General features: G+C 67.9%; 81 protein-coding genes and 1 pseudogene (1 of these 82 running past the window's edge). 19 read left to right on the top strand and 63 right to left on the bottom strand.

The annotated features are described in order from the left end of the window. Nucleotides 1-181 precede the first annotated feature (181 nt). The 18 genes from ACFVYE_RS31915 to ACFVYE_RS32000 all read right to left on the bottom strand — a co-directional run bounded on the left by ACFVYE_RS31915 (nucleotide 182) and on the right by ACFVYE_RS32000 (nucleotide 11,015). On the bottom strand, nucleotides 182-697 hold the full coding sequence (locus ACFVYE_RS31915) for a hypothetical protein (protein ID WP_389607839.1): 516 nt from the start codon (nucleotides 695-697) through the stop codon (nucleotides 182-184). A gap of 196 nt (nucleotides 698-893) precedes the next feature. Further along, the gene (locus ACFVYE_RS31920; RefSeq protein ID WP_389607840.1) at nucleotides 894-3,047 is read right to left on the bottom strand and encodes a hypothetical protein; all 2,154 of its coding nucleotides are present in this window, start codon (nucleotides 3,045-3,047) and stop codon (nucleotides 894-896) included. Between the two features lie 19 nt (nucleotides 3,048-3,066). Continuing rightward, on the bottom strand, nucleotides 3,067-5,049 hold the full coding sequence (locus ACFVYE_RS31925; RefSeq protein WP_389607841.1) for a hypothetical protein: 1,983 nt from the start codon (nucleotides 5,047-5,049) through the stop codon (nucleotides 3,067-3,069). 277 nt (nucleotides 5,050-5,326) lie between these two features. Next, entirely contained in the window at nucleotides 5,327-5,533 is a 207-nt protein-coding gene (locus ACFVYE_RS31930) for a hypothetical protein (RefSeq protein WP_389607842.1), read from the bottom strand. Between the two features lie 19 nt (nucleotides 5,534-5,552). Beyond that, a complete protein-coding gene (locus ACFVYE_RS31935) occupies nucleotides 5,553-6,821 on the bottom strand; it encodes a DUF2637 domain-containing protein (RefSeq protein ID WP_389607843.1) in 1,269 nt (422 codons plus the stop codon). A 35-nt stretch (nucleotides 6,822-6,856) separates the two neighbouring features. Continuing rightward, a complete protein-coding gene (locus ACFVYE_RS31940; protein WP_389607844.1) occupies nucleotides 6,857-7,084 on the bottom strand; it encodes a hypothetical protein in 228 nt (75 codons plus the stop codon). A 21-nt stretch (nucleotides 7,085-7,105) separates the two neighbouring features. Next, entirely contained in the window at nucleotides 7,106-7,714 is a 609-nt protein-coding gene (locus ACFVYE_RS31945; RefSeq protein ID WP_389607845.1) for a hypothetical protein, read from the bottom strand. After that, nucleotides 7,711-7,842 carry a hypothetical protein gene (locus tag ACFVYE_RS31950; protein WP_389607846.1) on the bottom strand — a complete coding sequence of 44 codons (132 nt, stop codon included), beginning with the start codon at nucleotides 7,840-7,842 and terminating at the stop codon, nucleotides 7,711-7,713. The genes ACFVYE_RS31945 and ACFVYE_RS31950 overlap by 4 nt, the downstream gene beginning before the upstream one ends. Then, the gene (locus ACFVYE_RS31955) at nucleotides 7,842-8,201 is read right to left on the bottom strand and encodes a hypothetical protein (protein ID WP_389607847.1); all 360 of its coding nucleotides are present in this window, start codon (nucleotides 8,199-8,201) and stop codon (nucleotides 7,842-7,844) included. The genes ACFVYE_RS31950 and ACFVYE_RS31955 overlap by 1 nt, the downstream gene beginning before the upstream one ends. Nucleotides 8,202-8,301: 100 nt before the next feature. Continuing rightward, nucleotides 8,302-8,469, bottom strand: coding sequence for a hypothetical protein (locus tag ACFVYE_RS31960; protein WP_389607848.1), 168 nt, complete (start codon nucleotides 8,467-8,469; stop codon nucleotides 8,302-8,304). Nucleotides 8,470-8,564: 95 nt separating this feature from the next. After that, nucleotides 8,565-8,870, bottom strand: coding sequence for a hypothetical protein (locus ACFVYE_RS31965; RefSeq protein ID WP_389607849.1), 306 nt, complete (start codon nucleotides 8,868-8,870; stop codon nucleotides 8,565-8,567). Between the two features lie 102 nt (nucleotides 8,871-8,972). After that, nucleotides 8,973-9,305: a hypothetical protein gene (locus ACFVYE_RS31970; RefSeq protein WP_389607850.1), complete on the bottom strand. Its 333-nt coding sequence runs from the start codon at nucleotides 9,303-9,305 to the stop codon at nucleotides 8,973-8,975. Between the two features lie 69 nt (nucleotides 9,306-9,374). Next, complete coding sequence (locus tag ACFVYE_RS31975) at nucleotides 9,375-9,554, bottom strand: hypothetical protein (protein WP_356089356.1); 180 nt, start codon at nucleotides 9,552-9,554, stop codon at nucleotides 9,375-9,377. A 15-nt stretch (nucleotides 9,555-9,569) separates the two neighbouring features. Continuing rightward, the gene (locus ACFVYE_RS31980; RefSeq protein ID WP_389607851.1) at nucleotides 9,570-9,965 is read right to left on the bottom strand and encodes a hypothetical protein; all 396 of its coding nucleotides are present in this window, start codon (nucleotides 9,963-9,965) and stop codon (nucleotides 9,570-9,572) included. Beyond that, nucleotides 9,962-10,099, bottom strand: coding sequence for a hypothetical protein (locus ACFVYE_RS31985; protein WP_389607852.1), 138 nt, complete (start codon nucleotides 10,097-10,099; stop codon nucleotides 9,962-9,964). Before ACFVYE_RS31985 ends, ACFVYE_RS31980 begins: the two co-directional genes overlap by 4 nt. Beyond that, the gene (locus ACFVYE_RS31990; protein WP_389607853.1) at nucleotides 10,096-10,518 is read right to left on the bottom strand and encodes a hypothetical protein; all 423 of its coding nucleotides are present in this window, start codon (nucleotides 10,516-10,518) and stop codon (nucleotides 10,096-10,098) included. The genes ACFVYE_RS31985 and ACFVYE_RS31990 overlap by 4 nt, the downstream gene beginning before the upstream one ends. A gap of 1 nt (nucleotide 10,519) precedes the next feature. Further along, the gene (locus ACFVYE_RS31995) at nucleotides 10,520-10,687 is read right to left on the bottom strand and encodes a hypothetical protein (RefSeq protein WP_389607854.1); all 168 of its coding nucleotides are present in this window, start codon (nucleotides 10,685-10,687) and stop codon (nucleotides 10,520-10,522) included. A 1-nt stretch (nucleotide 10,688) separates the two neighbouring features. Beyond that, nucleotides 10,689-11,015, bottom strand: a complete 327-nt coding sequence (locus ACFVYE_RS32000) for a hypothetical protein (RefSeq protein ID WP_389607855.1) — start codon at nucleotides 11,013-11,015, stop codon at nucleotides 10,689-10,691. A 187-nt stretch (nucleotides 11,016-11,202) separates the two neighbouring features. On the opposite strand from ACFVYE_RS32000, the gene ACFVYE_RS32005 reads away from it, so the two are divergent. The 9 genes and pseudogenes from ACFVYE_RS32005 to ACFVYE_RS32045 all read left to right on the top strand — a co-directional run bounded on the left by ACFVYE_RS32005 (nucleotide 11,203) and on the right by ACFVYE_RS32045 (nucleotide 18,886). Beyond that, on the top strand, nucleotides 11,203-11,484 hold the full coding sequence (locus ACFVYE_RS32005) for a helix-turn-helix transcriptional regulator (RefSeq protein WP_389607856.1): 282 nt from the start codon (nucleotides 11,203-11,205) through the stop codon (nucleotides 11,482-11,484). A gap of 214 nt (nucleotides 11,485-11,698) precedes the next feature. Beyond that, complete coding sequence (locus tag ACFVYE_RS32010; RefSeq protein WP_389607857.1) at nucleotides 11,699-13,117, top strand: helix-turn-helix domain-containing protein; 1,419 nt, start codon at nucleotides 11,699-11,701, stop codon at nucleotides 13,115-13,117. Between the two features lie 11 nt (nucleotides 13,118-13,128). Continuing rightward, nucleotides 13,129-14,270, top strand: a pseudogene (locus tag ACFVYE_RS32015) (dihydrofolate reductase family protein). Between the two features lie 208 nt (nucleotides 14,271-14,478). Continuing rightward, the gene (locus ACFVYE_RS32020) at nucleotides 14,479-14,775 is read left to right on the top strand and encodes a hypothetical protein (protein WP_389607858.1); all 297 of its coding nucleotides are present in this window, start codon (nucleotides 14,479-14,481) and stop codon (nucleotides 14,773-14,775) included. Nucleotides 14,776-15,126: 351 nt separating this feature from the next. Further along, on the top strand, nucleotides 15,127-16,455 hold the full coding sequence (locus ACFVYE_RS32025) for a hypothetical protein (RefSeq protein ID WP_389607859.1): 1,329 nt from the start codon (nucleotides 15,127-15,129) through the stop codon (nucleotides 16,453-16,455). 78 nt (nucleotides 16,456-16,533) lie between these two features. Next, nucleotides 16,534-16,899: a hypothetical protein gene (locus tag ACFVYE_RS32030; protein WP_389607860.1), complete on the top strand. Its 366-nt coding sequence runs from the start codon at nucleotides 16,534-16,536 to the stop codon at nucleotides 16,897-16,899. Nucleotides 16,900-17,339: 440 nt separating this feature from the next. Beyond that, a complete protein-coding gene (locus tag ACFVYE_RS32035; RefSeq protein WP_389607861.1) occupies nucleotides 17,340-17,924 on the top strand; it encodes a hypothetical protein in 585 nt (194 codons plus the stop codon). A 192-nt stretch (nucleotides 17,925-18,116) separates the two neighbouring features. Then, entirely contained in the window at nucleotides 18,117-18,389 is a 273-nt protein-coding gene (locus tag ACFVYE_RS32040; RefSeq protein WP_389607862.1) for a DUF6225 family protein, read from the top strand. A 77-nt stretch (nucleotides 18,390-18,466) separates the two neighbouring features. Then, nucleotides 18,467-18,886, top strand: coding sequence for a hypothetical protein (locus tag ACFVYE_RS32045; protein WP_389607863.1), 420 nt, complete (start codon nucleotides 18,467-18,469; stop codon nucleotides 18,884-18,886). A 60-nt stretch (nucleotides 18,887-18,946) separates the two neighbouring features. Here ACFVYE_RS32045 and ACFVYE_RS32050 read toward each other — a convergent pair whose 3' ends face one another. Together ACFVYE_RS32050 and ACFVYE_RS32055 are read right to left on the bottom strand one after the other, a co-directional pair. Then, nucleotides 18,947-19,252 (bottom strand): hypothetical protein, encoded by a 306-nt coding sequence (locus ACFVYE_RS32050; protein WP_389607864.1) that lies wholly within the window; start codon nucleotides 19,250-19,252, stop codon nucleotides 18,947-18,949. A gap of 33 nt (nucleotides 19,253-19,285) precedes the next feature. Beyond that, nucleotides 19,286-19,810, bottom strand: a complete 525-nt coding sequence (locus ACFVYE_RS32055) for a hypothetical protein (RefSeq protein ID WP_389607865.1) — start codon at nucleotides 19,808-19,810, stop codon at nucleotides 19,286-19,288. Nucleotides 19,811-20,012: 202 nt separating this feature from the next. Here ACFVYE_RS32055 and ACFVYE_RS32060 point away from each other — a divergent pair, with 202 nt between their 5' ends. From ACFVYE_RS32060 to ACFVYE_RS32095, 8 genes are all read left to right on the top strand, one after another. Then, the gene (locus tag ACFVYE_RS32060) at nucleotides 20,013-20,303 is read left to right on the top strand and encodes a hypothetical protein (RefSeq protein ID WP_389607866.1); all 291 of its coding nucleotides are present in this window, start codon (nucleotides 20,013-20,015) and stop codon (nucleotides 20,301-20,303) included. A gap of 72 nt (nucleotides 20,304-20,375) precedes the next feature. After that, the gene (locus tag ACFVYE_RS32065; RefSeq protein ID WP_389607867.1) at nucleotides 20,376-20,828 is read left to right on the top strand and encodes a hypothetical protein; all 453 of its coding nucleotides are present in this window, start codon (nucleotides 20,376-20,378) and stop codon (nucleotides 20,826-20,828) included. Next, nucleotides 20,825-20,986, top strand: a complete 162-nt coding sequence (locus ACFVYE_RS32070) for a hypothetical protein (RefSeq protein ID WP_389607868.1) — start codon at nucleotides 20,825-20,827, stop codon at nucleotides 20,984-20,986. Before ACFVYE_RS32065 ends, ACFVYE_RS32070 begins: the two co-directional genes overlap by 4 nt. Next, nucleotides 20,983-21,591, top strand: coding sequence for an HNH endonuclease signature motif containing protein (locus ACFVYE_RS32075; protein ID WP_389607869.1), 609 nt, complete (start codon nucleotides 20,983-20,985; stop codon nucleotides 21,589-21,591). The genes ACFVYE_RS32070 and ACFVYE_RS32075 overlap by 4 nt, the downstream gene beginning before the upstream one ends. Continuing rightward, the gene (locus tag ACFVYE_RS32080; RefSeq protein ID WP_389607870.1) at nucleotides 21,588-22,067 is read left to right on the top strand and encodes a hypothetical protein; all 480 of its coding nucleotides are present in this window, start codon (nucleotides 21,588-21,590) and stop codon (nucleotides 22,065-22,067) included. The genes ACFVYE_RS32075 and ACFVYE_RS32080 overlap by 4 nt, the downstream gene beginning before the upstream one ends. Continuing rightward, entirely contained in the window at nucleotides 22,064-22,792 is a 729-nt protein-coding gene (locus tag ACFVYE_RS32085) for a hypothetical protein (RefSeq protein ID WP_389607871.1), read from the top strand. The genes ACFVYE_RS32080 and ACFVYE_RS32085 overlap by 4 nt, the downstream gene beginning before the upstream one ends. A gap of 468 nt (nucleotides 22,793-23,260) precedes the next feature. Beyond that, nucleotides 23,261-24,082: a helix-turn-helix transcriptional regulator gene (locus ACFVYE_RS32090; RefSeq protein WP_389607872.1), complete on the top strand. Its 822-nt coding sequence runs from the start codon at nucleotides 23,261-23,263 to the stop codon at nucleotides 24,080-24,082. Between the two features lie 159 nt (nucleotides 24,083-24,241). Further along, entirely contained in the window at nucleotides 24,242-25,291 is a 1,050-nt protein-coding gene (locus ACFVYE_RS32095) for a PhlD (protein ID WP_389607873.1), read from the top strand. A gap of 110 nt (nucleotides 25,292-25,401) precedes the next feature. On the opposite strand, the gene ACFVYE_RS32100 is transcribed toward ACFVYE_RS32095, so the two are convergent. Then, nucleotides 25,402-25,851, bottom strand: coding sequence for a hypothetical protein (locus ACFVYE_RS32100; protein ID WP_389607874.1), 450 nt, complete (start codon nucleotides 25,849-25,851; stop codon nucleotides 25,402-25,404). A 93-nt stretch (nucleotides 25,852-25,944) separates the two neighbouring features. Here ACFVYE_RS32100 and ACFVYE_RS32105 point away from each other — a divergent pair, with 93 nt between their 5' ends. After that, nucleotides 25,945-26,394: a hypothetical protein gene (locus ACFVYE_RS32105; protein WP_389607875.1), complete on the top strand. Its 450-nt coding sequence runs from the start codon at nucleotides 25,945-25,947 to the stop codon at nucleotides 26,392-26,394. Nucleotides 26,395-26,427: 33 nt separating this feature from the next. On the opposite strand, the gene ACFVYE_RS32110 is transcribed toward ACFVYE_RS32105, so the two are convergent. Beyond that, nucleotides 26,428-26,637 carry a hypothetical protein gene (locus ACFVYE_RS32110; protein ID WP_389607876.1) on the bottom strand — a complete coding sequence of 70 codons (210 nt, stop codon included), beginning with the start codon at nucleotides 26,635-26,637 and terminating at the stop codon, nucleotides 26,428-26,430. Nucleotides 26,638-26,760: 123 nt separating this feature from the next. Here ACFVYE_RS32110 and ACFVYE_RS32115 point away from each other — a divergent pair, with 123 nt between their 5' ends. Further along, the gene (locus tag ACFVYE_RS32115) at nucleotides 26,761-27,696 is read left to right on the top strand and encodes a Ku protein (RefSeq protein ID WP_389607877.1); all 936 of its coding nucleotides are present in this window, start codon (nucleotides 26,761-26,763) and stop codon (nucleotides 27,694-27,696) included. Here the strand turns inward: ACFVYE_RS32115 and ACFVYE_RS32120 are convergent. The 41 genes from ACFVYE_RS32120 to ACFVYE_RS32320 all read right to left on the bottom strand — a co-directional run. Further along, nucleotides 27,693-28,022 carry a DUF6233 domain-containing protein gene (locus ACFVYE_RS32120; RefSeq protein WP_389607878.1) on the bottom strand — a complete coding sequence of 110 codons (330 nt, stop codon included), beginning with the start codon at nucleotides 28,020-28,022 and terminating at the stop codon, nucleotides 27,693-27,695. The genes ACFVYE_RS32115 and ACFVYE_RS32120 overlap by 4 nt on opposite strands. A 5-nt stretch (nucleotides 28,023-28,027) precedes the next feature. Next, the gene (locus tag ACFVYE_RS32125; RefSeq protein ID WP_389607879.1) at nucleotides 28,028-28,390 is read right to left on the bottom strand and encodes a hypothetical protein; all 363 of its coding nucleotides are present in this window, start codon (nucleotides 28,388-28,390) and stop codon (nucleotides 28,028-28,030) included. A gap of 258 nt (nucleotides 28,391-28,648) precedes the next feature. Next, nucleotides 28,649-29,305: a nuclease-related domain-containing protein gene (locus ACFVYE_RS32130; RefSeq protein ID WP_389607880.1), complete on the bottom strand. Its 657-nt coding sequence runs from the start codon at nucleotides 29,303-29,305 to the stop codon at nucleotides 28,649-28,651. After that, the gene (locus ACFVYE_RS32135) at nucleotides 29,302-29,532 is read right to left on the bottom strand and encodes a hypothetical protein (protein ID WP_389607881.1); all 231 of its coding nucleotides are present in this window, start codon (nucleotides 29,530-29,532) and stop codon (nucleotides 29,302-29,304) included. The genes ACFVYE_RS32130 and ACFVYE_RS32135 overlap by 4 nt, the downstream gene beginning before the upstream one ends. 106 nt (nucleotides 29,533-29,638) lie before the next feature. Next, the gene (locus ACFVYE_RS32140) at nucleotides 29,639-30,181 is read right to left on the bottom strand and encodes a helix-turn-helix domain-containing protein (protein ID WP_389607882.1); all 543 of its coding nucleotides are present in this window, start codon (nucleotides 30,179-30,181) and stop codon (nucleotides 29,639-29,641) included. Beyond that, nucleotides 30,178-30,633, bottom strand: a complete 456-nt coding sequence (locus ACFVYE_RS32145) for a hypothetical protein (RefSeq protein WP_389607883.1) — start codon at nucleotides 30,631-30,633, stop codon at nucleotides 30,178-30,180. The genes ACFVYE_RS32140 and ACFVYE_RS32145 overlap by 4 nt, the downstream gene beginning before the upstream one ends. A 56-nt stretch (nucleotides 30,634-30,689) precedes the next feature. Beyond that, on the bottom strand, nucleotides 30,690-31,082 hold the full coding sequence (locus ACFVYE_RS32150) for a hypothetical protein (RefSeq protein WP_389607884.1): 393 nt from the start codon (nucleotides 31,080-31,082) through the stop codon (nucleotides 30,690-30,692). 2 nt (nucleotides 31,083-31,084) lie between these two features. After that, nucleotides 31,085-31,525: a hypothetical protein gene (locus tag ACFVYE_RS32155; protein WP_389607885.1), complete on the bottom strand. Its 441-nt coding sequence runs from the start codon at nucleotides 31,523-31,525 to the stop codon at nucleotides 31,085-31,087. Between the two features lie 2 nt (nucleotides 31,526-31,527). Further along, complete coding sequence (locus ACFVYE_RS32160) at nucleotides 31,528-31,698, bottom strand: hypothetical protein (protein ID WP_389607886.1); 171 nt, start codon at nucleotides 31,696-31,698, stop codon at nucleotides 31,528-31,530. Nucleotides 31,699-31,709: 11 nt separating this feature from the next. Beyond that, complete coding sequence (locus ACFVYE_RS32165; protein WP_389607887.1) at nucleotides 31,710-33,128, bottom strand: DNA-methyltransferase; 1,419 nt, start codon at nucleotides 33,126-33,128, stop codon at nucleotides 31,710-31,712. After that, nucleotides 33,125-33,436 carry a hypothetical protein gene (locus ACFVYE_RS32170; protein ID WP_389607888.1) on the bottom strand — a complete coding sequence of 104 codons (312 nt, stop codon included), beginning with the start codon at nucleotides 33,434-33,436 and terminating at the stop codon, nucleotides 33,125-33,127. Before ACFVYE_RS32170 ends, ACFVYE_RS32165 begins: the two co-directional genes overlap by 4 nt. Continuing rightward, the gene (locus ACFVYE_RS32175; RefSeq protein ID WP_389607889.1) at nucleotides 33,433-33,711 is read right to left on the bottom strand and encodes a helix-turn-helix domain-containing protein; all 279 of its coding nucleotides are present in this window, start codon (nucleotides 33,709-33,711) and stop codon (nucleotides 33,433-33,435) included. Before ACFVYE_RS32175 ends, ACFVYE_RS32170 begins: the two co-directional genes overlap by 4 nt. Beyond that, the gene (locus ACFVYE_RS32180) at nucleotides 33,711-33,851 is read right to left on the bottom strand and encodes a hypothetical protein (RefSeq protein WP_389607890.1); all 141 of its coding nucleotides are present in this window, start codon (nucleotides 33,849-33,851) and stop codon (nucleotides 33,711-33,713) included. Before ACFVYE_RS32180 ends, ACFVYE_RS32175 begins: the two co-directional genes overlap by 1 nt. A 142-nt stretch (nucleotides 33,852-33,993) precedes the next feature. Beyond that, a complete protein-coding gene (locus ACFVYE_RS32185) occupies nucleotides 33,994-34,482 on the bottom strand; it encodes a hypothetical protein (RefSeq protein ID WP_389607891.1) in 489 nt (162 codons plus the stop codon). After that, nucleotides 34,479-35,009 (bottom strand): DUF3560 domain-containing protein, encoded by a 531-nt coding sequence (locus tag ACFVYE_RS32190; RefSeq protein ID WP_389607892.1) that lies wholly within the window; start codon nucleotides 35,007-35,009, stop codon nucleotides 34,479-34,481. The genes ACFVYE_RS32185 and ACFVYE_RS32190 overlap by 4 nt, the downstream gene beginning before the upstream one ends. A 34-nt stretch (nucleotides 35,010-35,043) precedes the next feature. Further along, complete coding sequence (locus ACFVYE_RS32195; RefSeq protein WP_389607893.1) at nucleotides 35,044-35,409, bottom strand: hypothetical protein; 366 nt, start codon at nucleotides 35,407-35,409, stop codon at nucleotides 35,044-35,046. Nucleotides 35,410-35,453: 44 nt separating this feature from the next. Further along, nucleotides 35,454-35,630 (bottom strand): hypothetical protein, encoded by a 177-nt coding sequence (locus ACFVYE_RS32200; protein ID WP_389607894.1) that lies wholly within the window; start codon nucleotides 35,628-35,630, stop codon nucleotides 35,454-35,456. 441 nt (nucleotides 35,631-36,071) lie between these two features. Next, complete coding sequence (gene ssb, locus ACFVYE_RS32205) at nucleotides 36,072-36,590, bottom strand: single-stranded DNA-binding protein (RefSeq protein WP_389607895.1); 519 nt, start codon at nucleotides 36,588-36,590, stop codon at nucleotides 36,072-36,074. After that, complete coding sequence (locus ACFVYE_RS32210) at nucleotides 36,587-37,396, bottom strand: hypothetical protein (RefSeq protein WP_389607896.1); 810 nt, start codon at nucleotides 37,394-37,396, stop codon at nucleotides 36,587-36,589. The genes ssb and ACFVYE_RS32210 overlap by 4 nt, the downstream gene beginning before the upstream one ends. Continuing rightward, nucleotides 37,393-37,869, bottom strand: coding sequence for a WhiB family transcriptional regulator (locus tag ACFVYE_RS32215; RefSeq protein ID WP_389607897.1), 477 nt, complete (start codon nucleotides 37,867-37,869; stop codon nucleotides 37,393-37,395). Before ACFVYE_RS32215 ends, ACFVYE_RS32210 begins: the two co-directional genes overlap by 4 nt. Next, nucleotides 37,866-38,102, bottom strand: coding sequence for a hypothetical protein (locus ACFVYE_RS32220; protein ID WP_389607898.1), 237 nt, complete (start codon nucleotides 38,100-38,102; stop codon nucleotides 37,866-37,868). The genes ACFVYE_RS32215 and ACFVYE_RS32220 overlap by 4 nt, the downstream gene beginning before the upstream one ends. After that, a complete protein-coding gene (locus ACFVYE_RS32225; protein ID WP_389607899.1) occupies nucleotides 38,099-38,599 on the bottom strand; it encodes a RusA family crossover junction endodeoxyribonuclease in 501 nt (166 codons plus the stop codon). Before ACFVYE_RS32225 ends, ACFVYE_RS32220 begins: the two co-directional genes overlap by 4 nt. After that, entirely contained in the window at nucleotides 38,596-38,961 is a 366-nt protein-coding gene (locus ACFVYE_RS32230; RefSeq protein WP_389607900.1) for a hypothetical protein, read from the bottom strand. The genes ACFVYE_RS32225 and ACFVYE_RS32230 overlap by 4 nt, the downstream gene beginning before the upstream one ends. Further along, the gene (locus tag ACFVYE_RS32235) at nucleotides 38,958-39,179 is read right to left on the bottom strand and encodes a hypothetical protein (protein ID WP_389607901.1); all 222 of its coding nucleotides are present in this window, start codon (nucleotides 39,177-39,179) and stop codon (nucleotides 38,958-38,960) included. Before ACFVYE_RS32235 ends, ACFVYE_RS32230 begins: the two co-directional genes overlap by 4 nt. Next, nucleotides 39,176-39,541 carry a hypothetical protein gene (locus ACFVYE_RS32240; RefSeq protein WP_389607902.1) on the bottom strand — a complete coding sequence of 122 codons (366 nt, stop codon included), beginning with the start codon at nucleotides 39,539-39,541 and terminating at the stop codon, nucleotides 39,176-39,178. The genes ACFVYE_RS32235 and ACFVYE_RS32240 overlap by 4 nt, the downstream gene beginning before the upstream one ends. Then, nucleotides 39,538-40,017: a hypothetical protein gene (locus ACFVYE_RS32245; protein WP_389607903.1), complete on the bottom strand. Its 480-nt coding sequence runs from the start codon at nucleotides 40,015-40,017 to the stop codon at nucleotides 39,538-39,540. Before ACFVYE_RS32245 ends, ACFVYE_RS32240 begins: the two co-directional genes overlap by 4 nt. Then, nucleotides 40,014-40,532, bottom strand: a complete 519-nt coding sequence (locus ACFVYE_RS32250; protein ID WP_389607904.1) for a hypothetical protein — start codon at nucleotides 40,530-40,532, stop codon at nucleotides 40,014-40,016. Before ACFVYE_RS32250 ends, ACFVYE_RS32245 begins: the two co-directional genes overlap by 4 nt. Further along, on the bottom strand, nucleotides 40,529-40,666 hold the full coding sequence (locus ACFVYE_RS32255; protein ID WP_389607905.1) for a hypothetical protein: 138 nt from the start codon (nucleotides 40,664-40,666) through the stop codon (nucleotides 40,529-40,531). Before ACFVYE_RS32255 ends, ACFVYE_RS32250 begins: the two co-directional genes overlap by 4 nt. After that, the gene (locus ACFVYE_RS32260; protein ID WP_389607906.1) at nucleotides 40,663-41,112 is read right to left on the bottom strand and encodes a hypothetical protein; all 450 of its coding nucleotides are present in this window, start codon (nucleotides 41,110-41,112) and stop codon (nucleotides 40,663-40,665) included. Before ACFVYE_RS32260 ends, ACFVYE_RS32255 begins: the two co-directional genes overlap by 4 nt. Continuing rightward, complete coding sequence (locus ACFVYE_RS32265) at nucleotides 41,109-41,375, bottom strand: hypothetical protein (protein ID WP_389607907.1); 267 nt, start codon at nucleotides 41,373-41,375, stop codon at nucleotides 41,109-41,111. Before ACFVYE_RS32265 ends, ACFVYE_RS32260 begins: the two co-directional genes overlap by 4 nt. A gap of 40 nt (nucleotides 41,376-41,415) precedes the next feature. Beyond that, nucleotides 41,416-41,868: a hypothetical protein gene (locus ACFVYE_RS32270; RefSeq protein WP_389607908.1), complete on the bottom strand. Its 453-nt coding sequence runs from the start codon at nucleotides 41,866-41,868 to the stop codon at nucleotides 41,416-41,418. Nucleotides 41,869-41,975: 107 nt separating this feature from the next. Further along, nucleotides 41,976-42,329: a hypothetical protein gene (locus ACFVYE_RS32275; RefSeq protein ID WP_389607909.1), complete on the bottom strand. Its 354-nt coding sequence runs from the start codon at nucleotides 42,327-42,329 to the stop codon at nucleotides 41,976-41,978. 176 nt (nucleotides 42,330-42,505) lie between these two features. Continuing rightward, nucleotides 42,506-42,730 carry a hypothetical protein gene (locus tag ACFVYE_RS32280; protein WP_389607910.1) on the bottom strand — a complete coding sequence of 75 codons (225 nt, stop codon included), beginning with the start codon at nucleotides 42,728-42,730 and terminating at the stop codon, nucleotides 42,506-42,508. Between the two features lie 134 nt (nucleotides 42,731-42,864). Next, complete coding sequence (locus ACFVYE_RS32285; RefSeq protein WP_389607911.1) at nucleotides 42,865-43,404, bottom strand: hypothetical protein; 540 nt, start codon at nucleotides 43,402-43,404, stop codon at nucleotides 42,865-42,867. A 221-nt stretch (nucleotides 43,405-43,625) separates the two neighbouring features. After that, a complete protein-coding gene (locus ACFVYE_RS32290) occupies nucleotides 43,626-43,997 on the bottom strand; it encodes a hypothetical protein (RefSeq protein ID WP_389607912.1) in 372 nt (123 codons plus the stop codon). A gap of 625 nt (nucleotides 43,998-44,622) precedes the next feature. Next, entirely contained in the window at nucleotides 44,623-45,789 is a 1,167-nt protein-coding gene (locus ACFVYE_RS32295) for a hypothetical protein (RefSeq protein ID WP_389607913.1), read from the bottom strand. Continuing rightward, the gene (locus ACFVYE_RS32300) at nucleotides 45,789-46,535 is read right to left on the bottom strand and encodes a ParA family protein (protein WP_389607914.1); all 747 of its coding nucleotides are present in this window, start codon (nucleotides 46,533-46,535) and stop codon (nucleotides 45,789-45,791) included. The genes ACFVYE_RS32295 and ACFVYE_RS32300 overlap by 1 nt, the downstream gene beginning before the upstream one ends. 192 nt (nucleotides 46,536-46,727) lie before the next feature. Next, a complete protein-coding gene (locus ACFVYE_RS32305) occupies nucleotides 46,728-46,868 on the bottom strand; it encodes a hypothetical protein (RefSeq protein WP_389607915.1) in 141 nt (46 codons plus the stop codon). Nucleotides 46,869-46,895: 27 nt separating this feature from the next. Next, nucleotides 46,896-47,702, bottom strand: coding sequence for a DciA family protein (locus tag ACFVYE_RS32310; protein WP_389607916.1), 807 nt, complete (start codon nucleotides 47,700-47,702; stop codon nucleotides 46,896-46,898). Beyond that, nucleotides 47,699-48,886, bottom strand: coding sequence for a winged helix-turn-helix domain-containing protein (locus ACFVYE_RS32315; RefSeq protein ID WP_389607917.1), 1,188 nt, complete (start codon nucleotides 48,884-48,886; stop codon nucleotides 47,699-47,701). The genes ACFVYE_RS32310 and ACFVYE_RS32315 overlap by 4 nt, the downstream gene beginning before the upstream one ends. A 388-nt stretch (nucleotides 48,887-49,274) precedes the next feature. Next, on the bottom strand, nucleotides 49,275-49,466 hold the 3' end of the coding sequence (locus ACFVYE_RS32320; RefSeq protein WP_389607918.1) for a hypothetical protein. It continues 246 nt past the right edge of the window; the window shows 192 of its 438 coding nt (coding positions 247-438); the start codon falls outside the window, past its right edge — the gene reads right to left on this strand; the stop codon is at nucleotides 49,275-49,277.

Genomic DNA, 49,466 nt, shown 5'->3' on the forward strand with positions numbered 1-49,466 from the left:
GGCGATGCGGAGCTGGGAGCGCTGGCTGAGGTGAGCAATGGCGGATCCGGCGAGGGTGCCGAGGACTGCGACGATGGTGGTGATCATGAGGGCGTCTCTCCTGTCCGGTGGTCGAGCCATGGTGTGAACTGGTCGTGTTCTCGGCGGGCGGTAACCATGCTGGGTCGGGGCACCGCGGGGGTCATCGGGGCAGCTGGTTGCGGGTGTTGGCGATGACGCCGCGGGTCTGGGTGTGGATGCTGCGCTTGTCGACGGTTACGTTGCCGTTGTAGTGGTGGTGGACGGGGGCGGGCGCGGCCTCGACCGTCGCCTTGATGCGGGCGACGAGGCGGCCGACGGCGAGGGCCAGGGCGACCGGGGTGCCGCAGATGATGCCGAGCGCCATCGGATCGACCTGGCCAACGATCCAGAGAGCTCCGCCGACCGGGAGTGACACGACACCGACGGCTTTCAGGACTCCGCTAGCGTCGATGGCCCATTGCGACATGGGGGGCTGGCCGGGCTGGGCTACGGGCGGGGTGGGGCCGATTCGCGAACCATCCCTCCAGGAGGGGATCTCCGGGTCGTCAACGCGGACAGAGGTGGCCTGCTGGCTGTAGGCCTCGTTGACGGCATCGGCAATCTGAAGGGCGGCGGCACGGGCGGCGGTCCGGTCTGGGGTGGGCTGCTTCGCGTCAGACAAGCTGATGTTCTTCATTGGGGGTTCCTTTGCATAGCGGCGGGCGGTGAGGGAGGACACAGAAAGCCCCCGGGTACGACCCGGGGGCTTTCCTGGTCGCGTGCTGGATCAGTCGATGTCCGGCTCGTTGCGTGACTGCTCGTTGAAGTAGATGGCGGCGAACCGCACCGCCGAGTCTTCGCTGAGCCCGGCCTTCTTCAGGCCGCCAATCAGCTCAGCCATGTGGAGCATCGCCTCGTCCATCGGCGTCATCTTCAGGTCCGGGAACTCGTCCGGCTGCATGGGGAACCTCACCGCTCTCAGGGGCCGCGTAGGTTCCATCATCGCCCCTGACGAGCTTGTCCTGCAGGCCGAGTTTGGTGCACAGGTCACGGAAGGTTCGGTCCGACTTGTCGTAGCCAGCCCTGACCATCAGCGGGTAGATCTCGGACGGCTTGGCCGGTCGACCCTGTGCCGCGAACAGTTCGAGCGCGAGTTCGTCGTTTGACTTCGGGCGCGGCGACGACTTCGCAAGCTCGATCGCAGCCTCTTGCTGTGCGGCCCGCTCGAGCTCGTCTTCATCGATCAGAGCCTCGGTCAGGCGGGGGATGTCGGCGCTCTTCCCGGACGCGGGCGCCTCGCCCGGGTCGAGTAGCAGCGCAGGCGACACCGGGGTTTCCCATGAGCTGTACAGCTCCCACACTGACTCGTGCATCCGGTCGGGGGTGACGTTGCCGTGTGCGTCGCCACGCAGGTTCGGGATGATGCGGGCCCAGCGCTGCGACCAGGCGAGGCCCATCGCCCGGGCGGTGACCTCGTCTATGTCCGGGCGGATCGGGGAGAGCTCGCGTGCCGCGTCCATGAACAGCGACTGCATCCGCGCGTAGTCGTCGCTGCCCTCGTTGAACGCTTCGGCCATCGTGGCGTACGCCTTTGCTGGCGTCGGCTGAAACGGGCCCTTCGTCGTCGACATGTACGCCACGGTGCCCGGGTCGGTGAAGATCGCCATGTCGGGGGCGCCGGCGTCGGGGAACAGCATCTGCAGCTCAGACGAGTTGTTCGTTCGCAGGCCGATACGGCCGGGGGTGAGCTCGTCCATCGTGCCGGTGATGTACTCGCGGGTCGCGCGCAGCCCGGTGTTGCTCACACGAACGTTGACCGAGCGGCCCTCTTCGATGATGAAGTCGATGCCCTGAAGGACGTCGTCCGGCATCGACTTTGTTTCGTCGACGCGGATGTGGATAGCGGGGATGTCCGGGCGCGCAGGCAGGTTGTCGACGTCCTCGTCCTCAAGAAGGTCGGCGTACTCCGTTTTGCGCGCAGCGATGGCTGCCTGCGCTGCCTGGATCACAAGGCGGCACTCGTCTGCGGTCGTGGCCGGCCAGTCGATGAGGGGGCGTCCGATGCCGTACCGCAGGTACGGATTCACGAAGACCGCGGACATCTTCGCCGAGGTGTCGAGGTCGATGACGATCGCGTCGACGCAGCGGACGAGGCCGAGGCCGAGCGTCTTCATCAGGGCGGTCTTGCCGGATCCCTGGGCGCCGATCGCGATGAACCCTTCGTCCTTCAGGTTCAGGCCAGCTTCGTCGCCGTTTCCGATGACACCGAACCCGACCGGCTTGTTGATCGTGGTCGGTGTCAGCTTCGGGTACGGGATCGCGCCGGACATCATGTTCTTCCGGGTGATCGCGATGAAGACCACGTTCCGGGGGACGTTCGGGCCGCCGGCGTTGAAGCTCACGCCGCCTCCCTTCGGCAGGTGCAGGGCCCCGGCGAGGGCGGCTTCGTACCCGCGGAGGGCGTCGATGTTCATGTGCGCCGGAAGGGTGATCTTCACGGTCTCCCCGGCGCCGCTCGGCCACTTGTCGACGATCGGGTCGGCAACGGCGCCCTCGATGCCGCACACGTCATCGAGGAGGCATGCCCATGAGTCCTGCGCGCCCTTAATCTGCTGTCCCTGCTCCAGGCGGCGGTCGAGTTCCTTCTCGGCGGCGCGGGTTTCCTCGCCCCACCGGTCCATGCCGATGTTCACGGCCGCCCCAGTTGCCCAGATGGCTCCACCGAACGCCATCTTCAGCAGGGTCGGGCCTTCGGCGAGCGTGTACGACAGCCAGCCGGTCATGGACAGCCATGAGGCGGCCCGGGCGACGGTGACGCGCCGCCATGACCCGCGGGCCTTCTCGTACATGACCGCGGCGCCCGTGCAGATGACGCCGGCACCGGCGCCGGCTTCCCACGGAATGTTGGCGAGCGGGGCGACGAGCGCGGAGGCGACAGCAAGTTCGCTGCCCCACGCAACGAGCCGTCCGGGGGTGACGGCGTCTCGCGAGAAGTCCCATCGCTTCGGTTTGTCGGTGAGCGTCACCGGCAGTTCTGCACTGGACATGGTGTGTCTCCTTTCTTGGTTACTCGGACGACCCGGGTCGGCCGACGACGTCCCACTTCCGTTCGGCGTGCGCCCCCTTGCCGGCGCGGCCCTTGGCGTTCAGGCGCAGCTCACGCTGGTGTGCCTTCTGTGCCGCCTTGATCGCCTTCCTGAGTTCGGAGGAGATGCGGGCGACCTGCCCGGCGGTCCGCAGGACGGTGTCGTCGACGACGCCCTCGGTCGGCCATGTCTTCGTCATGCGCCGGTAGAGCTTGGTGATCGAGTCGGCGACGGCCTCCACGCCGGCGGCCGAGCCGGCTACTTCGGACAGGACGGTGACCATGTGGCCGCGGTTGAAGCCCTTCATCAGGTTGATCAGCTTCTTTGTGCTGCCGTCCGAGGCCGGTACGAGCTTGCTGCCGCCCTTCTGGCCGCCACCGCCCGACGAGCTACCAGCAGGCAGGGCAAGACGTGCTGAGTGTGCCGAGGCGATCGCGGCGCGCAGTTTCGCGGCGTCGAGCGTTCCGGGGGCGTTGCGGATGTTCCACCGTTCCTCGCCGATGCGCGGGTCGAGGACGCGGATGATGTCCTCGCGGTGTGATTGGACGAAGACGACCATGATGTTCTCGGCCATCACGCCAGCTGTCCGGGCTGCCACGGCGGCGTTGTTCAGGTGCTTGATCACGGACGGGTGCAGAGGTGCTGTGCGTGCGAGGGCGCGGCCGGCTTCCTGTACGGCGGTCGACAGGTTCTTGCACATGTTCGGAATGCCGGTCAGTTCGACGATGTGATCCGCCATGTCGGCGTCGTCGTCGCTGTGCAGGCCATGGGCGAGCTGTTCCGCCATGGCGCGCAGGATCGCGAAGGACGTCGAACCTCGGAAGTCGATCTGTCGCGCGATGGCGACGCCGGCCGTGCGGGTGCCAGTCGGTGCGGCCTGAATCGCGGGGTAGTTCACGGGGGTAGTCCTCGATTTCTTGGCTGCTGCGGTCAGGGCGAGCAGGTGGTCTTCATGGTGTAGTTCGACGTCGACGTGGTGGTTGGCCTGGCGGATCACTTCGAGCTTCACCTTGCGGGGGTCGCCGGCGTGGCCGTCCCGTGCCGCTTGCTCGGCGGCCTTTCGGCCGAGGGCGGTTGCCTCGCGGCGGCGCTGCCTTTCGCGCTTCGCGCGGACGAGCGCGATCCGGTCCTCGTCAATGACCTCGGCGTCGATGACCTCGCCGGGTGCGTCGTCGGGCTTCGGGGGCAGGTCGTCGTCGACGAGCTCGGCATCGATGTATTCGTCCGGGTCGTAATCGGGCTTCGGCGGGAGATCGCCGCCGCCTTTCGGGCCCTTCGGGGCTTTCGGGTCGAGGCCGTCGCGGGCCGTGGTCGACGAGGCGTCGTCGTTCCCGCGCTTCTTCTTGTCCTTGTCGCCTCGGTCACGCCACGGCCGCTCGCTGCTCGGCTGCTTGCCCCGGTCATTCAGCTTCAGCCCGTCCTTCAGGCCGTCCTTCAGACCCTTCGCCCCGCCGTCAGCACCGGCCTTCCCGCCGCCGCCCTTCGGGTCGTTGCCGCCTTTCCCCTTGCCCGAGCCGTCGCCCTTCCCGTTCTTCGGCGTCTTGTCGGTCTTGTCGCGGTTCTTCAGCTTGTCGCCGAGGTCCTTCCCGAGCTTGGCGAGCTTGTCGGCGACCGGGTCCTTCGTCTTCGGTTTCCGGTGATTCCCGGTCCCGTCGGTCCCGTTCCCGCGACCGTTTCCGTTTCCGTTGCCGTTCGGCGTGCAGTGCTGGCCGCCGCCCGGGCTGTTGTTCCTGCCCCCGCCGCCGTTGTTCCGGCCGCCATTTCCGCGCCCGTTCCCGGAGGAGTCGCGGCCCGAACTTCCGGCACCGGCACCGTTCTGGTTGGTGTTCTCGTCGTGCTCGCGGCGCCTGCTGCGCCACATCGCGGCGGCAGCAAGAGCGGGGCCGGCGACGCCGCCGATGATGGCGCCGACCGGGCCAGCGACAAGGAACCCGACCCCGATCGCCGCCGCTTCTCCGCTCACGCTGTGTGAGATAGCCGCGTATCCGTTACGTAGAGAATTGTCTGTGTTGCCCTGAGATTGGCGGGGGGCGGGGCGGGGCGGGGAAACGCTGCGGGGCTGCTGAACGACCACCAGGGGCCCTTGTGAGCCGTTTTCGCTTCCGCCCCGCCCCGCCCCGCCACCCACACCGTCACCCACCGTAGTGGTCGCGGGTGTTGTCGAGCTGGGATCGATCGAGAAGATCGTGTCTGCGCTCACCTCCTGCACTTCCTTTCAATGAGAGTTCTGAGTGGGTGGTCTAGAGGGGATTGCCGGCGTATCCGGAGGCCTCGTAGGGGTGCTGGTGGCGCAGGTTCTCGATGTTCTGGAGGGCCGCGTACAGCTCGGCGCGGATCTCCTCCATGTCCAGGTCCGGAGTGCGGGTCTCGGTCGTCTCAAGGGCGTCGGTTCCGGTGGGACGAAGGTCGGGGCTGGCGAACGGGAAGAGTGCGAGCGCGGTAGTCATCGGGGTGGGCTCCTTCGTCCTAGGCAGCGGTACGCAGAGTGCGGAAGTGGCGGGCGATCTGGACCGCGCGGTCCGAGGCGATGGACCCGCCGAGTTCGTTGCGGATCACGTCGCTGATGGACCGCTTGCTGATGGACCGGTCCGCGGTCCGCAGCGTCTCGATGGCGGTCCGTTCGAGGTCCGTCAGCGTCAGGTCCGCTGCATCGTGGTCCGCGGACCGGGCGGTGTGGTCCGGGTTCGTGTTCTGCTCGTGGACCGGTCCGCGGTCCGTCTGCGGCGTGGTTGCGGCGTCGGTCTGGACCGGACCGGAAGTGGTCCGGGATGCGGGGAGGGCAGGGCGGTCCGGTCCAGTGGTCCGGACCGGGGCCGGGTCACGGTCCATGTCCGCGGTCCGGTCCAGACGGTCCGCGGTCCGGACGGCCGGGGCGGTCCACGGTCCACGGTCCGGTCCACCAGTGATGGCCGGGCGGTCCTCGGTCCGGTCCACCTGTGACGGTCCGTTCGTCTCTGCTCGGTCCAGGGCTTGCGGTCCGCGGTCCGTGGTCCGGTCCGTCCGGTCCAGGGTCACGTCGGTGGTGGACCGGTGGACCGTGATGATGGCCTCGGCGCGGTCCGCGGCAAGGTCCTCACGCCGCTGGGCGACCGCTTCGTGCTCGGTGAGCGCGGCCTTGATGTGAGCGTCCACGGTCTTGCGGGCGCGGAACGGGTGCGCCATCCACGCCCACTTGCCGAGCGTGGGGAGCGCCTGGGGAACGCGGCCGAGGTTCCGGAGCGTCTCGCGGTGGGCGAACTTGTGGAACATCAGGAACGCGAGCTCGGCGATGCCGGGGGCCGCGGCAAGGATGACGCCGCCAACGGTTCCCCAGTGCTCGAGCTGGGCGTGCTTCCAGTTGACCCAGCTGGACGCGGTAACCATGGCGAGCATGGCGGTGCGGGGGGCGAGGCCGCTGTCGGTGGTGGTGGCGTAGCGCTGGGAGAGGAGGGCGAAGAAGAGGGCGGCGCCGTCGAACATGCCGCAGCCGAGAAGGGCGATGAAGTCGGGGACGTGGAAGGTGGTGGTGAGGAGGGTGTAGATGGACCAGGTGCCAACGGCAAGGGCGGCGGTCATGACGGCGACGAGGACAATGCGGATGGCCCAGTCGGCGACGGTCTTGCCGTAGAGGAGGCGGTCGAACATGGGGTTGGGCTGGTCCGGGGTGTGGGTGGTGGCCCCGGCGTTGGGCAGGGGCTGCCAGTCCCCGAGGATGGGGGCGGTGGGCGGCTGCGCGCCGGCCGGGGTGGTGGTCACGGGATCGGTGTCCTTTCGGTGGTTGGTGCGGGTGGTCAGACGGTGGCCTGGGGCGTAGGGCGGGGCTTCCGTCCGTGGTGGACGAGGCCGGCGTTGAGGTAGTCGAACGCTTCGTCCTCGGTGATGCGGAGCTCGTAGCGGCCGAAGGCGAGAGCGATGAATTCGTCTGTCGTGGGGGCGTCGGCGTCCCGGCCGAGGATGAGGTCGGTGGCGATGTTCATGAGGCGGGCGTGGCGCTGGTTGGCGCGGAACTTCTTCAGCATCGGGTTCGGTGTCCTTTCGGGTCAGGCGGTGCAGGAGGGGCGGCGCCGGTTGGGCAGCCCGGCAATGTGGGCGATTTCATCGCCTGCGAGGTGGGTGTGGTGGTTGAGGGCATGGGCGACGCGGGTGACAGCGGCCCAGTGCTGGTCCAGGGCGTGGTCGGCGAGGTCGTGGACGACCGTGTAGTCGATCTCCTTGTCGCCGAATCCGACGTGCGGGTTGATGGCCAGGAAGGAGTTCCGGTCTCCGCGGGCGCCGACTTCGTTGGCGACGGCACGCTCGGGGGTCCACAGGCCGTCTTCGCGGAGCCACCGGTCGACGGCGCGTTCGCCTGCCGCGGAGTAGGTGGCGTAGGCGTGGCCGTCGGCGAGGTTGCAGGCGTGGGTCACTCCGCCTTCGGGGGTGGTTGCCGGTCCCTTGACGATTTGTGCGTGGTGGAGGTGGGCTCCGCCGATGAGTGCGGCGACGGCGTGTCCGGCTTCGTGGATGGCGCGGGCGTAGTCGACCAGGTCGGACGGGAGGCTGTAGGCGTCGTCGCTGTCGCCCTGGACGCTGGGGGCGTCGTTGCGGGTGGGGTAGGGGACGCCGTTGAGCTCGATGCCGTCGTGCCACTGGGTTGTCACGGTGGTCATCGGGTTCGGTGTCCTTTCCAGGTGAGTGCGGTGGCGGCGAGGCAGAAGAGTGCGGGCCATGCCTGGTCGGCGTAGATGGCGAGGAGGGTGAGGGCGGCGAATGCGTATCCGCCGAGTCGGCTGCGCATCAGGCGGTGGTCGGGGTGCGGTGGTTGTGGCGGCAGATCGGGCAGGCCTTCTCGTTGCCGTCGATGGCCCAGGCGAAGGTGAGGTAGAGGCCGACGGGCATGAATGCGGTGGCGATGACGGTGGGGGCTGCCAGCCACGCGAACACGACCAGGGCGATGCCGGCGATGGTGGCGGTGCGGCTGGTGCTGAGGTGGTGGATGGCCTGGAGTGCCTGGTAGGCGGGGTAGGTGAGGCGGCGCATCCGGAAGGCGAGGCGGGTTTCGTGGCTGGTCTCGGCGATGACCTGGTAGCTGTCGATGTCGCTGTCGGTCCAGGTGGTGGGGTTGCCGTGCTGGTTGCGGAACTGGGCGGGGGTCACGGTGGTGCTCCTTCCGGGTGTTGAGCTGGTGGGTGGTTCGGGGAGTGCCCTGGGCCGGAGTCGATCCGGCAGCCTCGCGCCGTGTTCCAGGGCGGTGGGGTCAGCGAGCCGGGTGGGCGTCGGTCTGCCCTGTCGTCCAGCCCTTGTCCTGCAGGTGCTGCTCGACCTTGGCCACCGCCTCCTGGCTGGTCTCGGCCTGGACGGTGGCGAACTGGGTGCCGGTGGCCTGAGCGTCGCTGATCTCGGTGGTGGTGTGGAACTTGGGCATGGGGTTCTCCTTCGGTTGGTGGTGCGGGCTCCGGTTGGTTCGGGCCTCTCTGCCGCCACCAGCCGGCGGGGCTGGGGACGACAGGGCGGGCCGGGTCAGGCGGTCGGCTTCGGCATGGCGCGGCACTTCTCGGCGTGCGTCTGGGCCCACTCCCAAGCGAGGCGAGACGGCTCGGCGAGCGACAGGCAGTCGGGGTCGCCGCCGCGCTTCTTGGCCAAGAAGCGCGCGATCTCCATGTCGTAGGTGGCGGTGGACCCGCAGGGCGTGCAGCGCGCGGTGTCGTAGTCATCCGCGTGGCTGATGACTTCGGTGCAGATCGAGGGGTCGGAAAGGGCCTCCCCTGCGACGGTGATGTAGCGGGCGATGACGCCCTCGGGCCAGGTGGTGGTCTGCGTGGTCATGGCCGGTCCTTCCGGGTGTGCGGCGGGCTGATGGTTGGGGGTGCGGGGTCCGGTCGTCTGTCGGCTCGGCGACCGGACCCCGCATCGGGGCGGACGTGCCGCTCAGGCGGCGAGAATGCGGCGCGCAGCCTCGCGGACGGGGCGCTGGTTGTCCTCGAACGACGCCTCGAGGTTCTTCGCGAAGCCGAGCGCGATCTCGGCTTCTGCCTCGGTGAGCGGAATGTTCTTGAGGTAGCCGCCGTACATGGCGTCGGTCTGGCCGATGACGTCCTGCACGGTCGCGGCGGGCTCGTCGCCGTCCCACTTGCCGTACCTGATGAGTTCGCTGGCGGCGTGGCGGCCCATGCGCAGTCGTCCCTCAACGCGGCGCTGCTCGCGGCGGCGAAGGTTGCGGGCCTCGCGCCGCTGCTCGTCGGTGGCGGGGGTGGCGGTCATGGCGGGTCCTTTCGGTTGGGGTGGGGGTCCGGTCTGTCGGCTCGGCCGGACCCCCGTGGGGTTGGGTGGTCAGTCGCCGTAGTTCTCGGGGAGTCCGTGGCGTCGCAGCCACTCGCCCTCGTAGTCACTACGGCCGACCGACTCGAAGGTGGCGCGGGCGTCGTTGACCTCGGCGTCGGTCATCTCGGGGGTGGTCTTGTTCGCCCAGCTCTTGCCGGTGAGGTCGGGCCAGCGGTCGGCGGATCCCATGAGCGGTCCTTTCGGTTAGTGGCTGGCGATGGCGCCGGAGGCTTCGGATGCGGGCTGGTGAAGCTGGGGGTCGGTAAGGTCGAACAGGGCGGTTTCGCCGTGCTGCTGGGCGGCCTTCTGCTGGTCGAGGGGGAGCTGACGGAGGCACGGGTTGGTGTCGGCGGTGGAGAGTCGGGCCACAAGGTGGGCGAGGGCGGTGAGGATGTCGGTGCCGTCGGATGATCCGGCGAGCGCGGCAAGGAGGGTTTGGGTCTTGTCGGCGCTGTGCCGGTCGAGGGCGAGGAGGCGGATGCCGTCGCGGATGAGGTTGATCCCGGCGTGGATTCCGGTCAGGCGGTCGAGGACGTAGGCGAGGTCGTCGTCGAGGGGCGGGACCTGGTTGCCGTCGGTGTGGACGGGGTTGGTGGTCACTGCTGGCCCCCGAGGAGCTTCGCGAGGGCTTCGGATGCCTCCGCAGCAGCCCTGAGGGCCTCGGCGTTCCGTTCCAGAGCTGCCTGCAGTTCGGCGGCGGCGTCAGTGTTGGCCTGCTGCTCTTCGGCGGTCACAGCACGTCCCCGTCCCACTCGCCGGTGACGAGCTGCTCGTACGCGACCAGGGAGGCGTCGGCGTCCTGTGAGTTGAAGACGTCGTCGAGGAGGTCCTGGGGGTCGATGCCGTCGAACAGGTCCTGCACGTCGGCGTAGATCTGGGGGTGGGTGTGTGCGACTGCGGCTGCGGACCACTGGCTGGGCTCAAGGGCTGCGAGGTGGGCGTCCTGGGCGGCACGGTCTGCAGCGTCCTCAAGGACTGTGACCGCGTTCTCGACACCGGCCTCGGTGAGCTCGATCCGCATGATCTCGTCTCCCCGGTCGGTCAGGATCGCGAGCCGGGCGACGGTCGGCGCACCCGGGGTCCGGGGGTCGAGACCGGCTAAGGCGCGGATGATCGCAATACCGGCACGCATCGGGTCGTGGAAGATGCCCATCTCAGTCCACCTCCCCGCGCATGACAGCCATCAGGAAGTCGTCGAGAACGATCGGGGCGACGTCCGGGCGGGTGGAGTCGTGGAGTTCGAGGTTCTGCCCGTTGTCGGCAGCGGTGCGGATGGCGTCACCGTCGGGGTTCGCCATGTCGATGCGGGTCGTGTTCGCCATCTCAGGCCACCGCCTTGAGGACGCGGTCGGAGCCGGTCCATGCGGTGCCGATCGCACCAACGGTGTCGGCGGAACGGTCGTGGACGACGATGGCGAACTGGGCGGCGCGACGCTTCAGGATGCGGCGGGCCTGGTCGCGGTCGGTGGTGACCTCGAGGACCTCGTAGATGCCGTCGGCGTTGTCGTAGACGACACCGGGCTTCCGCGGTCCGATCTGGCCGGCCACGACCTGGCGCAGGGCTTCGTCGATGACGGGGTCGGGGTGAACCTTGGTGACGTTGTCGCTGGGGTGCAGTGCCATGGCGGCACGCTGTGTGCGATCCTTCATGACGGATCGATCCTCCTGTTTGGGCAGGTAGGGCGTTTCCAAGTCCTTTGCGGTGTTCCACCACCGCTCGGGACAAGCGACCTCGGTCCGGCGAAAGCTGGCCCGGGGTCGTTCTGTTTTGCTGATACGAGAGTGCACCACCTGTTGGACATTGTCAAACAGGTTGGTCATACTGAGCGGAGACGAGATGCCCGAAAACCACGAACAGGAGGTCCCCGAGTTGTTGACCATCCCGGAGATCGCAAAGCGATGCGGGTTGAGTCGCCAGCGCGTGCACGGAATCGCCAAGTCCGACCCCGAGTTCCCATCGGCGGTCATCACGCCGGGCACCACCCGCGCGAAGTACCCGACCAAGGAGGTCGACAAGTACTTCGACTCCCGTGTGCTCCGCCCGGGTCGGCGAACTGACCTCGCGCAGAAGAAGGGAGCGGCCGATGAGGATCCCGGCAAGGACGGGAACGACAGTTGACGGGCTTCGTGCGAGGTCTCGTTCACGGCATCTCCTGGGGCCTGTAGCGGTCCGCGGCTACGGTGAGATCTGCTGGCAGATCCGTTGTAAGTCGCAGACCACAGGCCGCGGGAGGGGCTACATGAGGCCCCGTCGGCTGGCCACACAGGACACATGCGGTAGCGGACAGAAGCGCCGAAATGCCGCCGTGAGGCGGGGGATGGAGAGGCAGCTCATGGCGCAAAGGCCCAATGAGCTGACGCCGGAGGCCGGCCCGTGGCACCGGTGGGGATGCGACCTGCGTAAGGCGCGTGAGGCGCGCGGCATGTCGTTATCCGGGCTGAGCGCGCGGGTGACGTACAACGCCTCCTACCTGGCGAAGTTCGAACGTGCCGAACGCCCGGTGCCTCGTCATGCCGCCGTGGCGCTGGATGCAGCGCTGGACGTCTGCGGGGTGCTCCTGCGCGGCTGGGATGTGGCCGCACAGGAGGCGGGAGTCGGCACGCAGGCGCCTCGCGTTCATGTGGCCAGCCTGCCGGGCCATGTGGCCAGCGGTATGGACACGCTGGCCTTCCCAGGGCCGCAGCAGGCAGGCTCGCCGGGAGACGACACGGACACGTTGGTCGTCCCCTGCCGTACTCCTGAAGGGATCCGATTCGTGCCCGTGCCCCGCCGCGCTGTCCTTGCGTCCGGCCTGGTCGGTCTGGCCGCTGTCAGCCTTCCTGTTCCGGCGTTTGCCGCGCCATATTCCCCCGTCGGCTCGTCTGCGCCCACGCCGATCGAGCACTTCGCGCAGGTGCGGCGCGTCCTCATTCAGACCGACAATCTGATGGGCCCGCGTACCGTCTTGCCGGCCATCACGCAGAAGCTCGGCGAGTTGACCGTGCGGCGCCGCAATGCGCGCGGGAGGGATGCTGACCGGCTCCTCGAGCTGGAGACCCGGTTCGAGGAGCTCGCCGGATGGCTGTCGCAGGACATCGGGGATGAACGGGCCGCCTACGCGCACACCGCTCGAGCCCTGGACGACAGCCACATAGCCGGTGACACAGAACTGACTGCGTACATCCTGGGCCGAAAGGCACAGTTGGCGGCGGACATGGGGCACCGCAGTGATGCGCTCGGCCTCGCAACGGCCGCGCGGCGCACCGCCCCGACGGGGTCGCGACTGGAGGTCATCGCGGTGATGCACCAGGCGCACGGACATTCCCTGCTCGGCGAAAAGCTGGAAGCACTACGCGGCTACGACGAGGCGCTTCTCCTCCTCGATCGTGCGGATCGGGACGGCGTGTGGGGGTCATGGCTGGATGCGGCGTACATCCACACTGCCCGCGCCCGGTCACTGGCGGATCTGGGGTATCACGAGCAGGCCGTGACCGGCTTCCGTGACGCGCTGGAGGCGCTACCGGCCGGGTATCGGCGGGACCGCGGCGTGTACCTGGCGCGCGCAGCCCGCTCCCATGCCGGCGTCGGCGACATCGAGCAGGCTGCGGTGGTGGGGCTGGAGGCGGTACAGATCGCCGCGGAGACCAGTTCTGCCCGCATCATCGACCAGCTCGGCCTGCTGGACGTGACACTCGCCGCGACCCCGTCCACAGAAGGCGTCAGGGAGTTCCGTTCCGCGTTCGACCGCATCCTCTACCACCCTGCCCAGTGAAGGAGCTGACTGTGCCCCGCCCGCATGTACTGCTGTCCGCGGCCGTCTCGATCGACGGCTACCTCGACACGCGGCCCGGTGAGGACCGGCTGCTGCTGTCCAACGATGCCGACTTCGACCGCGTGGACGCGGTGCGCGCCTCGTGCGATGCCATCCTCGTCGGCTCTAACACGCTCCGCCTGGACAACCCGCGGCTGCTGGTGAAGTCGGAGCAGCGGCGCGCCGACAGGAAGGCCGCCGGCCTGCCGGAGTACCCGTTGAAGGTCACCGTGACGGCCAGCGGGGATCTGGACCCTGACTGGAAATTCTGGCACTACGGCGGACGAAAGGCCGTCTACGCGGCTGGCCAGGAAGCGACCGAGAAGGCCCGTGGCCTTGTCGGAGATCTCGCGGACGTGTACACGATGCCGATCGTGAAGCGATGGGAGATGCTGCTCGAGCATCTGCACTCGGAACACAGGGTACGTCGACTGATGGTCGAGGGCGGCGGGCGGGTCCACACCCAGTTCCTGCGGCAGGGGCTGGCCGACGAACTCCATCTCGTTGTCGCTCCGCTCCTAGTTGGCCAACCTGACGCGCCGCGCATGCTGGGCGAAGGCCCTTACCCGGGCGGCCCGCTGCACCGCATGCACCTGCTGGATTCCCAGCAAATCGGCGACGTGATCCTTCTGCGTTATGCCCCGAAGGAGACCAGCGACGGACAGGTGGCGGCGTGAACGACGCCCTGTGGCTCGCCATCGCGTGCGATCTGGCTGCTGAGTGCCCGCCGTCGAGCACAGCGTTCTCCGTCGGCGCCGTCATCGTCGACGCTGACGGCATGGAGGTGGCCCGCGGCTACTCCCGTGAAGGGGGTGACCCGCACCTACACGCCGAGGAGGCCGCTCTCGCCAAGGCTGCGGGGGATCTGCGGCTGCCCGGAGCGACGGTGTACTCCAGCCTCGAACCGTGCGCGCGGCGCGCTTCACGTCCCCGCGCCTGCGCTCAACTCCTCATCGACGCTGAGGTTCGGCGAGTGGTGACCGCGTGGCGGGAGCCTGACACGTTCGTCCCCGGCGCCGACGGCACGGAGATCCTCGAAGCGGCGGGCGTGACCGTGGTTGAACTGCCGGAGTTCAAACTGGCAGCAATGACACCGAACCAGCACCTGCTGTGAAGAGAGGAAGGGAAGCAATGCGTAGCCCGTGACGACTTGGGGCGTTTGATCAATAGCGGCCGACCGGTTCATCACACCGGCCGACCGCCCTTATGGCCGCCGACCTGCGAAGACAAGCGGCCACGTGAACCACTCCGCTAGAAGGGTTCGTAGTGAGACTACGCGTTTTTGCGGGACTCCGAAAAGGTCCCGCGGGGGTGCATCCCGCATGGTGAGCACCTCCGACAACCTGCCGCCGTTCGTCACCTTCGAGACCGGCGCGCGCCTGCTCGTCGAGCTCGGCATCGCCCAGCACGCCACCGGCGACACCATCCGCTACCTGGCCAGGACTCGAGAAGACTGGCCCTTCGGCGACGACGGAAACCGTCTCCCGTACATCCCGATCGCGAACGCTCGAACGATGGAGACCGGGGCGTTCCTGGAGTACTTCCGGAAGAACCCGCCCCAACCCGACGTGCGAGGCCCCGACAAGAGGCCGCGGGCCCGCCGTCCCAGGCGATCGTGATCGGGTTATCTGGCCGGCGACATCGCGCCTGGCCCAGAAACGGCAAGACGGCCGGAGAGTTCGCAGCTCCTACCGGCCGTCCAAGCACAACAGCGGGGTTCGAGCCCGCTGCATCACATGAGCCCCACCCTCTGAAAGCAGGTTCTCAGTGAGAACAGTATCGGGTGCGAGAGTTACGCCAACAAGTCCACGCTCTGTGATCCTCCGTACGGCGGGGGTGACGGTATGAGGAAGCGTGTTTCCCGGCCGCGCCGGTTTGCCGCTGTCGACAACGGCGCGATCGATGGCCTTCCGTCGATCCTCAGCATCGGTCTTCTGACCTGTCTGGTTCGGGCGAAGGATGGGGCTGACGTGAACGTCGAGACCCTGTCGAATGACTATGACGAGGGCGAGAAGTCCCTGTCGAAGGCCATGAGGGCTCTCGTCGAGGATGCTTACGTCGTCAAGTTCAAGATCCAGCGGGCAACGACGGAGACCGTCATCGAGGACGGCAAGGAAGTCGTGAAGCGTGGCGGGTCCTGGTACACGACGTTCACCGTGGACTCGATCCCGTTCACGGCGGCCGACGTGGCGGCGATGGTCGAGGAGATCTACGCCGAGGGCAACGTGAAGTCGCACCGGGTTGAGCCGACCAGGCTGGACCCCAAAAAGGCCTCTTCCGCGCCTTCCGGTCGACCGACACCCCCCGGAGGCGGTGTCGGTCCGACCAGGGGAAACGCGGCCTCGAACGAGGGTGACACCCCTGGTGAAGAGGCTCGACCGACACCCCCCTCAGGGGCCCCCGGTCGACCGACCCCCGGTGAGGGGGGTGCTCATATAAGGAAGAAAACTACTTCCGCGCGAGCCGCAGACGAACACCTTGAAGACGAGAGCGAGGCCCCTTCGGGGCGTAGCCCCGTGGACGTCCGTAGGACTTCAACCTCAGGTAGTAGTGCGCGTGAGGCTGAAGGCGGCTGCGCCGCGTCCGGCAAGACGAGCCCCTTCCCCGAACAGCACGACGACACCGACCGGCCGGCTCGAGGACAGAGAAGCGGCAGCAAGAAGGACAAGCACACCCGGGAGCAGCTGACCTTGGTTGCTGCTGTGCGGGCGCACTTCCCTGCCGAGTTCCTCGGGGGCCTGCCGGATGTTCCGACACTGTCTCAGGCGGTCCTTGACGCCCTCGCGGGCGATGTGCCGGCCGCGGACCGCACGGTGGAACAGCTCGGTGCTCGTATCCAGCAGCGGTGGAACCACCACGGCTGGGCGGAGAAGTACTACGCCGGGAAGATCGACTCCCTGGTTGGTGCCGCAGTGGCCATGGTTCGGCCGTTGAAGGCCGGGGATCGGTACGGGTGTGCGAACCCGCGGTGCGAGGCGGGCGTGGACGTCGACTCCAAGGAGGAGTGCCAGACGTGCCCGGCACGCCTCGAGGCCCGTAAGGCGCAGCGCGCCCAGGACCGCGGCCAGGATCTTACCGCTGGGGCGAACTCGGCCCCGGCGGGCACCGGTTCATCCGATGCGGCAATGCCGCCCCAGCGGTCCGTACGCGCCCCCGCGTCTCCCCCACTGGAATGCGACGGGCGGGACGGAATGTGCGGCAGGCCGCCCGAGCGCGGATCTTCCCTTTGCCAGGTGTGTCTTGCCGACGCGGCCGAGCAGCACGACATTGAAAACGCGGGCGCACCCGCCCCGTTCTGACAAGCCCGCTGTGGGCCGCCGCGAGACGGCCCACAGCGCCCAACGTCCTGTACACGACTGCCGAGAGGATGTAACCGCATGACCGCCCACCAGGCATCACAGCCGACACCTGACGAATGGAAGCGCGCGATCGATATGCTTCGCGAAGTTCAACGAACCCTTGTTGCCTCCGTTGATTCGGGGTGCGTTGAGGAGAACGACCATCACATTGTCGGCCTCCCCTCAGGCGTGCAGGACGCCATGCCAGGCGGAGCACGCATCGAAGCAGCGCTCCACGCGGTCATGGGCGCCAGACTGCTGATCCATCAGGCCATTTCCGGTGCTGAACTGCCCGGAGTGCCGATCCTTCAGCGCGCCCAGAATGACTTTGCTGTAGCAGGTGGCTATGTTGCGGCCACCTGGAGCACCGAACTTTCCGAACGAGTCAGCAAGCGCTCCAAGTAGGCCAGGCAGTTGTCGCATGCGGCGTCTCCGGGTCACGACCTGGGGGCGCCATTACTCGGCTATCGGTACCGGGGCCTGCACCGCCCGAAGCGGACCGCCAACGAGACTGAAACCTGACACCCAGTCCGGTTCGGACTTCGCGGCCGACCCGGGCTCAGTCGGCGGGCGTCCACGGTGGGGGTGGTGTGATGTTGATGGCGCCACAGTTCCAGCAGTCCCACTCGTCGACCACCCGGTACTGCTCGGTTCAGAAGCCGGCCGGCTTCCCGTACACCACGCAGTCCGCATCGCACCGCCAGCACTCGAACTCAAAGTTCACGCCGCACTCCTCCCCAGGACGTACGGCCGCCACTCTTCATGGCAGCGACAGGCTGAACTGGGGAACCACACCTTCGGACAAAGCCGCCGTCACCATGAACGACGTGTGCCAGGGTGGCCGCATGGTCCAGCACACAGACACCGGCCCCGTCGCCAACACCACCGAACTCCTCACCGCTCTGACCCAACTCGGGCTCCTGACCCGCCCCTTCACCCCGGAGGAGCTCACCGACGAGGAGAAGAACGCTGGCGGGGCCGAGCTGCTGAGGCTGCGCATGGCGCACGCCCTTGCCGGTCTGGCGGAGATGCAGGTCATGCACGCGGCCGTTGCTGCTGGTGAGGCCGGGCACGAGGGAACGGCCCTGATCCTGGCCGCCGACTACCTATACGAGGGCGCCAACCTGGGACACGACGACGGCGGCGCACAGACCGCGTTGCTGTACCTCCTCGCGCGGCGCCTGGAGGACCTCCTCACCAGCCGCACCGCCGCCATCCAGCGCGGAGACGACATTGCCCTGCCCCTCCTGGTCATGCCCGCAATGGGCATCGCAGGCTCCCTCTCCACCGTGCTGGGCCTCATCTCCAAGGACCCCGCCCACAGCGTCCAGGCCGAGAAGCTGCGGGAGACCGCCAGTCAGCTGCACGGCATGGCGGAGGTCCTGGAGGAGTTCGTCGGCCGTCACGAAAATGCCGCCCGCGATCACTAGTCAATGGCGCTACTTTGCGGCTGGTGTCCGAGGTAGGAGCATGGCCCGGTACGGTGTCCACCGGCCGGGTTCGGTTCACCGTCCGGTGATCAGTTCTTCACCCCGGCCCCCTGTACCCCGGATCAGCGCTCTGGCCCGGGGTACAGCCGTGTTCTCCCCCGGCCTGTCAGTGCCGTCCGGCATCCTGTGCCCATGGCCGACACTTTCGATCACACCCCGCAGGTATGGAACGCTGCGCAGCTCCGCGAAGCGATCAAAGACCTACCCGACGACGCCCCCATCCAAATCGGTGTCGCTGAGAGCCCCGCGAACTTCGACGGATACGACACCTTCGTGCTCGTGGACGCCGAACACGTCGAGAACTGGTGGCCAGCCACCTCCACCACACCAGAGCGCACGGAGACCGAGGAGGCGATCACCTTGTTTGCCGACTGGCGGCCCGACACGTACGACCAGCTCGACTGAACCTGCCGTGTTCTCCCGCAGGCTGTCAGTGGCCACTGCAAGACTGTCCGGACACGCCCCACACCGAGGAGAGCACCGTGGACCTGGACCGTGAGCCGCAGAAGATGGCGTACGCCGCCGCCGAAGAGATTCGCGCCCTGAACCACCGCTCCCTCGACATTAAGGCGTTCTACGGCGAGTACAACATCATCAACGCCGCCCCCAACCAGGTCGCCGGCATGGTCGGGGGGCTCTACACGCTCCTTGAACGGCTCCCCCAGTCGATCCAGCAGGCCTCCGCCGCCCTCCAGCACATCGAGGAACAGCAGGCCATCCGCATGGCCAACGGCGACGACCCGGGCGAAGCAACTTCGCGGGCGCTGCGGGCCCTGCTCGACGCGAAGCAGGCCATCCAGATCGCCCAGACCCACCTGCGGGAAGCGTCCGGTGTCATGTCGAACATGGGCGGGCACTTCATCGACGACGACGAGCTCGAGGACGCCGACACCGCGGTGTAGGAGTCGAGTACCTGCGTAGATCCGCCGCCCCTGGCCGGAAGGCTGGGGGCGTTGTCACGCCTACCGGGCTGCGGTGGCCCAGCGAATCCACGCCATGAGGCCCTGCACCGCCGCCTGCTGACGGGTCGGCCACCTGTCCCGGGTACCGGTCCGGCCAATGGCGGGCAGGTAGTACTTCCACCCGTTCCGGCCGCTGCGCGTCGCGCCGCCGTACGACGGGGTGACGACCACGAGGACCGTGCCGTCGTCGGCTGTCACGTTCCACTCGTTGGTCGTCGACCACGACGCCGCTTTTGCCAGCTCGGCAGTGTCGGCGATGGCGCGGGCCTTCGCTTCAGTGAGGCGCTTCGGGCGGTTCGTCGTCATGGTGCGCAGTCTGCCACCAGGCTTCGCCTGCGGTCAGAGTTCGACGACGGCCCAGATTCGGCGCCCGTCGGGCCCGGCGTCGGTTCCGCACCCGGTGACGGCCTGGTGTGCGGTGATCTGGTGCAGGACATCCCCGCCCTCGTCGTCGTGACCGGTCGTCAGGGCGGTGTGGTGGGAGAGGGCGAGGATGCACGCCTGCCCGTCCTGATCCGACAGGTGTACCGACACCTTCATCCCGCCGTCGGCGACCGCGGCCTCGACGAGGAGCGTCGTCACCGCTTCCACCGCCGTGACCGTGCCCACGGTCGGCCGGTACCGCCACTTCCCCAGCTGCTCCACCACCGCGGTCCGGGCTTTCCCTGCCGCCCACGGGGCTGACTCCAGCGTCCAGTTCGCCCCGCGCCGGTTCACCATGCCCACCCCGCGGCGTGCCGTCGGCACGACCGGGCCGTGTACGTCCGGGCGGGGCGGGTTCGGCGGCTTCTTCGGCGGTGGCGGGGTCTTCGGCGGGTACGACGGCGGGTTCGGGTTCGGGCCGGCTTCCATGGGCTGTGACACGGGGCCTCCCAGGGTGCGGGGCGGGGGTGGGGCCGTCCGGTCAGCGTAGGCGTGGCAGGGGCGGTAGGGGTCGGTTCGGGCGGATGAGGCCCTGGTTGCGTGGGAGTTGGGGCGTACCAGACTCGCCCATTCCCGCATTCCCATGGTGTCCACAATAGGTTTTAGGGTAGAGTGAGACTCCCACTCAGTGAGGAGCCACGCCGTGACGGAACTTCAGCACCGCCAGAACGCCAGCCACGCCGCTTCGGGCCAGCCCACCGTCTGGATCCTCTCCGAGGGCGAGATGCACGAGGGCGGCACGATTATTGGCGTCTACCTGGACCGAGACCTCGCCCGAGGCGCGCTCGTCGCCAAGGCGCAGGAGCTGAACGACCGCTTCACGATCCGCGACGCCCGCCAGGAAGGCGACGGCTCCATTCACGTCGAAGGCGGATGCGACTGGATCGCCCTCGAACCGCACCCGGTCGTCACCGCGCTCGAACTCGACGCCTGACCCCGACCGGGGGCAATGCAGCGCCGATTCCGCGCCACCCTGAAACCAGCCCCCTTCCCCAGGAGCCGCCACATGCCCAACACCCTGCCCGAGTGGCTGATCGCCTACATGGACCAGCGCGCCATCAACCGCGTCAACGCCGTGAATAGCGTGCTCGCTGACCTCACCGAGCGGGAGCGCGGACTTGTCCGCGACGCTGCCGTCATGGGCTACGTGCGCGGCAGCCTGCACCCGAAGGGCGAGGAGATCCCGCTCGACGCAGGAATCGTCGCGGATGTCATCCACGCCTGCCTCTCCCGCACCGACCTGTACCCAACCCTCACCGGGCACGTCCCCGTCCCGGTCTGCGCCGAGTGCGACCACGCGGAAGACGAGCATGAACCGGGCGACGATCCCGTCACCCCCGGCACCTGCGCCGCCTGTGACGAAGACGAAGACCGCCACGACTTCAGGCCCGCCGATGGGTCGGCCGCTGTGGCGCAGCAGCCCGCGGCAGCCGACACCTCCGAGGAGCCGACCTCATGACCACCCCGTCATCCAGCCCTCGAGGCGAGCGGCCCGGCCGCCCCGGAACCCAGTGGGGCACCGTCCTCCGCACCACCGGCGAGCACGTCATACCCGACGACGCACCCACACCCCACGCCAACCGGGCCGCCCGGCGAGCAGCACGGAGGAAAAAGTGACCGACCGCATCTGCGCCGCGTCCGGCTGCATGAAGACAATTCATGCCCGTGGCCTTTGCGGGCCGCACTACAACCGATGGAAACGCAGTCGAGACGTTCAGGCAGAACCGCTACTGAACCTCTCTGGCGACATCGAAGAGCGCTTCTGGGCGCGCGTCGACAAAACCGACAGTGGCTGCTGGCTGTGGGTGAGCAGCAGCCGAGCAGGCAACTACGGCGACTTCCACTTCGCAGGGGTTCGATACCGAGCCCACGTGTGGGCCTACGAGCGATTTGTCGGCCCTGTGCCAAAGGGGCTTCAGCTTGACCACCTCTGCCACACCAACGACTCGTCCTGCGCCGGCGGCGTGGAATGCCTGCACCGCCGCTGCGTGAACCCGGCCCACCTGGAGCCGGTCACGGCCAGGGAGAACATCCTTCGTGGAAACAGCATCCATGCTGCGAACGCGGCCAAGACACACTGCGTCAAGGGCCACCCGTTCGATGCCGCGAATACACACGTCAAGTCACGTGGCAACCGCGTGTGCCGGACCTGCCAGCGCGCGTCCATGGCCAGATACCGGGCCCGCAAGAAGGCCAGCACGGACATGGGAGACCCCTCATGACTCAGCGCATCTCGCTCGACGACCTCACCAGCGACGACCTCGACCAGCTATACACCCGCGCCGAACGGGCCGAGCAGGAGGCTGGGGCCACGGCCACCGCAGCGGCCCACCTCACCACCCTTGTGGGGAAGCGTGCTGAGAAAGCCGAGCGGTCCGCCGAGAAGCAGTGCCGCCGCGCTAAGAGCGCCGAGACCGAACTGCACGTTCTCCGCTCGGGCCTTCGCGCCAACGGCGCCGACCCCACCCAGATCCAGAATCTGTGGGCACAGATCCGCCTCCGCAACCGGCAGTGGCGGGAAACGAAGCAGCGCGCCGAGCAGGCCGAGGCCGCCATCGAACGTGTGCGGGCTATCCTCGCCGATCCGCTGCTGCACACCACCGACCCGGAACGCCAAGGCGAGCGCTACCTCGCCCGACAGATCCGCGCCGCCCTTGACCAGGCGCAGCAGCCCACCACCACGGAGGCCGGCCAGTGACGGACGCCCAGCCCGAGGACAACGCCCCGGAGCGCACCCGGGAGCAGCGCCTGGCCGAGCTCGCCGAGAAACTGTGCCGCAGCTACACGTACGGCATCGGCCTCGACGAGACGCAGCAGACCGATCCGCAGGAAGCTGGCGCGCACTGGGACGCCGCCGAGCATCTCCTGCCGTGGATCGACGAAGCGCCGAAGCGTGAAATCCGGGAAGCGTTCGGGCGCGGCTACGACAAGGGGCGTGACCGCGGCCGCGCCTCACAGGCCCGCCACGTGGATCAGGCCGAGCGGGTCGCTCGGTCAGCTGCACGAGATGCATCCGCCGCCCTGACCGCCCAGCTCGCAGCCGAGACCGCACTTGACGCCACGTACCGCGAGCGCGCGCACCTCGTTGCGCTCCTGGCCGCTCTCCACCCCTCACACATCGGGCGCACCGACCCGAACGCCCCCGAGTGGGCCGTCGTCACCGTGGAAACCCCGGCTGGCCAGATGACTTGGCACATTGCCGAGCGGGACATGGACCTGTTCGCCCACGTGCAGCCGACGAACCGGATCTGTCGCGGCTGGGACGGCCACACCACGGAGGAGAAGTACCAGCGGATGCGGGACCTTACCGAAGTCACCCCGTGCCTTCTTGGCCAGGACGATCTGATTGAGCGGCAGGCAGAGCACATCAAGCGGCTGACCAGCCGAGTGGCTGAGCTGGAGAAGCAGGCGGCTGGCGACTGACTAACGTTCTGCGCCCGGCTGGAACCACGGGCGTCTGGTGGGCCGTGAGGGATATGGGTGCAGTCGGTGCCGTGGCCGCTACGTGATGGCGAGTGACGGCACCGACCACAGTCGGCGGCCCCAGGAACCGCAACGGGGAAGAACGGAAGACGCGGCCCGTGCTGCGAAGCTCCGACCCTGAAAGGCGGAATACGGGACACGCCCTACTCTTCCCGCCACTGTTCCGACGGGCTGCAGGATTTCTTGCCCCAGAGTCAACCGGTCCTTTTCAGGAAGCGGTCTAGTCAAGAATCCCGCGCATGTAGCACTGTGATCACGGTCCGGCAGGTCCGCAGGCCAGTGCCCCACGTCGAACATCATGACGGGTCGACAGATGGTTATCTACGTCCGATTTTTATCGCTAAGCGCCGTGAACATAAATAGGATTCACGGCGCACAACCTGTCCCATACACGGGGGATTTCACCGTATGAACAAGAAGGCGCTACGCAATCTCCTCAAGGAACGCCGTGCCCTGATCCAGCCCGAAGGGCATGGGTTTGAGCGCCCGACCGGGCAGGGAAGGCGCGCCCCCGGCCTGACTCAGCACCAGGTCGACCAGATCCTTCACGAGACGCCTGGCAAGTACCGTCGCCTCGAGTCCGGGGCCTGGCCGCGGCCCGACATCGACTTCGTTCGCCGCGTCGCCCTGCTGTTCGCCTTGAACGAGCAGGAGTGGAGGTCGCTGTGCCGGTACGCCGGGATAGGTGACCCGCCCGGCCCGCTCACCCCTGAATCCGGTAAACAAGTCCCAGGGGTGTGGCAAGAAGCCGTCAACGGGATGGCGCACATGGCGTACGTGACCGACGCGTCGTGGGAACTCATAGCCCACAACCAGGCCTTCGCTCGCATGTTCCCCGACGGGCGCGTCCCCACGAACACCATGCGGTGGATGCTCCTCGACCCCGACGGGCGGAACACTCTCACCAACTGGGCAACCGCCTGGGCGCCCCTCGTCCTCCCCCAGCTCCGTGCCGCACTATCTGGCCGCCCCGACGACGACATCCTCCAGCAGCTCGAGAAGGAAGTCCTGGCCGACCCCGACTGTGCCCCGATCTGGGAGGCCGGCGGCGCCCACATCCACCCCGACGGCGACGAACGCCCCCTCCTCCACGCCCAGGACGGGCCGGGCTGGGTCACCATGTGCGCAGCCGAGCCCATGACCGCCCCCGGCGCCCGGTTGATCGTCCTCGTGTTCCACCCCGGCACCCGCCGCGCCCACCTGCGCACCCCGATGCTCCGCGCCCACTGACCCCATGCCCCCGGATTGGCAACAGCGGCCCACTGCCGAAGAACAGACCGCACGTTCTGTTCCTGGCAATGCTCTGAGCAGGGGCAACACCCCGCCCACCGTGGCTTAGGTTGTGCTCACCCCCACACCGCCGCTGGATCCTGCCCGCCGGAGGATGACGTGCCCGCCTACATAGCCCGCCCCAGCACCGTGTTCCCCGTCCACAAGGTCACCACCGCCGAGATCAGCGACGACATCCGCACCCACCACCCCGACCACCCACGCCTCGGCGCGATCCTCCGCATCGTCGCGAACACCGGAGTCCACGCGCGGTACTTCACCCGCCCCCTGACCGCCCCGACCGTGTCCGGAACCGCGGGTATCGGGGAACGGGCCACGGCAGCGTTTGCCGACGCCCTGGACCTTGCCGAACAGGCAGCCCTCCGCACCCTGGCGACCCACGGCGTCGCAGTCACCGACATCGACGCCATCATCACCACGCACTCCACCGGGTGGTCCGTCCCCAACCTCGACATCCACCTGGTCGACCGGCTCGGCCTCCGCCCGAAAGTCCGCCGCATCGCCCTCACGACCATGGCCTGCGCCGGCGGCACCCAAGCCCTGATCCGGGCCGTCGACATGGTCACCGCCCGCCCCGGGACCACCGTTCTCGTCATCGCCGCGGAGGTCATCTCCGCTGTGTACAACCACGCCGACACCAAAATCGAGCACATGATTTACAAGGCCTTGTTCGGGGACTCCGCCGCCGCAACCCTCGTCACCAACCAGCCCCTCGGCCCCGGCCTGGCCGTCGACACCCCCGCGGACACGTACGAACACGTCCTCCCGAACAGTCTCACCCGCTACCACGGCCGCGTCGACCACACCGGCTTCCACTTCGACTCCACGAAGGAAGCCCTCACCGCAGCCGACGACGTCCTCCCCCACCTCCTGGACTGGCTCGGCCCCCGCATCGTCGACTTCGCCGTCATCCACCCCGGCAGCGCCCGCATCATCACCGACACCGCCACCGCCCTCGGCCTCGACACCCACGACACCCGGCACAGCACAGACACCCTCGCCGACGAAGGAAACTTGGGCGGCGTCTCGGTCCTCCGGATCATCGAGCGCACCCACACCACGCCCCCGCCCGCCGGGGCCACCGGTGTTGCCGTCGCGTACGGGCCCGGCTTCGTCACCGCCGCCCTTCGCGGCACCTGGCACGCCTGACCCGCGGCCACTGTCAGACCCTCATGCCACCCTGTACCAGCCCGGTGGTGACCTCACCTCGAAGCCGATGCCACCACCGGGCATAAGGACTGCCCGTCACGCCGACTACTTCAGGCAGGCTCTCCGCCCATGCGCTGGAGAGTGGCCTGGCGCAGCTGCGCAAGCAGCGGCAGCACATCATCCGGGGACGCATCACTGACCTTGACGATGTAGCTGATGACGGCCCGCGCAATGGCCTCCGCCTGACCCGGACTCGCCGTTGATGCGATCTCCTTGAGCGTCTGAATGAGGATCTTCGACACGCGTACGACCGGGTCGGCGTGCATCGCCTCCGTGGCGGCCTGCAGCTCCTGCCGGGACAACCCGTCGCGAATACCGAACCGGCCGGCCAACAGGAGCTGCATGACGCTGTCACCGAGCTGGGCCACCAGGACCGGCGTAGACACCTCCCCCGGGCCGTGGTCCAAGAGCGCCGCCATGTTCGCCGCATCCTCCATCCAGACCGCCTCGAGGTACCCGCAAGCACGCAGAATGTCATCCGGGGCCATCACGTCAGCCACTACCTGTACTCCCACCATGATCAGCCCAGGGCGGGCATCCTGGACTGTGACCCGTACGCTGCACTGCACCGCTCCCGAGAGGAAGAGCAAACCATGACGACTGACGGTGCGAGGCGGGCCCCCTCCACCCGCTGGGAATACGCGGTGTCGGCAGCAGACCAACTGATCCTGTGGCATGCCAGCCGCCACCAGCCTGAGTTGCTCCAAGAGCCGCTCAGGACCCGAGCGGTCGTGCTGCTCGCTGCCTGCGTAAACGACCGCGCCGTCACCCAGCACCTCGACGGCCCCGACATCGCAGCAGTCTCCCTCGGTGAAGTACTCACCGCCCTGGATTGGTACGCGGTCTCGTCCCTGGAGAGCAGCGGCGCCCCCGCCGGCAGTGGTGGTGAGGAATGCGCCGAACTCCTGCAGGCCTTCGGGACGGACAAGTTCAACGCTGTCCGCGCCGCCGCACGCGAGGCCCTGAAGGGTCACCTGGCAGACGGCGGGCCTCATACCCGCATCACCGACCGCCGCCAGGCCCTGCGCGGGATCACGCTCTGATCTGAGCCAGGTGGAAGCGCAAGGGGTGGCTGCTCACGCCGCTTCATACCGGTGCGCCCGACCGCCGCGCCATTCAACCCAGTGCGGGTCGTCGAGGAGATCCCAGGCGTCATCGAGGCCGGCACGCCTCAGGAACTCGACGAGGTCGCGGTCATCATGGGCGACCCCTGTGATCTGTCCGTTGATGGCGACATTGCGCCCGCCCGACAGGGACAGGCCGTGGACGACTACCGGGACGCTCATGATTTCAGGGTGGACCGGGGTGACGGCGGGCGCATCCGGCTGGCCCAGGTGCGCAGGTCCCGGTCCGGCGTGAGGATCGGAGTGCGGGCGGCGGCCCGACACTGACGGTCCCAGGAGGTAGGCATGCCGTCGACGATCTGGAGCGGGGCAATCTCGTTCGGGCTGGTCACGATCCCTATTCGCGTCTCGGCTGCCACCGAGAACCGATCGATCAGCTTCCACCAGTACCACCTGGGGGACATGGGGCGGATCCGCACCCGGAAGGTCTGCGAGCTCGACGGCGAGACGCTCGGGCAAGAGGAGATCGGCAAGGGATACGAGCTCACCAAGGACCAGGTCATCCCGGTCACGGACGAAGAGCTCGACCAGATGCCCCTGCCCACCGCGAAGGCGATCGAGATCGTCGCGTTCGTCGACCGCGAATCGATCGACCCTGTCCGCATCGCCGACAGCTACTACCTGTCCGCGGATGGCGCTGTGGCTGCCAAGCCCTACGTGCTCCTGCGCCGCGCGCTGGAGCGGAATTCGAAGGTGGCCATCGCAAAGTTCGCATGGCACAACCGCGAGCGTCTCGGACTGCTCAGCATCCGCCACGACGCCCTCGTCCTCCACTCAATGAAGTGGCCCGACGAGCTGCGCTCCCCTGACGAGCTCACCCCGAAGCCGGTCGACCTGGACCAGGACGAGCTCGCCGAGGCCATGAAGCTGATTGACTCCATGACCACCGACGACATCAGTAGCTACCGCGACCACTACCGCGAAGCGCTGGAGGAGCTCATCGCCGCGAAGGCTGAGGGCAAGGCCCCACCCGAGCCAGCCGAAGAAGGGGAAGGCGCACCCGGCGGTGTCATCGACCTGATGGCCGCCCTGAACGCCTCAGTGAAGAAGGCCAAGGAATCCCGCGGCGAAGGCGAGCACGCCACCATCCATGAGATGAAGCCCAGCAAGAAAACAACCGCGAAGAAGACCACGACCAGAAAGACCGCAGCCAAGAAGACGTCGTCAACGAGCGAGACTGCGGCGAAGAAGACCGGCGCCCGGAAGCCGAAGAGCGCTTAGGTCAGACCCGTCTCGGGCTTGCAGATCTGGCACGGTTCGATGTCCGGCTCCGCCAAGGCGATGATCGCTTCCTCTCGATCGAGGAAGCCCATCTCGCTCGAGTACAGGGAGCAGTCCCCGCGGTGCAGCAGCGCCGCCACGTTCGACCTTTGCGGCTGGATCTTCCACCGCTGTCCCGCCCGCGCCTGCTCGGCCCGCCGTTTGTCCTGCAGCTCCTGAACTTCCAGCTCCCGTATCCGGCTCCGTACCTGTCGCAGCTGATACTCCAGCCACTCGGCGAGGGCACGGTTCTTGTCGAGTGGAGTCATCCCACCGGGGTCGGACACGACACTCAGCCTGCCGGGCTGTCGGCCGGCTCACGGGCGTGCTTCAGCGCCATGCGGGCATCGACACAGTCGCCGACATCGACGGAGTCCCAGAAGGGATGCGTGGACACGGTGATGGACAGCTCGAGCAACCGAGCCCGGAAGCGGGCGACCTTGGCGTGCTGATCCTCGGTGTACCCGGGACTGTCCGGCTTCGAGGAGATGTAGTTGCTGTGGAGCTGCTTGTCGCTCTCCCACCCAGGCATTGGCTCGGCCGACCACGGCAGCGTCTTGGCGTACTCCTCGTACGCGGCGCGCGTCTCATGGAGAGCGATCTGGGCGTCGAGAAGGTCCTGCGGGAAATCGAAAGCGGAGCTGTTCTTGGGCACGCGCCAATGCTACGTCTGTTCGAATATCGGATGCGAATGGGCGCACCGAACCACACCAAAACAGGTCACCCACCCCCGAAACCCCGCCCAGAACCGCCCACCCCTGCCACACTGGACCCGGCCCCGCTGTCGCCCCCGTCAGCGGGGCCACCACCCCAAAGCCACCCATGACGTACAGCACGCTGACACACGAAATCGGTCCGTCATCCCCCCCAGGAATGACGGACCGCCCGCTGATCAGCACCGCCACCGTACGGCTCAGCCGGGCTCCGTGTACGGCAAAAGCACCGAATCCACCCTCCCCGCCACCGCGGCCGCACGGCGCAGATCCGTCGCCTTCGGCGCGCCAGCCAGTGTCGGGAGCAGCCGATCCGGGCCCAGCACGTACACCGGACCATCCCAGCCCTGGACCCGGGCCTCGAGATAACCGCCGGCCACCGCGGAGCCGTGCACGACGAGGAGCGGCAACACCGACACCCCCGCCATACCCAGCGCCGCCTCGACCAGCCGCGCGTACCCGGCAACCTTCCCCACCTCGCCGTGACGGTCCTCCGCGCCGCAGCACACCCGGCCATTGACCAAGGCTGTGGGCCGGCCGCGGTGCCAGTTCTTCGTGTCCAGGACGACGACCGCCGTACCGCACGGAGAGACGAGGACGTGGTCCAGGTTGAAGCGGCGTCCGCGTAATCGGAGGTCGTGCCGTATTACCCAGCCGCGGGCCTCGAGGGCGGTCAGCATTCGGGCTGTGGTCTCCTCCCCCGCGGCGCCATGCTGCCACCGGGCCGCCTGAGAGTCCGCCCGCCGGACACCGGCCGTACGGACGCCCAGGAGGGCCAAAAGGCGCCGCCACAGGCCACGCCGGGCACCCGCACGCAGAGCAGCAGCATGCGCCGCCGCCGAGTTCCGGGACGTCATCGGGCCTCCCGGCGAAGCGTTGCCCCGCGGCGGCGCTGCTGGCGGGCGCTCAGCCGGGCCAGGGCCGCCTCGAACGGCATCAGCACCGGGAACAGGACCGCCACGCCCGCGAGACGCGCCCACAACGGCGGCCACTGCCCGGTGGTCAGGTACCAGATGCCAGCGAACAGGGCGCCAGTCAGGAACCAGATGAAGAACATGGCGAGACTGAACTCTCGACGGAACATGTGCCCTCCCAGGGCGGTGGTGTGACGGTGGGTTACGAACAAGCGGGTTGTACTGGCGGGTACGGGTCTCCACCCCGGCTGAGGAGAGACTCAGCACCCAATGTGGTCACGCTGCGTCGACTTCATGACGGTCGTTGAACAGCCCGCGGTCCTCGGCAACCCGCACCGCAGCCGCCCGGCGCTCCCTCTGCGGAAGATGCGCAACCCCCAGCAGCCGGTACGACTCCGACAACCGGGCCGCCACCACCTGCCGGGTCGTCCCCACCCGGGCCGCGACCTGGGACAGTGGCAGCCCAGTCGACGCCGCCACCCGAAGAATGTGGGCCTGCCGCGGCGTCAGCCCCCGCTCCCGGTTCGCTGCGGTCGGCATCTCCCATGACTCGGACAGCAGGGCGCTCAACGTCACGCCCAGACCGCGGCAGACATCTGCAAGGCCGAGCAGAGGCATGCTCGTCCTCCCGTGCTCCATGTGCTCTATGGCCTTCCGGGACAGACCGCTGCGCCGCCCGAGCTGGTCTTGTGTCCAGCCGCGGGCATGACGTTCGGCTCGTATGCGGTCGCCGACGTCGGCGAGGAACTCTTCGCGGTCCGCAGAGACCGCGGGCCCGCCACCGACCGGCGACGGGCCCACCTGCGCGGGAGCGGTCATGCCGTGCTCCGTGCGGGCTCGGGAACCACGACAACCGTGTGCTTGCTGTACCGCTTGTCGAACTCGGCCTCGGGCATCCACCAGCACTCGCAGCCCCACACCGTGCCGCCACCATCCAGGTCCAGGCGCGGGTTGAGATCCATACCCGTGAGCAGCTCAGCGACCTGCTCATCCACCGTCATGGCGGCCCGCTTGGTCTCCCGCTCGGCGCGAAGGCGCCGGTACTCGGCCAGGTTCTGATCGGCTTCCTCCCGGGTCTGCTTGCCCTGCCCCACCGCCTCGTCGAGGTTCCGGACCATCCACGCGTCATCAGCCTCGCGCAGCCCATCGACGTTCTCGTTCAGGGACTCCTCGACCACACGGCGGGCCATCCGCACCGTGTCGTCCGACCAGTTCCCCGCCCCGGGGCGGGAAAAGTCGCCGGCGTACACGCCACGCCCAAACAGGAACACAGTGGTCTCTGTAGCGTTCCGAATGGCTGCGATACGCGTTCCAGCAGACCACGCGCTCATGCCTGCAGCTCCCTCTCGTGGCGCTCAGTGGCCTCTTTCGCCTGCACGGCAAGCTGCTTGGCCTCCTGAACCCACTGCTCCATCACGTCCCAGCTCTTCGCGACGTGCTGCGCCGTCCAGTCCGTGTGCTCCTCCGGGTCCGGGCCGTCCCCGAACGGGCCCTGGTACCACTCGGCGATCTCAGCAGCCCTGTCCGGTGCCACTTCCATCAGGGCGTGCAGGGTGCGGGCGAACCCGGCGGCCACAGCCCCGGTGGTCATCTGCCATCCCATGGCAGCCGGGTGCTTGGGGAGCGGAGAGACGTGGGTGCGCATGTGCAGCTCGGACAGATCGACGAGCAGCTGCTCCGGCGTCTGGACTTCCTCGGTCGTGTCGACGGTGTCGGTCATGGTCAGTTCTCCTTCGTGGCGTGCTGGCGGCGGATGGTGCGGCGGCGGCTGAGCGGGAGCCGGCCGGACGGGGACGACTGCCGGCGCGGCGGCATCAGTGCCGGGGTCGGTGCGGGTACGGCGGGCAGGTCGTGGTGCCACATCTCGATCCACACCCCGTTCGTCCGCCACACGCACACGACACGACCGGGCCGGTACTCGAACACCGGCCGCAGGTCACCGCTGCGTCCGAGGACGAGGGGGTAGGCGGACGCGAAGTGGTGCAGCGCCTCCTGGGCGTGCTCGCCGATCACCTGGACGGTCAGGAGCGGCGCCCCGTCCTCCGCGTCACCGACCCGCCAGTCCGGAACCAGAGCGGACGGGTACCGGTCCCGAACCGCCAGGTACCAGGACCGGACAGCGGACAACTTCGTCTCGATGAGGGCATCGGCGAGCTCAAGCATGGTCAGTTCTCCTTCGGGGCGGCGCGGCGGGCGCGCATGCGGGCGAGGGTCTGGTCTTGGGTGGGCGGGGTCCACGTGTGCCAGCCGGCCGTCGGCTTCCATCGCTGCATGTGCTCGCGCTCGTCGAGACCGCAGTGACGGCAAGAGTTCGGGGATGGGATACGGGCAGTCATGACTGGCCCTTTCAGGCGATGTCGGAGAACAGGCTGACTGAGCACGGCTCACTCAGCCGCTGCACGCACAGGCGGGCATAGGGCTCGTGCTGCTCGACGCCAATGGCGTGCATGTCCTCGCGGAGGGCCGCGGCAAGAGTGGTACCGGAGCCAGCGAACGGGTCCAGGACGGTTCCGCCGGGCGGGGTGACGAGGCGGGCCAGCCACTGCATCAGAGCCAGGGGCTTGACTGTGGTGTGCGCGGTGCCGTCTTCGAGCCGCGGTCGTTCGGATGCTGGGGCTTTCGCCTCGTACCGGAAAGCGGGGAAGAAGCGCGCCTCTTTGCCGAGTTCGGTGACGGGGCAACCCGGGCTGCAGGCGGCCTCGCAGCCGGCCCCGTGCCCGAGGAGGATGTTCGTGGGCCAGCGGCCGGCGGCGTGCGCCGAGTCCTCACGGACGCCGGTCCACTCGCCCAGCGTCGCCCCGTTCCGGGGGCTGCCGATGCCGACGACTGACGCGCACTTGTCGCGGTAGTCCTGCCCTGCCTCGGTGCGGCAGGCGTCGATGTTGAGGGCGCCCGTGCCGTGGCGCAGCACGTTGGCGACCGTTGAGTCGTACCCAGTGGACTTTCGGGCCATCACGATCGGCTCGTGAGCGGGCTTCAGCGCTGTGTTCCAGCCCTGCCACTGGCGGGCGGCCTCGGAGGCGGGGGCTGTGACCCGGTCGTCGCCGCTGAAGTTGCCGTACAGGTGATCACTCTTGCGCTCGGGCGCGTTGCGGGTACCGATCACCTCGCGCAGGCCCCAAGCCTCAGCTGTGGTTCCCTTACGGCCATTCAGCTCTGCGACGATGGGCAGTATCTGGGTGTCGTCGAAGCCCAGTTCATTGCGGAGCCGGTCCCACTGCTCGGGCTGTGGAACGATCGCCGCTTTGCCCTGGGTGGTCCAAAGGCCGGCCATCCCGCTGTAACCCCACAGGGCGTCGATCTCCCGGTTTGTCCATCCGGCTGCATCACGGGCAGCTGCGAGCCATGCGGTGACCTGCAGCACCTGCTCCCGGTCGTCACGCCGCTTGTCGATCGACTTGGCAATGTCCTGGCCCTTGGGGAATCCGCTGCCGTAGATCCAGTGCAGGCTGTCGCGAATCTCGAACCCGGCGTCCTCGATGGCAACAGTCATCCGGTGGTAGGTGCGGGCGGCGCCGAACGCGAGGAGGTGCCCGCCCGGCTTCAGGACACGCCAGCACTGCCGCCAGACGTCGGCGTTGTAGGCGATGCCCGTGGAGTCCCAGGCCTTGCCCATGAAGCCGAGCTCGTAGGGCGGGTCGGTGACAACCGCGTCGACCGAGGCGTCGGGCAGGGTAGCGAGAACGTCACGGCAGTCGCCGAGGTGAAGCGTGACGCCTTCGGCGGTGAAGTACGGCTCCATCAAAGGCTCCAGATGGTTGGTCACGTGGTGGATGAGGTGTGGACGCCGGTGAGGGCGGTGAGGAGCGTGGCGGTGAGCAGCACCAGCCCGATAGCGAGGGCGGCCGTGTCGCGGATGGCGGTGGCGGCTTCTTCGACGGCGTCTTCGGGGTGCATGCGGAACCCGAGGGCGCCGACGAGCAGCACAGTCGTGAGGAACGCAACCAGGCCGAGGCCGGCCTGCCATCCGAACCCGTCCAGCACGTGCGACAGGGCGTAGGCGGCGGCCAGGCCCAGCAGGGCGAGGATGGGGCCGCGGACGGTCAGCCAGGTGTGGTGGGCGATCTGCTTCATGCGGCATCACCCCGCAGCGCTGCGAGGAGCGTGGCCCGGTTCGCGGCCTGCCGCGCCGGTGACAGCGGCATACGGCCCTGCGGCGGCTGGTAGTCACGGACCCGGCCGGTGGGCACGGCTTCCGCGTACAGGCGGCCAAGGTGGTCGGCGGGCGGGAGGCGCAGTGCCTGCCGGGTGTAGGCCACGGTGGAGCGGTCGCAGCCGAGGCGGTGAGCAATGGATTCGTTGGTGTGGCCCTCACGGATGAGGCCGGCGATGTCGGCGCGAACCTTCATCACAGCCCCCGGTTCTGGCTGCGGGCCATGCGGAGGGCGTTTCGGCGGACCGACTTCTCGAAGGCCGTCCATCCGGCGTTGCGGGCGTTGCGGCGGGCGAGGAGGCGTTTCAGCTCGGCGGTGGCGGTGTGGTCGGCCATGGGGTTCTCCCGTCAGGTCTCTGGGGTGGGGTCACCGGCCCGCGCTCGCCGGGGGTGTGGGCGTCGGGCCGGTGGTTCTTCGGCCGGTGGTGTGCCGGCCGGGTTTGCCGCACCCTCAGGGCGAGGGGCGGCGGCTCGGTGGTCAGGACGTCAGGGACGCTTCAGCCCACTCGCCGCCCGCGGTCTCGCGGTGCAGGAGGCGCCCAGCCCACGGCTTCCAACCGTGCTTCTCAGCCAGCTCGGCTCGACCCGAAATCCACTTCTCCGCGTCCTCTCGGGTCGCGAAGGCGTGCGAGTAGGCGGCGTAGTTCCAGTCACCACCGGGGTGGACGGCCCACAGCAGGTGCGCCTCGCTGCGCTCCTTCTCCTCCCGCAGGTGCGCGGACCAGATTCGGTCGACGGCCTTGTATCCGACCGTTTCGGACCACGTCTCGACGTCCGCGACGTGAGCCTTGTACAGGGCCTTCAGGCCGCGGCCCTTGCTGCTGCCCGCGAGGTCCGAGGTCTCGAACTTGGGGGCGTAGTTCTTGGAGGCGTACGAGTACCCCTCGTTCTCGACCTTCCAGACGAAGCCGACGAACTCCAGCCAGTCGTAGTCGGTCATGTTCGTGGGGTTCTGGATGTTGGTCACTGGCTCTCCTGGTCAGGGTTGGTGATGGTGATTCCGTCTCGGGTGCGGAACAGCACCCGGTCGTACTCGCGCTTCGGGTCGTCCCAACCGCCGCCACCGCCGTCGAGGGTGAGCGTCTTCTTGTTGACCCGCTTCACCCGGTAGGTGCTGGTGCTGGTCTCGAAGACGCGGACGGTAACGATGTCGCCGGGCTGGAAGTCGCTGGGCTGCCACGGCCGGGCCCGTGTGCTGGTGATGGCAGTGATCTCGGCTGCGGCGTCAGCGTTCGCTTTGGCCCATTCGGCTTTGCACTGTGCGGCTTGGGCGGCCTTGTACGCGTCGAGGGCGCGGTCGGAAGCGGCGTCAGCACGCTTCCGGTCGCGGAGCGCGGACCGGTAGGAGTGGTGGCCGACGAGGAGCGGCTGACCGCCGGCGAACCGGCCGTACATGCCGGACGCGGACTGGGACGCCCGGTCGGCCTTGGCGGCGAGTTCGTCAGCGCGCTTCTGAGCTGCTTCGGCTTTCTGGCGGGCAGCGTCTCCGTCCATCAGTCCTCCTTGGCGTGACTGGTTTGGTGCAGGGTCAGCGGGTGGAGTCGTCGCTGGGGTCGGCGGCCTGGATCTGGTCGGCGATAGCCCGGACCTCTCCAGCGCCCAGGGCGGGGCTGTGCAGGCCGTGGGGGAACATCAGGTCGAAGACGTGGCGCTTCAGCTCTTGCTGCCGCTCACCCCATGCCGTTGCCGCAGGTACGCCCTCCGTGCTGGCGAGACGAATCCACTCGGTGCGCCACTCCTCGGCCGGACCCGTGCACGCGATACCGATGAGGCGGTCGGCCATCGATACCGGCACACCGGTCGGCGCGCCGTAGGCGGCTGCGGTGCGTGCTTCGTCGTCCTCGATGAGGGTGGCGGTGGCGTAGAGGGCTTTGACTACCTGCGTGTGGTCCACGGCTTGTCCTTCGGATGGGGCGGTGTCTGTCAGGCAAGGGATGGTCAGGCGACGCGGTAGTTGCGGGCCTTGTAGCCGAAGTCGGCCCACTGGGCGGCGTGCGCGGGGGCGACCTCGGTGAGGAGGTGCTGCCGGATCTCGTCCGCGGCTCCGTCGGACACGGTCGTCACGGTGTCAGGGACGGTGTAGCCGTCAGGGTCGATGAGTCGCAGTTCGGGCATCAGCCGACCTCGGTTTCGACGCAAACCCAGTCATCGGCGCCCTTGGCGAAAGACAGAACGCCCGGGCGGCCCTTGCCTGGACGGGTGGGCCTGATCGCCAGGAGCTGCTTCCCGGGGTTGGCATTGTCAGGACCAGTGCTGACGACCGTGCACGAGTAGCTGAAGCCAATGCGGATTCGCGTGCCTGGCTTGAGGTTCCGCGTCCTCTCCCATGCGGCTCCAGGGAAGGGGATCGGAGGAGCCGGGCGGTTGGCTGCGGCGTTCTGCATTGGCGTTCCCTCTTTCGCTTCGGCCCGCGATGTGCGGGTCGTTGTCGGCCCCATAAGACTACCCACATTCACATGGTGAACACAATAGGAATGACGAGAGTGGATGCACCCGGGCACGACAAAGGGCCCGGCCCCCGAACCGGGAACCGGACCCTCAGCCACGCGCCTTCTGTCAAACCGGCGGGGGCTCGTCCGCGCCGCTCCCCTGCCCCCAACCACCGCCACCAGTCGGCCGGCCCGTACCCGGCGCCCCCTGCGCCCACGGATCCTCCGCCGACGCCTGACCCTGGGTATGCCGCGCCTGCTGGTACGCCTGCTGCCCCTGACCACCCGACGCCTTCGTCACCTTCGCCGTTGCCCGCGAAAGGCTCGGCCCTATGGCATCGATACGAACCGCCATCTTCGACCTCTTCTGCCCGGTCTGCTTGTCCTCCCACGACTCCTGCACCACACGCCCCGTCGCCACCACCTCCATCCCCTTATCCAGGGAGTCCGCGATGTTCTGGGCGAGCTGCTTGAATGCCTTGCAGTCCCAGTACGTGACGTCAGCGTCCGACCACTCGCTGGTCTGCTGGTCCTTCACCCTCCGAGACGTGACGATCGTGAACGCCACTACCGCTGTCCCCTGGGCGCTGAAACGAAGTTCCGGCACTGCGGTGAGCCGGCCTGTCAGGGTGATGTTGCTGCTCATGCTGCTTCTCCCATGCTGATCGAATCGTTAGTAGCGGGCGTACCGCCCGCGAATCCCACACGCTGCTTCGGCGACGGCTTGCTCCCACGTTTCGCCCGGATCGGGCCACCTGCATCCCGGTAACTCGCCCCGGACAGCAGAGACGTGATCGTCCTCCGGGACCGGCCGTACTGCATCGACAACTCCAGGTCCGTCACCCCACCCGCCGCGTACTTCTCACGAATCTCGACGACCTGAGCATTGGTGAGATCGGCGTGCTTCTCACCTCTCCGCAACACCGGGGGAAGCTCCCGGCCAGCCCGCGTGTACGCCTTCCGCAACCGGTTCACCGCGTTCTCCGTGGTCCCCTTCGGGAGACGGCGCAGCTGGTCAACCTGACGCAGTGACATACCGCGGTCCGCGCACTTCTCCAGCGCAACCAGCAACTCGGCGTCCGAAACGTCCACCGGAAACCCGTCCACGAAACGCTGCACAGCAACAGGGTCGACGTACTCACTGCCGCAGTCGGGATCGGGCACCGCCGCCAGGTCACGGACCGGCCGGTACTCACCCCAGTGCGGGACTGTCAGAGCGCCGTCCTCGTTGAAGTCCAGCCAGCCCAGCGCCTTCCCCATCGGCTGGTCAGGGTCAACCAGGCCGGCCAGGACCACGATGAGGGCGCTGCGCTGCGCCTCATCCAGACTCTCGAGGACTTCCTGCACATCCTCCGGACCACCATCCCCGTGGACGAGGACGGCCAGGTGTGCGGCAACAGGCAGCATGTCCTCGGCAAGGTCGCCCCGCTGCTCGGCGGTCAGGGTGCTCATGCCGCCACCTCCTCGGAGGCCGCGTCCAAAGCGTCACGCTCAAACCGGAAATAATCCAGGGCCTTCCGGACCGTACGGCGGCTCACACCAAGCTCCGCAGCAATCGCAACCTGCGTCACCCGATCCGCGACCCGCTGCTCTATCAGCTCCTGCCGTGCAATACACCGGTCGAACTGCCAGTGAAAAGACGCCTCGTACAAGTCCTGCCGCTCGTCCTCCGCCAAACCACCCCACACCCCGAAGGACTGCCGGGTATCGACCGCCCAGTCGAGGCACTCCTGCCGGACGGGGCAGACCGCGCAGATCTTCTTGGCCTGCTGGATGCTCCGCCGGGCCTCGTCGCCGAACCCAGCAGGGAAGAACAGTTCGGGGTCGATCCACTGGCACGCGGACTCGTGGCGCCACGACAGGTCGGTGGTGGCGTTGCGCGGCATTACTCCTAGGGCGGCGGATTCGATGGCGGTGGCGGTCATGACAGGTCTCCGGAGTTGGTGTTGTCGACGATGGCGATGGGGATTGTGACCGGCCAGGCGATGATGACCAGGGTCATGAGCAGGGGGGCGAGTGCGGGCTGCGTGGTGGCCATGAGGTCGAGGCGGGGGTCTTCTGCTCGGAGTTCGTCCCAGAAGTGGCCGAGTAGTTGGGCCAGTGCCCCGATGCCTGCGAGGTAGATGAGGAATGCCGCGTAGGCCAGCCATGTGGTCATGACGGGTCTCCGAGGGTGTAGAGGCGGATGACGGCGCCGGGGTGGTTGAGGGCGTCGGGGTGTTCGCCGGGGAAGGTCTTGGTGGCGGTGACGCGGATGATGCGGGAGTCGTCGACGACGGCCTGGGCGTCCGCAACACCGTCAAAAGTCGAACGGATCAGCTTGTCGACGTCGCCGGAGTGGCGGGTGATGGGCCACGTCCGCTTCCGCTTGGGGGCGCTGGCGGGCTTGAGGACGGTGAACACGATCTCGGCTTCGAGGGGACCGTCCAGCGCGGTGGCGTGGGCGATGTCCCGCATGGCAAGGGTGGTGGCGGCGGTGACGAGGGCTCGCCAGGGCTTGACGCGCTTGGACTGTTCGACGAGGACGGCGGACACCCGGCCGGAGGCGGCGTTCAGGCGGTGCCCGGCATACCTCTTGCTCCCTTGAGGAGCTGGCCGGCCATGGACGACGACGGTCAGGCGGTGCTGCCGAGCCGTGTCGGGTGCGGTGGTCACTTGATGCCCCCCGCGATGGCCTGAGCGATGGCGTGGGCGTGGTTGGTGTTGCACCAGCCGCACGTTCCATCGTTGGTCACGTACTCGGAGGGCTCCAGCGCGGAGAGGCAGCCGAGCCATTCGGCGACGGCAAGACCCACAACGGGGGAGGCGAACGCGGTCAGGTAGGCATCGACCTGTTCGCGGTGCTTGGCCCACGTCTCGATGAGGACTGTGGGCTTCTCGTGGTCGTCGACAACGACGGGGCTCTTGCTGCCGAGGGTGTGTCCGGTCTCCCAGCGGGTGCGGTCTTCGTGTGCGGCGTTGGTGGCGAGGTCGCGGAGCTTGTGGGAGATGAGCTGGAGAGCGTGGTCGGCGTTCATGCGGCGTACTCCTGGATGGGTGTGGGGCCGTGTGGGGTGTCGCGGAGGTAGGTGGCGTGGCCTGGTCGGTGGCCTAGATGCCAGTGGTCTGCGTAGTTGCAGTGGTAGGTGCGGAAGGCGGGACCGCCGGTGCGGCGTATGCGGTTGGCGGCTCTCTTGGCGAACCGGCGGGTGGTGAACCGGGTTTTGCCGAGGCAGGCGATCTCGTACTCGGTCACCGCGGTTCGTCCCGGTGGTGGATGCGGGCGAGGGCGACGGTGATGGGGATGGCTCCGTCGGCGTTTGCGGGGCAGCGAACCCAGGTGCCTTGGTCGTCAAGTCGGGCGTGCCAGTGGTCGACGATTTCGACGGACATGTGGGCGGGGAGGATGGCGTCGACTTCAAGCGCGAAGGTGTTCTTGTCGTGGTGGCCGACGCTGATGAGGTTTCCGTCCCAGTTCCGGTATCCGGGGTGTCCGGGGTAGGGGTAGCCGAGCTGGTTGTCGCCGCTCTCGGCGAGCACGAGGGCGTTGGCGTCGGTGCGGACGACGAGGTCGGTGACGAGGCCTTCGATGTACGTCTGGTCGTGGGGCGTGCTCACCGGGTCGGCTCCTCGGCGTGGGTAACCGTGCAGCCGGTACTCGCCATCACGTTGTCGACGGCGGCTCGTACCGCTGTCTGGATCTCCGCCACCAGGTCAGGGCGAAGGTCCGGGTGGGTGGCGATCTGCACGGCGGTGTCCCATCCGCTGGTGGTGCAGTACCAGCCCATCGCGGGGTGCGGGGTGAGTCCTGCTGCGCCGAGCTGGATGGCCCACGTGGACACGTCGGCGGCGCTGGTGATCAGGGCGTGGATCTCCTGCTGCGCGGCACGGAACTCGTCGGTGTCATCGCCTTCCGGGTCAAGAAGTTCGGCCCAGGTGCGGGCGCTCCCGTCCTTCTCGGTCTCTACGGACGGCACCCGGCCGCGCTCCATGCCGTCGCCCACGCACCCCTCGTCGGAGTTCTTGGCGAGATCGGCGTGCTGGCGGGCGGCTTCGGCGCGGAGGTCGGCTTCGGTGTACGGCTGCTGAGTCATGACTGCGGGTGTCCCTTCGGCTTCTCGTTGTCGGCGGTGCGGTTGGCGAGGCCGGTGTCGATGGCATCGCGGGTGAGGGCTTGGGTGTCGGCGGTGGTGGCGGCGGCTTGCGCGAGGGTGAGGGTGCGGGGCCGGCCGTGGAGCTGGGTGCAGTGGGCGGTGGCCGCGGCAGCGTGGCGGAGTTCCTGGCCGGTGGTGATGTGGTGGTGGTGTATGGCGCCCTGGGGGCAGGGGGTGAGGGCGTCGAAGCCGGTGGTGTCGGGTGTGTGGGTGAGGGTGGCGCCGGAGGGGAAGTGGGCGCGGACGCTGCCGTCGGGCTGCGGCGTCCAGGCGGTTATGGGGATGAGGGGGAGGTCGGCGAGGCGGGCCTGGTAGGCGGCGGTGATCTGGGCTTCGGTGATGAACTCGGGGTCGGTGTGGGGCCGGACGGGGAGGACCGCGCGAACCGCGGTGATCGGGGTCTTCTTCGGTGCGGACCGTGTGGGGTGCGGCTTGGTGCTGGACTTCCTGCTCACGGTTTGTCTCCGTCCGGGTCCGGCGGGTCTTGCGGGTTGGTGGTGCCGATGCCGTGCTGGGAGGCGCAGATCATGGCGATGGCGACGGCTCCCAGCACGAGCGCGATGAGTTCGGGTGCGGTGGGCCAGGTCACGGAGTGGCGGTGCCTGCCTTGTCAGCCGCATCGGGGCGCTTGAATCCGCCGCGCGCTACAGCCCGGCGGACGGCTCGGGCCTGGTGTTCCCAGTGCGACCTGTCGTCGTCGGTGAGGGTCTCCCAGCGCTGGCCGTGCTTCCCGAAGCGCCAGTGGAGCCAGGCCGGGAGAGTGTCCGCGTCCTGCTGGTCGGCAACCGGGGCGTCGGCCATAACCGGGGCGCCAAGGCGCTCGAACAGCTCGTTCAGTCCGGCCGGGTCCCAGTCCGCGTACGTGTCGAGCCAGTTCACGGCGTCGTCGCTGTACCCGGCGGCCTCCAAGAGACGTGCAGCCTCGTGCAGGATCTCAGCGCGGTAGGCGTCTGCCAGCTGCTCGCACTTCTCGAAGGCGGGCTCATTCGGCAGGGCAACCAGCGCGTAACCGATCAGGTCCTCGCGGGCGCTCATGCGGCACCGCCCAGAACGCTGTGGGCCAGCTCGAGCTCGGCGACCGTTACGGCGCGCTGCTCCCGGTCGATCTCCCAGACGCGGGCGGCGTACCCGGCGGCGTACTGGGCGACGGGGTGGTCGTCGATGAGGTAACCGAGGCGGACGATGAGGGTGGCGAGGCCGGTTCCGGCGCGGTGGTCGTCGTAGGCGTCGGCGCGGCCGGCGTAGAACGCGGGGTCGTGGCCGCCGGTGATGGCGGGGGCGAGGGTCATGGTGGTCATGGCGTGGGTCCGTTCTGGGCGGTAGTGCGGCGGACGGGCGTCAGGCGGCGTTCTGGTGCGGGAAGTCGGTGAGGGCGTCGGCAGCCTGGGCGGCGCGGAGAACGGCACCGATGACCTCCGGCATGCTCGGCGGCTGATCGTCGGCGTTGCCGGTCCATACGGGCGTCATGGCCCAGTGGCAGACGTGCTCGATGTGGTCGTCGGCGCCGGTGTTGAGGTCGGTGGGCGGCAGCGTCGGGAGGACGGCGGACAGCATGCGGATGGCGTCCATGGCGGGCTCGCACACCTGGATCTGAAGAAGGGCGGCGTCCTCGTCGGTGAGGAAGCAGTTCGGGGTCTTGCCGGTGGCGGCACGGAACACTGCGGCGCAGATGTCGAGGCGGCCATCGGCGCTGGCGAACTGCTTGCCGGTGTGGAGGCCGTAGTAGTTCAGGACGTGGGCGGCGGTGCGGAGGATGGTGCCGGTGCTGGTGCGGGGCAGGGTCAGGTTCATGGCGGTATCCCGTTCCGGGCGTGGTGTGGAAGGCGGGCACCCGGCCCCGGGAGCTACTGCGCACCCCTTCGGGTGTGGTGCTCGACTCGGGGCCGGGGAGCTGGGGGTTACTGCTCGTCGGTGGCGCAGTGACGGTCGGCGCAGGTCTCGCACTGGATGCGGCCGAGGTTGTAGCCATCCGATTCGCCGAAGGGGTGGGCGTCGGGGTGGTTCGCGTCGAAGATGCGGCCGCAGTCCCAGCAGTTGGGGCAGGAGCACTTGGCGATCTCGCCCCCGTCGGGGAAGCGGATGCCGACGAGGGTTGCGGCGACGACCATGAGGAGGCGGTAGTCGTCGTTGTTGGTGGCGTTGTCGGCCTGGCCCATGAGGGTGTCGAAGCGGTCCTGCACGTGGGTGGGGAGGGCCGTGTAGTCGACGGTGGTGGGCTGTGTCGGGGCGTGCGTCATCACGGCGTTGGCCATCGTGGGCCTCCATGGATGGGGTACTCCGGGACGCTGTGTGCGTCTCGTTGTCGTCTCCGTAAGACTACCCGCATTCCCATGGTCAACACAATAGGAATACGTGAGGGCATGAGAAAGCCCCCCGCCGCCGGGCTGGAGGCCCGGGGGTGAGGGGCGATCAGGTGGTGGCCGGCCGGTCAGGCCGCGTCGAGCACGAACTCCTTATGGGCCATCAGGATGTCGCTGTACGAGACGTAGACCTTGCGTCGGTACTTCTCGACGTACAGGTCCTGCTCTTGTATCCACCGCTTGATGTCGTCGGTGGTGACCGGGTAGCCGGTGTCCTTCAGCTGGTCCCTGATCTCCTCCAGGGTCAGCATGTCGCTGGCAACCGAGTACGGGACGATCGTTTGTATGGCCACAGGGTGCTCCCGGTGTCGGCTTGGCCGTCGTTCGCAGCTCCGGCGGCCGATACAGGGGGTGGATTCAAGGAATCCGCTTGAGGGTTTTACGTGATGAAGTTGTGGTGTCGGCAGGTAGACCGTCGAGGGGTCGGTCAGGTTGCACGGCGCGCTACCGCGCTTTTCCGGGCGATGTACTCCTGGGCCAGCCGCTTCAGCTCCCAGGTGTTGCTGACGCCGTCGTTGTCGGTGCAGTAGTGGTTCACGCACAGCGCCCGCCTGGTCTTGTCCTGCCAGTACATGCCCACGCATCCGCACTGGGGGCATGGGTGCTTGCGCACGACGCTGGTGTCGCCCGCGGCGATGGCGTGCTCGAGGCCCTGCCGGTAGATGATCGCCTCGCGGGCGTTCTGCTGCTCGGCTTCGAGGTGGGCGGTGTGCTGGCGGCAGTAGTCGTAGACCCGCTCGGCGGGGCCAGTGAACGGGCCGGCGTCGGGGGCGGCGGTGCGGGTGTGGTGCTCAACCTCGTGCACGGCGGCGCGGATGCGGTCGAGGACGCCGAGGTCCACGGGGGCGGGTGCGTGGGTTGGGCGTGATGATCGCCCGTCGCCGGGTCCGGATCGGGCGGGCTGGACGAATTCCTGCTGCAGGAGGCGGAGTCGCTGTGCGGTGGTGTTGTCGGCTCCCGTGCCCATTGCGTGTCCCCGTCCCGTAGTCCGGCCTGGGGGCGCGTTGCGTGACTGTTTGTGAGCCGGGCGCGCGCCGGAGGCCGGAGGCTGTTACTCCGGGTGATTCCGGACGCCCCAGTCTGGCACGAGTTGGTCGTGAGTTGAACCGTAAGTGGTAAGTGATCAACGGTGTGTATGGGGCTGTTGCCGACTTGTCACAGATCAACCCGCATTAGTGCCCGGCATATTCACAGGGCTTCGGGTGCCCCGCGCATGCCGTGAATCATCCCGGCGAGGTGCCGGTACTCCTCCTCCCCTACCAGGCGCTCGGCAAGGGAGCCTTCGAGCACGATGAGAACGGCGTCGAGCGTGATCCGGTACGCGTCTGCGGTCGCCTCGTCGGACAGAGTCCGCTGATGGCGCTGGAACACGGCCTCGAAGGTGACGGCCAGCTCCTCCTGCGGTGTGAGAGCCGCCGCAGGTTCAGACGGGGCGGGCTGAGGCGTTCGCCGGCCACGGCCGCTGCGTGCGGTGCGGCGGCCGAACTGGATGACGGTGCCGTGACTGCCCGGGGGGCCTGGGGGGCCGTCGGGGTGTACGGGCTTGGCGGATGAGGGCATGGGGCGTCTCCGCTCCTCCGACATGTGGGAAGGGCGACCCGTGGTCACAGTCCGCGGGCCTCCCCCGGTGCGGCTGCCGGTGGCCAACCAGGGAGTGCCCACTGTGACACCAATGTCGCCATGTCGGTAAGTGGAGCCTGAGTTTTGATCCGGTCGTGACCCCGGCGGGGGTAATCTCCCGGCCACTCCCCGCGTAGGCGTCCTAGTCGCGGCATGAGGAAGCCCCCGCGGCTTGAGGGGGCGGAGTTTTGCCGACAACGACCCACCAAGCCGCAGGGGCTCGAGACCTCACGGGCATACCCGCCAGATGTCGGTGATTGTAGTCCGGGAGTTCTCCACGCCGGGGGGAGTTGTACGAACCGGGTGGTGGGTGGGGTGCGGGGGCGGAGGCGCTGCGATCCCGGCGAAGGGAGACCTCCGACCCCGCGGCCGGTCACCTCGTGGGGCGACAGCGCCTCCAGCCAAGTCGGTGGTGTGTGCACGGGGAAGGGGCGTGACGTCTAATCACTCGGTCGTGTGACCGAAAAACCCCGGCAAGGCGCAGCTTTTCGACCGGATCTGACCACACACGACAACGACCCCGCTCCCCCACCAATGGGCGGAAGAACGGGGCCGAACGTAAGAACTACTTCTGCCTGGATGCCATGGCTTCGGCAGCTCTCATCCTCTTCGTCTCTTCGATCTTGTAGTCCACCAGCAGCTCGGTCACCCTTCGCCTGGTTGGTACATCAAGCTCGGCAATGATCAGGCCCGTCAACGTCTCCGGATCTTGAGACGGCAGTCGGCCGACGACGTCTTCGGCGCGCTGGTCGGCCGCCTCGGCGTCATCAGCTGCACCAGGCTCGTTGCGCGGCTCTGGCAGAGACGTCGGCGGCGTCTCAGCCAGAGGTGCCACAGTGACGGGGGGCGGGGCTGCTGACTCCGCCTGCACCGCGACTGCGGGAGCGGGCGAACGGGCTTCCCGCGCATCCTCCACGACGGGCTGGGTTTTTACGGCCGTAAAACTCGGCGCCGTTCCCGAACTCTGAGGTTGCACTCCGATGGCCGGGACAGGCGTCGGCGCAGTGTTCTTCTTGCTGGCCTTCCTGTCGGCCGCGGCAGCCTGCTTGGCTTGCTGCTGCTGCGCCCACCACGCCAGCTGCTCCTCCGAAGACCAGCTGTGGTCCTTGACCAGCTTCCCGAGCTTGCGCGCGTGCTCCAGTGGCAGATCGCGCCGCCGCACCAGGTCCTGCGCCTCGGGGGCCAGCCTCAGCAGGATGCGGCGCTGGGACACCCAGGCGTCGCCTCGTTCGTAGTGCTCGGCTACAGCCCGAGCCGTGCCGAATGCCTGCACCAGGACGTCGACTGCGTTCGCCTCTTCGATCGCGTCGAAGTTCTGACGGTCGATGTTCTCGGACACGACCGCGTCGAGGAACGTCTTCCGGGTCTCGGCCACGTCGTCGTTGATGACGCATTCAAGCGCCGGAAGGTCAACCGCGGAGGCGCCACGAAAGCGGCGCTCTCCGCTGACGATGACGAAGTCGACGTTGCCGATCAGTTCCTCGTGGTCCCACAGCTTCAGGTACGCCGTGCGTGTCACCACGGGCAGGGCCTGAAGTTGGCGGCGCTTCAGGCTGCGGCCGAAGTCTTCCAACTCTGCCCTGGTGCCAAAGTCCTTCCGCGGATTGACCCCGTTAGGAGACAGCCGATTTAGGGGCACGCGAAGCAGCCGGCCATCAGCCCGGGTGTCGACGATCGGACCCTCGTCATCTCCACTGATGAAGTCGTCGAACTCGTCGTGATTGGACGCCATCACAGAACCGCCTGCTTCTGACGGCGGATCTGGTGCTCAAGGGCGAGGGATACGAAGTCTTGCTTGGCTTTGGTCGAGGTGTGGTTCGACTCGTACTGGGTGCAGAACCGTCCGTTGATGATGCCGCGGGTATGCGGCTTGTAGTGGCGGATGGTCGTGTTGTAGAGGTTCCAGCCTCGGCGCTGAACCATGCTGATCGTCCGATCGCGGTCGGCCTCTCCGTCACGCGGATCCCAGTTGTTGACGAGTACGCCGTAGGGGATCTGGCGCGGAATGAGCACTCGCTCGATCGTGGTCTTCGTCGGCCTGAATGCGGCGCCTTCGGCTTCAAGGGGGACGATCACGTCGTCCGCGACGTCGAGGATGGCGCGCAGGGCGTCGCCTACGGTGCCGTCGCCCAGGGGATCGATCGACTCGTCGTCTTCTTCCTCTTCGTTGAGGGGCATGAAGCCGGGGGTGTCGACGATGATGAAGTCGGCCTTGGCGCGGCGAAGGCGACGGAGTTGCGCAACATTGTTGTGGGCGTTCACCACACGGAAGGGGACGTCTCGGCCGGCCTTCCTGACCTCGTCGGCGTGCTCAACGCTGGTGGCCTGGGGGTCTATCGAAACGACCGCCACGGACGGGTTCGTGCCGTCGGCTCCGCTGTTGCCGAGGATTTCGGCGTAGACGGCGGCCAGGTTGACCGTGATGAGCGACTTGCCCACCCCGCCCTTCCTGTTCAAGAGCACGGTGATGTAGGGCATCTTGCTGTCTCCGATTACTTCCCGATGTTCCGGTACTCCGGACTGCAGGCAGTCTCTCAGACGTGCAGAGAAGGTTCGGAGAGGGCGGGCGGGATCCGCCGAGTTTTACGGCCGTAAAAAAACCCGGTGCACCGGACATGTCTGCCTCATGGTTCGCGGATCAGCTTGCGAGGGGTTTTACGGCCGTAAAACTCACCGCTCCGCAGGATCGCCATGCAGCCATTCGTCGACCTGATCGGCTTCGCCTGCTGGCTCGATGACGGGCTCGCGGAACAGGTTATGGTACTGCGGCTTGGGCAGGCGTGCGGATCGCTGCTGGGGGAGTTCGGTCATGGTGGGGCTCCGTTCAGGTTGTGGTGGTCAGGCGACGTCGAAGGCGCGGCGGACAGGCTGGTCCGTCCTGCGGTGCTTGTAGGTGCGGGCGGCCCGAATGCTGGCTTCGAGGCTGTCCGAGGGCTGAACACGTTCGTGCTGGGCTTGGAGGATCTCCATCTGTGCGGCGATCTCGGTGAAGGCCTCCTCGGGCTCCCGGCGCTGGATAAGGAGGTGGTTCTGGCGCTGCACGGCTGCGCGCACGAGGGTGTCCATCTTCCGTTCGCGCGTGTTCTTGTGCTCCTGGTGGGCGGCGATGGCTGCGAGGTAGCCGGGGTTCTTCGGCTTGGGGGCGGGCGGTTGTGCGGGCTTCCGGTCCGGTGTGTCAGCCGCAGCTGTCGAAGCCGGTGTCGGGGTGTCGACGGCTCCGGGCGCGAGGACTTTCAGTTGCTGTACGGTTCCGTCGCCGACCTTGGCGTTGACCTTGTCGATGACCTGTCGCTGGTGCAGGTCAAGCTGGAGGCGGTAGGCCTGCGACACGGGCCGCAGGTGCAGGGTGCGGGTTTCGTCGTCGAACTTCACCGCAGCGACCTTCCCGGCGAGTTCGGGGGCGATCGTCGGCCACTGGTCGAGGATGCTGCCGCCTTTAGCAGCCATGTCCCAGCCTCGTTCGGCCATCATCCGCTCGATCGCGGCCGCGAAAGTGAGCGGGTCACGGCCACCTGTGCGGGCATCCCGTCGGGACGCGGAGGCTCCCATCCGGCGCTTCGGCTGCGGTGCGGCTTTCGCTGCGGCGCGGGCCTGCTGCAAGGCGACTCGGGCCAGGTCCAGGCCGCTCATGGGGTTGTTGGTCATGCGGTTGCTCCCGTTCCGAGGAAGGCGGCCATGTCGGCTGCGGCGTCGGCTCCGGTGAGGTCGTCGAGGCCTTGGGCGGTTACGTTGGCGGAGTACCTGGCCATGCCCTCGTAGACGCCGACCATGACCTGGGCGGCAAGACGGTCCGACCCTCCGTCGAGGCCGTTGTCGTAGCCGTTGTGCCGGGCACGCTCCGCGGTGCGTGAGGTCCGCCAGTGCTCCACCAGCTGGTCGCGCTGCGTCTGGGTCTTGTACAGCAGGTGGACGCCCTTAAGGCGGTGGGCGAGCATTCCGGAGCAGCGGCGAACATCAGCAGCCGACAGGGGCGCGTCCTGCTCTGCGATGGCCTGCACCTCGAGTGCCGTCCACCCGGCGTCGGCGACATGCCGGATGATCCACGAGATTCGAGGGCGGGATGCGCCACCGAGCCACGGCACCTGGGAGATCAGCTCACTGGCGAGCTGCATGCGGCGGCCGACCTTGTTGAGCTTCCGCGGTCCGCGCTTCGACTTCTTCGGGGTGGGGCAATCTGCTTCCCCGCTTGCGAGTTCTGTCTCAGAGGGAAAGCTAGAAGTACCGGTAGAGGAGATAGCTGAGGTACCACCCTGCATTGGGGTGCAACGGCCCTTGCCCGAAACAACGGTCCGGGGCTGGCGGCGACGTACCTTCCGGGCGGCCTTCTTGGCCAGCTTCCCGATGAGCTTCCGGCCCTCTTCGGCGATACCGACGGGACGCCGCTCGACGCCTTCGCCGACCGTACGGATGCCGAGCGCCTCGTCGAACTCGACGGGGATGACCCGCTCGTACACGGACGCCTGACGGATGCTGCCAGTGATGCGGGTGCCCTTGGTGCGGTACACGAGAAGTCCGGCTTCGCGGAGCATGTCGAGGTGGTACTGCACGGTCCGCTTCGACAGCTTCAACTTCCGGGCGAGGTACTCGACTCCCGGCCGGCACTCGGTCAGCGCGGACAGCTCCTGCGCGATGAGCACGGTCGTGGGCCCCCACTTCGGTCCGTAGCTGCGGGACGGGGTGTAGAGGCCGGAGCCGCCTACCCAGTGGACGGACTGCATCCAGGAGTACGGGTCTGTTGCAATGCGGCCGGTCGTGGTGGAGACCCACTGGGCGGCTGCGAGCACTCGCAGGGCTCCCCCACGACCGGGCTCGCCACTGTACTCGTACACGTGTTCGAACGTGTCATGTGGGGTGTTCGTGTCGCCATGAGTTTGCTGGCACGGGATGCCGCCGGAAGTGGGGGACTTTTGGTGTGAATCGCCCGTCCGGGCGTGCGGAAGCTGACAAGCGGTAGCCGCGTACGGCACTATGTACCTGCTTTCACGTTGCGCGGGAACGCCAAAGGCCCGCTGGTGAAGGTGAAGTGGTTCGGTGAGAACCTGTAGTTCGCTCGACCTACTCGGCCCCGGTCGCCAAACCGGATCTGAGAGTCGGGCCTTAGCTCGGTCGCCAAACCGAGCCGTATGAAGTGGCCGCGCACGGTGCGCCAACACCAGCGGCCGGCGGTAGAGGAAGTGCCCCCGCCAAGGGGCCCAGGACCTCCCGCTCAGAACGTTGCTACGTCACCTGATCTCCCTTGCTGGGTGAGGTCTGCTCCTGTGCCGGTTCGGCCAGGAAAGCTTCGATTCGGTGCTGAACCCAGAGCGCCTTGGTGTCCTGGGTGGACCAGGCGAGCCGGGCGCCGCAGGAACAGGCGACAGAGGCGCCTTGACCGCCCGCGTTGTCGGTCTGCGGCAGGTGGCCTGCCAG

The organism is Streptomyces sp. NPDC058239 (assembly GCF_042882185.1).
Lineage (GTDB): Bacteria > Actinomycetota > Actinomycetes > Streptomycetales > Streptomycetaceae > Streptomyces.

What these genes read in the sequence shown, in the direction of transcription:
- ACFVYE_RS32065 (WP_389607867.1), top strand. Translation starts at nt 20,376, where the DNA reads ATGCCCAACACCCTGCCCGAGTGGCTGATCGCCTACATGGACCAGCGC.
- ACFVYE_RS32010 (WP_389607857.1), top strand. Translation starts at nt 11,699, where the DNA reads ATGGCGCAAAGGCCCAATGAGCTGACGCCGGAGGCCGGCCCGTGGCAC.
- ACFVYE_RS32310 (WP_389607916.1), bottom strand. Translation starts at nt 47,702, where the DNA reads ATGACCAACAACCCCATGAGCGGCCTGGACCTGGCCCGAGTCGCCTTG.
- ACFVYE_RS32300 (WP_389607914.1), bottom strand. Translation starts at nt 46,535, where the DNA reads ATGCCCTACATCACCGTGCTCTTGAACAGGAAGGGCGGGGTGGGCAAG.
- ACFVYE_RS32215 (WP_389607897.1), bottom strand. Translation starts at nt 37,869, where the DNA reads ATGACCGCCACCGCCATCGAATCCGCCGCCCTAGGAGTAATGCCGCGC.
- ACFVYE_RS31930 (WP_389607842.1), bottom strand. Translation starts at nt 5,533, where the DNA reads ATGACTACCGCGCTCGCACTCTTCCCGTTCGCCAGCCCCGACCTTCGT.
- ACFVYE_RS32290 (WP_389607912.1), bottom strand. Translation starts at nt 43,997, where the DNA reads ATGCCCTCATCCGCCAAGCCCGTACACCCCGACGGCCCCCCAGGCCCC.
- ACFVYE_RS32220 (WP_389607898.1), bottom strand. Translation starts at nt 38,102, where the DNA reads ATGACCACATGGCTGGCCTACGCGGCATTCCTCATCTACCTCGCAGGC.
- ACFVYE_RS31965 (WP_389607849.1), bottom strand. Translation starts at nt 8,870, where the DNA reads ATGACCACGCAGACCACCACCTGGCCCGAGGGCGTCATCGCCCGCTAC.
- ACFVYE_RS32265 (WP_389607907.1), bottom strand. Translation starts at nt 41,375, where the DNA reads ATGACCACCATGACCCTCGCCCCCGCCATCACCGGCGGCCACGACCCC.
- ACFVYE_RS31915 (WP_389607839.1), bottom strand. Translation starts at nt 697, where the DNA reads ATGAAGAACATCAGCTTGTCTGACGCGAAGCAGCCCACCCCAGACCGG.
- ACFVYE_RS31945 (WP_389607845.1), bottom strand. Translation starts at nt 7,714, where the DNA reads ATGACCACCGTGACAACCCAGTGGCACGACGGCATCGAGCTCAACGGC.
- ACFVYE_RS32140 (WP_389607882.1), bottom strand. Translation starts at nt 30,181, where the DNA reads ATGACCGCTCCCGCGCAGGTGGGCCCGTCGCCGGTCGGTGGCGGGCCC.
- ACFVYE_RS31995 (WP_389607854.1), bottom strand. Translation starts at nt 10,687, where the DNA reads ATGGCGAACACGACCCGCATCGACATGGCGAACCCCGACGGTGACGCC.
- ACFVYE_RS32210 (WP_389607896.1), bottom strand. Translation starts at nt 37,396, where the DNA reads ATGAGCACCCTGACCGCCGAGCAGCGGGGCGACCTTGCCGAGGACATG.
- ACFVYE_RS32270 (WP_389607908.1), bottom strand. Translation starts at nt 41,868, where the DNA reads ATGAACCTGACCCTGCCCCGCACCAGCACCGGCACCATCCTCCGCACC.
- ACFVYE_RS32130 (WP_389607880.1), bottom strand. Translation starts at nt 29,305, where the DNA reads ATGACGTCCCGGAACTCGGCGGCGGCGCATGCTGCTGCTCTGCGTGCG.
- ACFVYE_RS32155 (WP_389607885.1), bottom strand. Translation starts at nt 31,525, where the DNA reads ATGCTTGAGCTCGCCGATGCCCTCATCGAGACGAAGTTGTCCGCTGTC.
- ACFVYE_RS32090 (WP_389607872.1), top strand. Translation starts at nt 23,261, where the DNA reads ATGAACAAGAAGGCGCTACGCAATCTCCTCAAGGAACGCCGTGCCCTG.
- ACFVYE_RS31950 (WP_389607846.1), bottom strand. Translation starts at nt 7,842, where the DNA reads ATGCGCAGCCGACTCGGCGGATACGCATTCGCCGCCCTCACCCTCCTC.
- ssb (WP_389607895.1), bottom strand. Translation starts at nt 36,590, where the DNA reads ATGAGCAGCAACATCACCCTGACAGGCCGGCTCACCGCAGTGCCGGAA.
- ACFVYE_RS32050 (WP_389607864.1), bottom strand. Translation starts at nt 19,252, where the DNA reads ATGACGACGAACCGCCCGAAGCGCCTCACTGAAGCGAAGGCCCGCGCC.
- ACFVYE_RS31940 (WP_389607844.1), bottom strand. Translation starts at nt 7,084, where the DNA reads ATGCTGAAGAAGTTCCGCGCCAACCAGCGCCACGCCCGCCTCATGAAC.
- ACFVYE_RS31960 (WP_389607848.1), bottom strand. Translation starts at nt 8,469, where the DNA reads ATGCCCAAGTTCCACACCACCACCGAGATCAGCGACGCTCAGGCCACC.
- ACFVYE_RS32190 (WP_389607892.1), bottom strand. Translation starts at nt 35,009, where the DNA reads ATGGACGGAGACGCTGCCCGCCAGAAAGCCGAAGCAGCTCAGAAGCGC.
- ACFVYE_RS31920 (WP_389607840.1), bottom strand. Translation starts at nt 3,047, where the DNA reads ATGTCCAGTGCAGAACTGCCGGTGACGCTCACCGACAAACCGAAGCGA.
- ACFVYE_RS32135 (WP_389607881.1), bottom strand. Translation starts at nt 29,532, where the DNA reads ATGTTCCGTCGAGAGTTCAGTCTCGCCATGTTCTTCATCTGGTTCCTG.
- ACFVYE_RS32035 (WP_389607861.1), top strand. Translation starts at nt 17,340, where the DNA reads ATGGTCCAGCACACAGACACCGGCCCCGTCGCCAACACCACCGAACTC.
- ACFVYE_RS32230 (WP_389607900.1), bottom strand. Translation starts at nt 38,961, where the DNA reads ATGAACGCCGACCACGCTCTCCAGCTCATCTCCCACAAGCTCCGCGAC.
- ACFVYE_RS32180 (WP_389607890.1), bottom strand. Translation starts at nt 33,851, where the DNA reads ATGGCCGACCACACCGCCACCGCCGAGCTGAAACGCCTCCTCGCCCGC.
- ACFVYE_RS31990 (WP_389607853.1), bottom strand. Translation starts at nt 10,518, where the DNA reads ATGGGCATCTTCCACGACCCGATGCGTGCCGGTATTGCGATCATCCGC.
- ACFVYE_RS32150 (WP_389607884.1), bottom strand. Translation starts at nt 31,082, where the DNA reads ATGACCGACACCGTCGACACGACCGAGGAAGTCCAGACGCCGGAGCAG.
- ACFVYE_RS32275 (WP_389607909.1), bottom strand. Translation starts at nt 42,329, where the DNA reads ATGGCCAACGCCGTGATGACGCACGCCCCGACACAGCCCACCACCGTC.
- ACFVYE_RS32040 (WP_389607862.1), top strand. Translation starts at nt 18,117, where the DNA reads ATGGCCGACACTTTCGATCACACCCCGCAGGTATGGAACGCTGCGCAG.
- ACFVYE_RS32070 (WP_389607868.1), top strand. Translation starts at nt 20,825, where the DNA reads ATGACCACCCCGTCATCCAGCCCTCGAGGCGAGCGGCCCGGCCGCCCC.
- ACFVYE_RS32110 (WP_389607876.1), bottom strand. Translation starts at nt 26,637, where the DNA reads ATGAGCGTCCCGGTAGTCGTCCACGGCCTGTCCCTGTCGGGCGGGCGC.
- ACFVYE_RS32115 (WP_389607877.1), top strand. Translation starts at nt 26,761, where the DNA reads ATGCCGTCGACGATCTGGAGCGGGGCAATCTCGTTCGGGCTGGTCACG.
- ACFVYE_RS32175 (WP_389607889.1), bottom strand. Translation starts at nt 33,711, where the DNA reads ATGAAGGTTCGCGCCGACATCGCCGGCCTCATCCGTGAGGGCCACACC.
- ACFVYE_RS32080 (WP_389607870.1), top strand. Translation starts at nt 21,588, where the DNA reads ATGACTCAGCGCATCTCGCTCGACGACCTCACCAGCGACGACCTCGAC.
- ACFVYE_RS31975 (WP_356089356.1), bottom strand. Translation starts at nt 9,554, where the DNA reads ATGGGATCCGCCGACCGCTGGCCCGACCTCACCGGCAAGAGCTGGGCG.
- ACFVYE_RS31970 (WP_389607850.1), bottom strand. Translation starts at nt 9,305, where the DNA reads ATGACCGCCACCCCCGCCACCGACGAGCAGCGGCGCGAGGCCCGCAAC.
- ACFVYE_RS32000 (WP_389607855.1), bottom strand. Translation starts at nt 11,015, where the DNA reads ATGAAGGATCGCACACAGCGTGCCGCCATGGCACTGCACCCCAGCGAC.
- ACFVYE_RS32005 (WP_389607856.1), top strand. Translation starts at nt 11,203, where the DNA reads ATGCCCGAAAACCACGAACAGGAGGTCCCCGAGTTGTTGACCATCCCG.
- ACFVYE_RS32295 (WP_389607913.1), bottom strand. Translation starts at nt 45,789, where the DNA reads ATGGCGTCCAATCACGACGAGTTCGACGACTTCATCAGTGGAGATGAC.
- ACFVYE_RS32285 (WP_389607911.1), bottom strand. Translation starts at nt 43,404, where the DNA reads ATGGGCACGGGAGCCGACAACACCACCGCACAGCGACTCCGCCTCCTG.
- ACFVYE_RS32305 (WP_389607915.1), bottom strand. Translation starts at nt 46,868, where the DNA reads ATGACCGAACTCCCCCAGCAGCGATCCGCACGCCTGCCCAAGCCGCAG.
- ACFVYE_RS32020 (WP_389607858.1), top strand. Translation starts at nt 14,479, where the DNA reads ATGGTGAGCACCTCCGACAACCTGCCGCCGTTCGTCACCTTCGAGACC.
- ACFVYE_RS32160 (WP_389607886.1), bottom strand. Translation starts at nt 31,698, where the DNA reads ATGACTGCCCGTATCCCATCCCCGAACTCTTGCCGTCACTGCGGTCTC.
- ACFVYE_RS32245 (WP_389607903.1), bottom strand. Translation starts at nt 40,017, where the DNA reads ATGACTCAGCAGCCGTACACCGAAGCCGACCTCCGCGCCGAAGCCGCC.
- ACFVYE_RS32105 (WP_389607875.1), top strand. Translation starts at nt 25,945, where the DNA reads ATGACGACTGACGGTGCGAGGCGGGCCCCCTCCACCCGCTGGGAATAC.
- ACFVYE_RS32030 (WP_389607860.1), top strand. Translation starts at nt 16,534, where the DNA reads ATGACCGCCCACCAGGCATCACAGCCGACACCTGACGAATGGAAGCGC.
- ACFVYE_RS32260 (WP_389607906.1), bottom strand. Translation starts at nt 41,112, where the DNA reads ATGAGCGCCCGCGAGGACCTGATCGGTTACGCGCTGGTTGCCCTGCCG.
- ACFVYE_RS32200 (WP_389607894.1), bottom strand. Translation starts at nt 35,630, where the DNA reads ATGCCCGAACTGCGACTCATCGACCCTGACGGCTACACCGTCCCTGAC.
- ACFVYE_RS32170 (WP_389607888.1), bottom strand. Translation starts at nt 33,436, where the DNA reads ATGAAGCAGATCGCCCACCACACCTGGCTGACCGTCCGCGGCCCCATC.